Consider the following 54,561-nt stretch of genomic DNA (forward strand, 5'->3'; position numbering starts at 1 on the left):
GGCGCGACGAACTCAACGAAAAGCAACTCGCCGACCTCGGCATCGACTGGGCGTAGGCCATCAGGGTGACCGCAGCCGCAGCCAGTCATTGAACCGGCAGGTCAAGGAAGTGGAACAGCACGGAGCCCCGGGCAACGGCATGGCCCCGGGGCTCCGTGCTGCCGGACACCGGCACCGCCGACCCGCTGCCGACAGCAGATCCGAGCCCACACCTGTCCACGGACATGCAGGCCGCTCCCGCCGACCGATGGCGGATCCGGCGCCGAACTGCACGGCCCCTGCCACAGGGTGCCCCCGCAGGGCATCCCGCCCAAGCGGGCCCCAGACAGGATCGGTGAGCCGGAAGCGCTGGCAGGCCCCGGGCAGGACACCACACTTCACCGGCGGTGAGCCGTACGCTCCCGCAAACCTCCCCAGGGAGCGGGAGCGCACTCTTTCCAGGCGCACGCGGGACGAGCAGGGAGCGCCCGCGTGGGGAACTGCCCGAGCGGGAGAGCAGGGCCGAGTTCAGGGGCCGGTTTCCTCCGGTGTTGAGCCGGTGGCGCACGTTCTTCCCGCTGGAGGCGTCCAGTGGCGCACTTCCCGTGTAGCTGGCGAAGTGGTGCCGAGTGGGGAAGCGGCTGACGTCGCCGATGTGACCGAGGATCTTGGCCGCGAGCACCGTTCCGAGTCCTGACAGAGAGGTCAGCGTCGATCGTGAGGCGGCGAGCGCGTCGTGCATCTGGGCTTCGTTGTCCCTGACTTGGCGATCCAGTCAGCGCAGGTCGGCCAGCAGGTCCCGGGCGATGTCGCGGCGGCAGTTGTCGGTCGCGGTGAGCGGCCGGATGCCCTTCATCAGGGCGGCGGCTTTGTCCGCCGACAGCCGGGTGGGGGCGCCTCCGGGAAGGAGGTCGCGCAGAACGGCGTGCAGGCGGTTGGTGATGCGGGTGCATTCGTTGACGAGGTCGTTGTGGCGCTCGGTCAGCAGCCGAAGGATCGTGGACTGGTTCTCCGCGGTGACCTTGCGCGGGTCGGTGCGGAAGAGCGCGACCTGTGCGACGTGGAGGGCGTCGGCGGGGTCGGTCTTACGGTCACCGCCCGTGGTCAGGAGCCTGACCCTGGCCGACGAGGTCGAGGGCACGTCGACGACGTCCTCGCCTGCGGCGGCCAAGTGCTGCGCGAGCGTGCGGCCAAGTCACCGGCGCCTTCGACCGCGAAGCGTCGCTCGGGCCACTGCTCGCTCCAGCGCATGAGCTGCTGGAACGTACCGGCGTTCACGGCGAAGCGCCGCTGGCTGGTCTTGTGGCCTGCGGCGTCGATGGCGACGGCGGTGTGAGAGGACTTGTGGGGGGGGGCGGTCCCGATCGTGATCACGCGCGTCGTGACCTGGTGCTCGAAGCGGCAGAAGTGTGCGGTGGGCACCCTGACTTGAAGTAGCGGTCACACACATTCATGCCTCTGTCGAGCCTCGACACCAGTGACATCGACGTCTGTCTCCGCCTGGACGTCGGCAAGGGCGAACACCACGCCACCGCACTGGCCCCGGCCGGGAAGAAAGCCTTCGACAAACGGCTGCCCAACACCGAGCCGAAACTCCGCGAGGTCTTCACCAAGCTGCAGGCCAAGCACGGCACCGTACTCGTCGTGGTAGACCAGCCAGCCTCGATTGGCGCCTGCCACTGGCCGTGGCCCGGGATGCGGGCTGCAAGGTCGCCTATCTGCCGGGCCTGACGATGCGTCGGATCGCCGACCTCCGCCCGGGCGAAGCCAAGACCGATAGCCGGGACGCGCTCATCATCGCGGATGCCGCCCGCGCGATGCCGCACACCCTGCGCGCCATCGACGTCGAAGACGAGACCATCGCCGAGCTGGAGATGATCGTGGGCTTCGACGACGACCTGGCCAGCGAGGCCACCCGCATCTCCAACCGGCTCCGCGGTCTACTGACCCAGATCCACCCGTCGCTGGAGAGTGTCCTGGGCCCGCGCGTCCAGCACCCGCCTTGCTGCTGATACTCGAACGCTTCGGCTCTCCCGCCCAGTTGAGAAAGGCGGGGCGCCGTCGACTGGTCAATCTGATACGGGCCAAAGCCCCGCGGATGGCCGAGCGTCTGGTCGACGACGTCTTCACCGCACTGGACGGGCAGACCGTACGTCGTCCCCGGCACGGACGTGGCCGCACAAATTGTCCCCAGCCTCTCCGGACAGCTGAAGACTGTCCTTGACCAACGCAAGCTCCTCGCCACGAGGATCGAGGAACTCCTGGAGGCCCACCCTCTTTCGAAGGTCCTGATCTCGATGCCCGGAGTCGGGGTCAGGACCGGAGCCCGCATCCTCATCGACGTCGACGACGGCGGCGACAGCGACGGCAGCACCTTTCCGACCGCCGGGCACCTGGCCTCCTACGCAGGCCTGGCCCCCGCGACCAGAGGTTCGGGCTCCTCGATCCGCGGTGAACAGCCCTCCCGCCGCGGCAACAAACAGCTGAAGCGGGCGTTCTTCCTGTCCGCGTTCGCCGCCCTGGCCGACCCGGCCTCCAGGGCCTACCACGACAAGAAAATCGCCCAGGCAAACACCACGCCCAGGCCATCCTCTGCCTCGCCCGACGCCGACCCGACGTGCTCTTCGCGATGCTCCGCGACAGCACCTTCTACGAACCACAGCCAGCCTGCGACTGACCGCGTCCCTTCCGGCTGTCACCGCGACGAAGTGGCGGGCCCCGCCCCAAGAGCGGCCCGCACCTCCTCGAAGCGCCGGTCCTGCGGCGTTCCCGCAGCCATCTCACTCAACGCATAGGCCGTGGTCTTGAAGCCGTCAAAATGACGGAACTCCGCCCCACCCAGGCCCCCAGGCCCCCAGCCGCAACGAGGCAACCTCATCCAGCCTCAACCGCTGGGTCCCCCACGGGTTAACAGCCACGATCCCATCGGGCCCGACCTCCAACCGGACCCGAAGAAGCGACCATCAGAAGAAGACCGCGAAGCCGGCGGCCAGCGCCGACCACAGACCGGCCGACCGCTACGTCGCCGCATCCGGAGCCAGCAACCATCCAACCCAGCAGACCAGCGCTTTCACCACGACAACCGCCGGAATCACAAACCCCGCCAACCGAGCCGGACCGCCCACCCGCCACACCGAAACCGGATCCCCACCCTGGTCACTCATGCCGACATGGTGAGCCACGCCAGCTTGACCGAACCCATAGGGGCCCCCGCATAGGCGGCGTTCGTTTCTCGGCAGGCTCCAGGGAGGAATCTTGCTCTTCACTCATTCAGCCGCTCTCCGCTGTCACAGCAGGAGGTCCGGGGAGAGGCTGACCATGAACAACAGGTTCACGGCTGCCGTCGCCTGGCGCCCTATCGGCGCACGCCCGTCCGCACGGACACCCAAGGGCCGGCCCGGGCCAGCCACCGAGCCAACCCCAACTGACTCGACACAAAAGGAGAACCTTCCCATGCGCCGTACCGCCGCCATCATCCTTGGAGCCGCCTGCCTCCTCGGCCTCCCCGCCACGGCCGCAACAGCAGCCGCCCCCACCCACACCGCCACTGCCAGCACCCCCAGCGACGAGTGCGGCCAGGGCTGCCACGACAACGACTTCAACTTCAACCAGGACAGCGGCGTGGGCAACTGGCACTGACCCACCCCCACTGTTCCCCACACCACCCGCAGAACACAGGTGGCCAAGGAACATAGAGACACACAGGGTCCCGGGACACGGCCACAGCCACAGTCCCGGGACCCTGCATGCCCGACACCAGCCACCAGACTCCCCAGGTCCTCCGACCGGGATCAGCCGCCGAACCGGCACGGCATTGGTTCATCGTGCCCTTGTCACGGGCTGTCCTGTGCACGGGCAAGCCGTACCCGTGGAGGTCGTCCATGCTGAAGTCGAAGGTGAGCCGTCCTGTGCGCGGTGCTGCAAGGACGCCAGGGGATCACTCCCCTGGGGTGGCACCAGCGTCATCCGGTGTCTTCACGTTTCAACGCCGCATGCCCAACTCCCCGAGGGGCGGCAGGACTTACAGCAGCTCCACGCGCGTTTTGGGTCTCCCCCCTGCCGGAGACGACCGCCGAAATCTGCCTGCGGCCGCTTTCATGACGTTCGCGGCCGTGGGTGAAGGGGTTGAGTTTCCAGATGATGGCAGCCTTGGCCCGGGTAGACAGCAGGATGCGCTGCCGGGCGGCGTAGGGCAGCGTGAGCGGCTTGGCCAGGATCGCGGCACCCGCCTCTTCGACCTGGCGCAACTGGACGATGGCCAGGCGCCTGAACGCATCCATGAATACGGTCGAGGTGAACGTCCAGTCGATGGCCGGTTCGTCTGGGTGGAGCAAGGCGCGAGCCCGCTCGGTCGTGGATCGCATCAGCTGGGCCGTGGTGGGCGTCCATCGACGCTCCAGGAGGTCCTGGGCCGTCAGACCGCACGCGTCCAGCGCTTCCAGGGGAAGTTGGACGTAGTCGTTGTCGAGGTCCTCGGCGAGGTCCGTGAGGTCGTCGACCAGTTGCAGGCCGAGCATGATGTCGATCATTGCCTCTGCGTGCCCCGCGGAGATGGTCAGAGGCGCTCCGAGCCGGGAGGCGACCCAGTCCAAGGCGGCGAGACAGGTGCTGTGGATCGGCCGTTGGTGTCGCGTCCACTCCTGCCATGTCCCGGGGGCGGCCCGGTCCGCGTCACGCGTCATCCGTTCGCTGAGCGGCCGGAGGCTGTCGACAGGGAAGTCCAGTGCGTGTGTCAGGTGCACCATGGCCCTGCACACGGGGTCGGTGCTGTCGCCGCGTTCCACGTCTTCTTCGACTGTGGTGATCCAGGCAGAGGCCCGTCGTAGGCGTTCCTCGGCTGACCCGGGTCCGTCATCGGTGAGGTCGTCGATCCGCATGAAGGTCGCCCCGAGTGCCGACATGCCGAGCCTGACCTCGGCGGGCAGCACTCTCACGCAGTCCGACAAGTGGGGGTAGCGCTGCCGGAGCAGGCGCCGGCACACCCGGAATGCCTCGCGCAGGCGGGCGTCGTGGACGCCTGCCTGGCGTAGACGGAGGGGATCACGTGGGCTCCCATGAGGAGCGGGGTGCGTGACTGTGGTGGGCGGCCGGGAGTCACCGCTGGAACTTCAGCGTTCCCGCGGCGGACAGGGTGCGCAGCCCCGTGACGGCGCAGCCGCTGACATCGCTGGTCGGTGTGGCGCTTCCCGTGATGCGGCTTCCGTTCAGCGGACCTGAGGTCACGGTCCCCTCAAGCAGGGCGTTGCCGGGGTTGTAGCCGGTGGTGGAACGTCGGGTGGGGTGGATGGTGGAGGTTCCGGTCCGGTGCCCGTCGGCGTCGTACCAGGTGATGCTTCCTGAGCCGTGGACGCCGGAGGTGCCGCTGCAGCCGGCCTGCGCGGTGCCCTGGATCGTGAAAGTGGCGCTGCGCAATTGCTGGTTGGCGCCGGAGCAACCGGTCAGGTGGAGGGTCGCTGTGATTCGGGTGGGGTGCTGCTGCAGGGTGAGCGCCGGGCTGAAGCCGATCGGGTGGCCCGTGCGGGTCGCGGCCTTGCAGGACAGGGCGAGGCGGGAGCTGTTCGCTGCGACGGTGGTCGTGTTCGGCGTGGCGGACGCGGTCGCCGGTGCGGTCAGGGCGGCCGCGGTGAGCAGGGAGGCGACCGTGGCCGTCCAGGTCCGTGATGTGCGCGGTGCCGACAGGATGCTGTTCATGAACGTGTCTCCTCACGGTGTGACAGGACAGTCGGGGCAGGATCCTTCTCCGTCCTGCCGGGTCGCGGGACTCGTGGGGCGGAGGAAGGGGCCGGGGTGGGCACGGGTGGCAGCAGGCGGGCCAGCGGGGCGGGCAGCCACCAGTTGCGGTGGCCGAGCAGTTGCATGAGCGCGGGGACGACGACGAGGCGGATGACGGTGGCGTCCAGCAGGACGGCGACGGCCACGAGGAAGCCCACCTGGCGCAGTTCCTGACGGCCGGTGGCGAGCAGCCCGGCGAAGACGACGGCCATGGTGGTGGCGGCGAGCGTGATGGGCTGGGCCGTGCCGCTCAGACCGCGTGCCACCGCCTCACGGCAGGCGGTTCCGGCACGGTAGTGCTCGGTGATCCGGTGGACCAGGAAGACTTCGTAGTCCAAGGACAGGCCGAAGACGAGCGTCACGGCCATCAGGGGGACGACGACGTTGGCCGTATGCCCGGTGAACCAGCTCAGCAACCCGAAAGCCGCCCCGGTGGACAGCAGGTTCATCGCGATCGCCTTCACCGGCAGCACAAGACTGCGGAAGACGACGAGCATGAGCACGAAGGTCCCCGCCAGGACGAGCACGGCCACCTGCCGCAGGGCGGCGCGCATCGCCTGTTGCAGGTCGGCGAGGTCAGCCGCCTGACCGGCGCACAGGACCTCCTGCCCGCCGGGAAGAGTACGGCCCGCGCGCCGGCGCAGGTCGTTCAGCAGCGCACCGGCCGCAGGGCGGTCGGCCGGGATGCGGTCGACCACGGCGACCACCGTGAGGTCACGGCCGTTGTCCAGCGCCATGGACGTCACGACCCGCGGGTCACCGGCCAGCACCTCGGTCAGGTCCGTCGTGTCGACCGGGCCCTGACCGGCGGCGTGGGGAAGAGCCAGCAAGGTGACGTTCGCCAGGCCGTCCCGCTCCATCTGCGCCAGTCCCACGCCCATTTCGCTGTGGGCGAGCGAGGCACGGTCCAGGTCCACGCCCAGACGCAGGCCGACCACCGGCACCGCCATCAGAACGAGCACCGCCACGGCTCCGCCCAGGTACGGCCACGGGTGGCGCATCAGGTGACGAGCCCACCGCTCCCAGCTCGCACGCGCATCCGCCGGCCGTCGTACCCGGCCGGCGGACAGGAACCCATCGAGCCGGGGCAGCAGTACAGGCAGCAGCGTCGTCGCCAACGCCGCGGCGACCACAGTGGTCACCGCGGCCGCCACCGCCACGGTACGCAGAAGTCCCACCGAGACGGTGAGCAGAGCGGCACCGGTGACCAGGACCGCTGCGGCGCACCACAGCACCGCCCGCCCCGCGGTCGCCGTCGCCCGGCCGGCAGCGGCTTGCGGGACCAGTCCCTCGGCTCTGGCCTGCCGGTAGCGGATGAGCATCAGCAGGGAGTAGTCAAGACCCAGCCCGAAACCCACGGTCGTGGCCACGACCAGCGTCAGAGTGTCCACGGGCGTCACCAGGCTCAGCCCGGCCACCGCCCCCGTGCTCACCACGACGCCGAGACCGGCCGCCAGCAGGATCAGTACGGCCGACCCCACCGAGCCGAGGCCGAACACCAGCAGCACCAGCGCCGCGGGCACCGTGACGGCCTCGACCGCCCGCAAGTCCCCCACGTCCGCGGCCACAAGCTCCTCCGTCAGCGGTGTCTGACCGGTCACCGCGACCGTGACCCGGCCCCGGGCCGCCTCGGCCACGGCCCGGTGGACCGCCTCGCGCAGGACGGGAAGACGATCGAGCCGTGCGGCGGCGTCGCCGTTCAGCCCCACCAGCAGGTAGGCGTGGTGCGGATCCTGCACGGGACTCTCGGGCACGGCCAGCACCCGGCCGGCTCCCCGCACACCGGTGACCGCCCGTGCCGCCGCCCCCATGGCGCCCTGATACACACCGTCCTCGCGCCGTAACTGCCGGGAGGAGAAAGCGAGCACGACCTGCTCGTCCCCCAACTGCGGCATACGGGCCGCAATGAGACGGGCAGCCCGCTGCGAGGAGCCGTCCTCCGGCACCGGCAGGCCGCTACCGCGCAGATGACCGAAACCGACAGGAATGAGGATCAGCGCAGCTACGGCCGCAACCGCCCACACCACCAGGCTCAACCTGCCGAGACGCCCGAGCCGCCCCGCGACCACCAGGACCGAACCGGTTGTCGCGATATCACTCTGTCTGGTCACGCCCCTCCAACGACTACTCCACCCGGCGGTAACGCGAGGTGGAGAGCGCGCACTCTGAACGGTCCCGGTGTGAGCCTTCGGCGTCGTCTACCAGCCCTGGCCCCACCCCCGCTCCCCCAGACCCGCCCGGCAGGTCGAACCCCAACCGCCGCACCCCGGCAGCCCTGGCGCCGATTCACACAGCGGCGAAAGCCCCCCCCCGCTCTCGACCCAGGCCAGTAGACAAACGGAAGGCTCGCGCCCGGCGGCCGTCCATGTGTCTGGCCGACGCTTAGCGCGGGCAGGGCGGGGCGGGCGGTGCCACGTCACCGCGAGTCGACCACGGCAGCGATAACGGCATGGGCTGTCTGCCGTCGTCCGGTCCGGTCCGGTCCGCTCCTGGGGCACATCCTGTCCAAGGACGAAGGCGGCCGGCACGCCCCCCTTCTCCAACAACGCACCACGCGCTCCGGGCCGCCACCAGGAGCTGAATCGGAACGGGACCGTCACGGATCTGTCCCCCAGCCCCGGAGATCAAGTCGGCTGACCGTGAACGGTCGCCGCGCGATCAATGGCCGTCGGAGAAGAACTCGCGGCACTCGCGCACGGCGTAGTAGACGAGGACGTAGCCAGCGGCAAGGTCGGCCCTGCCCCTGCCGAAAACCTCATCCGTCCTGCTCAGGACGGATGTTTGTACACGTGAAGGGGGCCGCCGAGTCGGTCAGTTCGGCATATGTCGAGGTGAGCGTTTTGATCAGGCTTGTCGAATGGCTCGGGAAGGGCGAAGAGGGGTCGGGCGTTCGTGATGCCCTGGTGGGCCCGTCGTCATTGTAGAACTCCTCGAACTGGCATAGCGCGTGCAGAGGTCGCGCTGGTCGCAGATGAGAGTGCGGTCCAACAGCTCCCGGCGGCAGGTCTGCACCCAGCGCTCCTTGAGAATTCATCTTCAATCCGACGGGGCGACTCCGAACGTCGTTCTGAGCTGGTCGGTTGAGGAGTGATGCGCCTTGGTGTCGGCAGTCGTGGCAGGCTCACCGGATGGATCACACATTCGATGCTCCGCCCGTCGACCGAGAACTCCTCGACTTCGCTGTCGGCTTGGCCACGCGTGCCGGGCAAGTGTCCGCGCAGGGCTTCTTCGGGACGTGGGAAAGCCGCAGTAAGGAAGACGGCAGCGAGGTCACCGAGATCGACCTCGCGGTCGAGGAACTGGTCAGGAACGAGCTGGCCCGCCATGTGCCAGAGGACGGCGTCTACGGGGAGGAAGGGGGCTCGACCGCCGGGGTGTCAGGGAGACGATGGATCATCGACCCCATCAACGGCACCACGTCGTTCACCCGTCGGTGGCCACTGTTCTCGAACGACATCGCATACGAGGACGAGCACGGCCCCGCTGTCGGGGTGATCAACATGCCCATGAGCCGACAGATGGTCGTGGCCGGGCGAGGCCTGGGCTGTTGGGTGCTGACCGGAGAGAACCCGGACCTCAAGTCGGGTCACCGCGCCCGGGTCACCGAGCGCACCAGCACGCGCGGAGCAAGGACCCAGGCTCTCAACCCGGCCGGCTGGCCTGAGGAACTCCTCATCGCTCTCCACCGTCAGGTCTTCCTGATGGCGTCGATGGGCTGCATCGTGGACCTCGTCACCGGCCGGGCGGACGCCGTCGTGATCGCCGGTCCGCCGATGGGCTACGAAGACGTGGCTCCCATGCCGGTCATCGTGTCGGAAGCCGGCGGCCGCGTGACCGACCTGGGCGGCGGGTCCGTACTGAAGGGCGACATGACGGTACTGGCCACCAACGGCCTGCTCCACGAAGCAATCCTGGACCTTGTCGAAGGCCTGCCGCGCAGCCGCGACCTGTACGCCCTCGACGACGGCGCGTAGCGCGGCAGGGTGCCGAAGTTGAGTTCATTCTGAAACGGTCAGTTAGTTAGCCCGCCCTCGCGCAAGGCCCGGTGCGGCGTCAAGCTGCCGAGGCAGGCCGCCCCGGCGGCCGTGGTTGGGCCCTCCTTCGACACCAAGGCGGCGGTGTCCGCCCTCACCGCGATGAAGCCGGCGAGCGAGAGTCGCTCCTCGACGACGCGATGGACGGCATCATCGCGTCCGTCACGATGCCGTCGCCAACCCCGCGGCAGCTCAAGCAGCTTGGACGGCTTCGACGGGTCGCGGCAAAGACGCGTTGGGCCGGGCAGCAGCCGGGTGAGTCGGCGGGTCATGAGCGTGATCGCGGCGAGCGCGAGCATCGCTTCGGGGCGTTCGGGCCGGGTTTCGTAGTCCCTCACGTTCGGGCCGCGCGTGCAACAGCCGTGCCAGTGACCTCTTCATCACCCTGTGGGGCTCGGAAAGTCATCTCTGCTGGTCAGGCGGCGTACCGGTACTCGTTGATAGCACCGCCAAGGACGCAGGTGTGCAGGAGCCTGCGGCCGTCGGGGTCGTGGGCCGTGGCGGGTTGCCCGGAAGCATGAAGGGCGTCGTTGATCTGGGGCTCGGTGAGGTCGATGCCCGTTGCAGTGCCGTTCGAAGTCGGCGAGGACTTGCCGGGCGTGAGCCTCGTTCATGAGCAGGAAGGTGGTTGAGGGCCTCACGGCGCACGGTGCCGATCACCCGCTCGTGGGCGGGCACCCCGGTCTTGTGGCCGGCCACCCACTCGGTGGAGGCGACCAGGGGCTGCAGGAGCGCGTCGGCTTCCTCGCCCTGGAGGACCCGGTCCGCGCTCTCCTCCTCCACCTGCACCGTGGTTGATCCCGCGCCTCCGGTGTTCGGGTCGATCCCGACGAACCCGTAGGGGCGCGACTTCATGAGCAGTGGTTCCTAGGGAATCGATTCCGCGTGTAGTGAGCAGCGTGCTCATCAACACCGGCAAACTGCTCTGGCACCCCACCATGCCCACCTCCGGCGTATCCGACACGGGTGAACGCAAAGTCGGAGCCGCGGAGATCGCCATCAGCGGCGGCACCGCCTCGGTGGGCGGCGAGAACGACGGAGGCACAGCCTGGGACATAGCCACCGGCAAGCAGTTGTGGAAGCCATAGACAACTGCCTGGATGACGGCTATGCCAGTGGCCCCGCGCTGGTCACCCTCCGCCAGTGCGGCGACGTCCACCACCCCACCCTGTCCGGTACAAACGTTGGACCCCGCAACCGGCCGGCACCTGGCCTCCGGGGCGTTTGCCACCACCCCGGACGCTCACCGGAAGATGCTGGACCGGCTGAGGCGCCGAGCATCTGCCTTCTATCCGGTCTTCTGCACGTGGGTGGTGTCGGTGCCGAGGAGGGTGCCGTCGGCGCCGGTCGGCGCGATTTCCGGCACGGGGGTGCCGTGCTGGTCGACGAGGACGGAGTGGGTCTCACCGGCTGCGAAGGCATGACGTTCTCCCCACTGCCGCAAGGTGAGGACGACGGGGAAGAGGTCGCGGCCGGCGTCGGTGAGCACGTATTCCTGGCGGCGGCCCGATGGTGCGGTGCGCTGGGCGAGGAGCCCGTGAGCGATGAGCTTGCGCAGGCGGTCGGTGAGGATGTTGCGGGCGATGCCGGTACGTCGCTGGAACTCGGTGAACGATTGCGTCCCGTCCATCGCGTCGCGGATGACGAGAAGGCTCCACCTGTCGCCGACGAGGTCGAGCGTGCGGGCGACAGGGCACTCGGGGTCGGTCCAGTCGGGGTTCGGGGCGCGCAGGGTCGTGCGCGACATGACACCTCCCAATGAGTTGCGAATCAAAACCATCATGCCGTACGGTCAGATCGGTTGCAATCTGCTACTGATTGGGGAACGTAATGGATGTGTGGCGGCGGTTACTGCTCGCGGTGGTGTGTGGTGTCGCTGTGGCGAGCATCTATGCAGCGCAGCCAGTTCTTCAACCGATGGGGCACGATCTCGGGCTGCCGCCAGAACTCGCTGGGTGGATCGTCTCGACCAGCCAGTTCGGCTATCTGACAGGGCTGGTGCTGCTGGTACCGCTCGGTGATGTGGTGGCCGACAGGCGCCGGCTCATCGCCGTGCACCTGGCGATCACCGCAGTGGGCATGATCCTGACGGCCTCGGCGTCAGCCGCCTGGGTGGCGTTCGTGGGGCTCGCGGCGGCGGGGGTGTTCGCGGTCGTGGTGCAGACCACGGTGGCCTACGCCGCGTCGGTCTCGCTGCCCGCCGAACGCGGACGGAACATCGGCGTCGTGACCTCGGGCGTAGTGGTCGGCATCCTGGGCGCACGGGTCGTCACCGGCGTGCTCGCCGACGTGTGGGGCTGGCGAAGCGTCTATGCCGTGCTCGCGGTGCTGTCACTCGGGCTCGCGGCCCTCGTCCTCGCCGTACTGCCGTCGGAGGGGCGCCTCGACGAGCCGACGGCGGGGTACAGGCAGGCCGTCACCTCACTCGGCGGACTGTTCGGGCAGCGCCTCTTCCTGACGCGCGGGCTCATCGCGTTCTTCCTGTTCGCTTCGTTCGGAACCCTGTGGAGCGGAGTGTCCCTGCCGCTTGCGGGCACGCCCTGGCACCTGAGCGAAACCCAGATCGGACTGTTCGGCATCGTCGGACTCGCCGGCACACTCGGCGCGGCACGCGCGGGACGGTGGGCGGATGCAGGACGGGCGGCCCCCGTCACCGGTCTCGCGCTCACCCTGCTCATCCTCTCGTGGGCGGCAATCTCCCAGCTGCCGTGGTCACTGTGGCTCCTCATCGTCGGGATCGTGCTTCTCGACTTCGCGGTCCAGGCCGCGCATGTGAGCAACCAGCACCTGCTCACCGCCGCGCATCCGAATCGCATCAGCAGCGTCATCGGCAGCTACATGGTCTTCTACTCCCTCGGCTCCGCCCTCGGCGCAGCCACAACCACCGCCGTCTTCAGCGCCCACGGCTGGGCGGGCTCCAGCCTCCTCGGGGCCGGATTCGCGGCCTGCGCGCTCATCGTCTGGGCAGCCGACAGGCAACTCCCCCGCCGTAGTGAGAACCTCCCGTCCGAGAAGGCAGGCACGCACCAGGCGCAGGCGGAAACGGAAGCGGCCGGCCAGGCCGGACAAGTCGTGAATTGAAGCCCCCTCTCACCCACGAACGCACCACATCGGTGGGTCGCGGCGGTGCACCGTACTCCCCCGCCAGGGGCGCGATTCGGTGCTGTACGTTCCCCAGCCGATGCACACCATGCCGACCATTCGGCGCGGCCTTCACGGCCTCCCCTGATCCTCGCCCGGCGCCGCCACCCCCGTCGGCGCTGGGGCGACCACCACGAGGCCCCCGGTGACCGCTGCCCACCAGCCATCACTGGGGGCTTCTCCTGACGGTGGGCTGCACTTCCCACAACGGCCGAGCGAACCGGGCCCGCATCTGCTCCAGATGCATCACGTCCGAGGCGACTGTGCAAGCCAGCACTCAAGGAAGGTGGGAGAGAAGAACGTCAACGATGAACAACTTCTGCGCGACCGCGTGTACGGCTACGGCTACGACGACCCATACCCGGGTCCGCGGCTGGGAAGACCTACGTCGAACTGACCGGTGGGCCGCTGGACGGGATGCTCCTGGACGTCACGGGCTGGACGCCTGACGAGACCGACACCGGCGCGCGCCGCCCTGTCCACTGCGCTCGGGCAGTTCGGAGCCAGCAGCAACGCGCTGTACGACCCGCGTTCTGGCGACTGGGCCCGCTGGGACTGGTCCGGCAACACTCCCTGACTGTTGGTCAGCCGAATCCAGCCGTCCTGCAGGTCAGGCTCCGGGCACCAACTGGCCACCCGAACCGGCTCGCCAAGGTGCGTCTGTCGCCCCTCTGGTGTGATGGCGTGTGACATGCCGCTTTTGGCTTAATACCTTGGGCTGTTTGGCCGCTCACACCCTGTGCTTGTTGATCACGGTCATGTCAGGAGACCGGTGTGTACAGGTCGCGTGAGCAGATCCGCAGGGACAAGCGGCCGATCCGACGATGTCGGGTCGGGTGCTCGCTCAGCGGTAGCACGTGTCGCAGAACACGGTGGCGAAGGCTCTGGTGTGTCCGGCGCCGGCCAAGCGGAAGAAGCCGCCGCCGCGCGAGAGCGAGCTGGAGCCGGTCTGGCGGCTGAGCACGACTTCGAACTCGTGGCGTACTCGACGGTGCGGGACTACGTGCACAAGGGCCGTCCGGAGCTGGTGCTGCCGGCCAAGGAGGGCCGCCAACACCTCGATGGGACCGTCCGCAGTCCATGAATCCGGGCGAAGAGGCTGAGGTCGACTTCGCGGACGTGTGTCTGGACCTGGCCGGTCAGTGACGCAAGTGCGTGCTGTTCACGCTACGGATGTCGTACTCCGGCAAGGCCGTCCACCGCGTATTCGCAACAGCCCCGCAGGAGGCGTTCTTCGAAGGCCACGTAGAGACGTTCAAGTCGCTGGGTGGTGTTGTCCCCTCGGTCCACATTCGGTACGACAACTCGAAGCCCGCAGTGAAGCAGGTGTTGTTCGGGCGTTCGCGCACCGATCCGGCTCGGTGGGCCGCCGCATTTCGATCTTGGGATGGATTTTCGGTGTTCTACTGCACCTGGTGAGGAAGGCGCCCATGAGAAGGGCGGAGTGGAACACGAAGGGGGGAGGTCCGCCCGCAAACACCTGGTCCCACCGCCCGAGATCGAGTCGCTGGCCGAGCTGAACGAGCGTCCAGCGGCGATCGACGTCGCCGAAGGTGCCCGGCACGTCTACGGCCGACCGACCTCGATCGGGTTCCATTTCGAGCAGGAACGGCCGTTCCTGCGACCGCTGCCCGCGGACAGCTATGAGTGCGGGAGCGGCCGGGTGACCATCACCTGATACTCCGGTCCGGCCCAGCGTGCGGGAGACCGCCGTGACGGGCCTGCTCTCCGAGCTGTGGGTACCTCGTACAGTTGGCAGGATGACATCACAGCACATGCACGAGTCCGGCCCGAATGCCTCCGGTGAGGGTGACGAGAGCGTCGAGGAGCTGCTGCGGGGCGCGCATGTCCGGCTGCTGGCCCTCGATTCGCTCACCCCGGAGATAGCCGGGGCCTTGCAGTACGCGCGGGTGGTGGCCGAGGGACTCGTCTTCGCCTATGCCCTGGACCGGCCAACCAGCGTGCGCATCCTGACGGACCGGGATGTGGAGCGGGTGGACATCGAGGCTCTGGGCGCGGCAGCGTACGGGAACCTGATGCGGGTTCCCGTCGAGCACGACGAGGTGCCGGTCGAGGGAGGGGTCCGGCTGCACACCGTCTACGGCGACTCGCATTTCGTCGCGAGTAAAGCCCTGTATCTGTCCGAGGCGGTCCGGCAGACCACCGGCGAGCCTCTCCCTGACGAGGGCGCCCTCGTCGTCGTGCCCAGCCGTCACAATTTCGTGTACTACCCGATTACCGACGGGTCCGTGGTCGACGGCCTCAACAGCCTGGCCGCATACGCGCTGGGTGCGTACGAGGACGGCGGCAAGACCGCCTTGTCGCCGCGGGTGTACTGGTGGCATCGCGGACGGCTCACCTCCCTCACCGCCATCGACCCCGACACCCGGACCTTCTCCTTCGACCTGCCGCCGCGGCTGCTCGCTCTGATGAAGAGCCTGACGCGCCTCGACCGCGCCGGGCGCCTGCCCACCCGCATGGCGCCCCAGGCGCCGCAGAATGGCGAACTTGCGCATTTTGCAGCCGAGTTGATCGACGGGCTGGCGCAGGACTCGGCCCGGCTCGGTGAGGCGTTCAGCGCGGCCGTCACCCTGGCTCATGCCCGTTGCGCCGACGACCCCGGGGCCGCGCACGTCGACACCTGGTACGCCTGGGCCACTGCGGTGCAGCTCGGCTGTGCGCGGTTCACCGGTGCCGAGCCGCAGGAATGCCACCTGGGCGAGGACCTCGTCGTCTCTCTCCCTGCCCTGGATGCCGAACCGCCCGCGGACGCCCGGGGCTGGCTGGATGCCCTCTACCTGGCGGTGGTGTGCCGCAAGATGGACCGGATCCGCCGGCTGTGCGACGTACCGTTGGAGCGACTGCGCGAGGACGACTCGGTCGACGCCTATGTCCTGCACTGGATCGACACGCTGCAGACCTACCTCTCGAACGGCTCCATGGACGACACGGTGCAGGCACTGACCGCCGCCATGAAGGCATCCATGCCGGACGCCGTGACCCACGCGCCAATGGACTTCATGAATCAGATCGACTACCAGCCGGTCGCCCTGTTCCACCGCCTCATCACGGCCGACCACACCGGGTTCGCTGCGACGCTCACCGAAGCCCTCAAGGACCACGCCGACTTCTGGGGCACCTCCACCGCGCCGCGCGCCCGCGTGGCACTCGGTCCACTCGCGATGGCGAGCCTGGCCTTCGACTGGGACATGCCGTTCAACCGGCAACAGGCTCATCTGCCCACCTATCTCCTCAACCGCGAGCGCATCGAGGACATCTGACTACCGGCTGCCCGCCGAGCAGTCGGGCCTGTACGTGCGGTCACCGAGCCAGAACCCGTTCACTGGACGCGCCCGATCGTCATCCGTAGAGATCCTGGGTCGCCGTGGGAATGTCCTGGTCATGCGGGTCATGCGGGACTTGTCGATGGCGAAGCAGGCTCTATTGACGAAGACGCCCGGGTCGGTGCTCAACCGGTTCACCGAGAGGGCGGGCCCGGCTGTGGTTGACATCCGCCGCACCGTCAGCGAGTTGGTGTGTCCGAGCTCTTGAGCCGTCACTCGGCGGGTCCACAGCTGGCACGGCCGCCGGATCCCCGCACCTAGGGAACGCCCACCCCCGCGCCGTAGTCTTGTCGTGATGTCTTTCATAGCCAGAATGTCCGAACGTCCTGCCGTGAAGCTGGCCTGGATCATCGTCCTTGGTGGCGCCGCCTCGGTCGTCGTGGGAGATCCTCTGTGGCGTTGGGTGTCCGGCCTCGGGCCGGGTGCCGGCTTCGCCTTCGGCATGTTCTGCGGCAGCGGCATTCTGTGCTGCTGGGCACTGGCCTCAGCCGCGCTGAGACGGCGGCAGTGGGTTCGCTGCATCGGCGCGGCAGCCCTCGGCTGCGTGGCGTTCCTGGCTCTGGCGTGCCTGGTCCCCGGGCGCAACGGCCGCCTCGTCGGCTCCATTGGCATGGCGAGCGACCGGCGCATGTGGGTGGAGGAGAACCCAGCTGTGTGGGTGGCCATCGGGACCGGCCTCGCCCTCGGCGCGCTGGCCGTCTGGCATGGAGCGCCTCGCCGCGCCACGGGACGACGACGGCGCCCCGGCTCCGTCAAGGAATAGTCGGCGACGGGCCCGGGTCACGTCCGTGGACGTGACCGGAGCACATGTCAACGGACCCGAAGTCGCTCGCGTCAGGCAGCGCGAACCATGGTCGCCGAAGCCCCAGGTCGGCCGGTGAACCAGGTTGCTCCTACCTCTACTTGTCGCATTGGGTCATGGGCCTCAGGCCTCTACCGCTCCATGTCCTTGGCGACCTCTTCCTCCGCAGGAGTGATCTCCTCAGCGGTTGATTTGGTGATGTCGGTTTCGGTGGCCCACTCCAGCCAGGTGCCTCGCGGCCTGCCCTGCGCCGAATGGTCACGATAACGCCGAGTTGAACGGCTCCGTCAAATGTGACGTGGCCAGGCACAGCGTGGGGGTGGGGCCGGGTCGCTCCGCATCGGCAGGTGGATCAACATCCGCGCCGAGGAGGTGGCAAGTTCCCACCCCGGCCTGGCGATCCAGTACTACCGGGCGTCCTGATCGAGGCAACCCCCTGGTATCCGTCCTGTCGGCCACGGGTCCACGCACCGATGGCTCGTTGATCAGCTGACGCTCATGCCGCGTTCAGGCCACTGTTTTCTTTCCTCGAAGACAGAATTGATCTTGCGGGAGGCCGTGAGGTAGGCGTAGTCGATTCGGTCGTCGTCCGGCATCGATGTGCGCGTTTTGGTCTGCATGGTGAGTCGGCGAGTCATGTGCTCGGGATCCTCACCGAATGAGTAGCAAATCGAATCAGATTGCTCGGATAGTTTTTTGAAGTAAACCATGGAGGCCATTACCACTCGCCTTAAAAATCTTCGCGGTTGTTCAGTGGGACTCGATTTTGCCAATTGCATGTCTCGTTGGCTACGCGGTGCGCGCCTCCACCTACTGGGCCCCGTGATCGGTGTGCATCACGGCTCCGGCGAGGCCGCTGCGGGTCCTCACTGCAGCGGCGAGGGCATCGGTGACGAGCTCTGTGCGCATGTGGTCGGCGATCGCCCAGCCGGGGCCAGGCGGCGTGAGCACAGGTCGATCACGGTCGCGAGACAGCAGAATCTCCCCCGCCGACGCTCAAGTACGTGATGTCACCGACATACTTCGTGTTCACCGACTTCGCCGTGAAGTCGTGGCCGATCCGGTTCGGTGCCTTCGCGGCAGCCTCATCCTCGATTGTGGTGCGGTGCCTGCGGCGCAGGCGGACTCCGACCAATCCGATGGCTGCGCATGATTTCGCGCGACGCGCTTGTGGTTCACCGCCTGGCCTCCACCGTCGCGGAGTTCGGCAGTGATCCTCGGGACGCCGTAGGTGCCGTCCGATTCCCAGTGAACCTCGCATATCCGGGCGGCGAGCTGCGCGGCGGCTGCCGTCCGGGCTGCTCTCGCGGCCGCGATGCGGCGCCAGTAGTAGAAGCTCGAGCGGGCGATGCCCGGGATGGTGCACAGCCGCTTCACGCCGTGCCGGCGGTGGTGGTTGGCGACAAACTGGAAGCGGGTCACCAGCGTGTCCCGAAATACCGGGCGGCCTTGCGCAGGATGTCCCGTTTCCTCAAGCTCGCGGACCCGCTTGCGTAAGGCCGTAACTTCCGCCGAGTCCGACGTCGGCGCGGCCGTCGGGGCCGCCCGAATGGGAGCGGGGGCGCCGTCCGTCGGCTGCCCGTGTCCAGTTGCGCAGCGTCTCGGTACGAACCCCCAGATCAGCAGCTACCGACTTGATTGTCGCTCCCAAGCAGGTAGCTGGCGTGCTGACGCTGGGTGTGCATGGCGTCGCTGGTCACGACCGCGCCCGCCAGGTCTGCGAGGGTCTCCAGCAGGGGCTGGAAGCAGGTGATCTCGTCGGTCTTATCGCCAACGTCGAGTTGGGCCAGGACCAGGCCGGAGAAGTGCTCGCAGGCGGCGAGTTGATGAATCTTGCTGCTCATGGCCCTGGCCGCTCCGCGCAGGGTCTTGCCGTCGACGCCACTGCGTCACGCCGGTCGGCCAGCCAACGGCCCACCGCCCGGTCCAACGCGTCGCCGTCGATGCGGCCCAGCAGCCGATGCACCGTCGCCTCCGCCGGCAGGTATCGCTTCGGGAACAGCAGATCGAGCCGTGTGCCGAGACGCTCCAGGACGGACGGCGGGGCCTCGGCGATCCCCCCACCCACCGCCCACAGGGAGTCGCTCCGGCCGGCACCGCGCACCCGGTCAGCGCGAGCATGACGACCAGGGCGTGCCGTACGCCGCACGGATCGCGCGGGTCGGACACCTGGGCCAGACCGCTCCGGCAGGCCCGGAATCTCCCCGGATACGGCCCAGGGATGCTCGCGGAGTTGGTCACGGGCAAGCGGGATCGGCGATAACGCTTCAGCAGGCACGGTTCATTCGCCCGCGGTGTCCTCCGCCTCCCAGCGAAGCAGGTCGCCCGGCTGGCACTTGAGCACCTCGCAGAGCGCGGCGAGCGTCGCGAAGCGTACCGCCTTGGCGCGGCCGCGCCAACAGCAAACCAGGATTCTCGCCTTCGGGGCGTGGCGGCTCTACCGGCTTCTTGGCCAGCGGCGGAGTCTTCGGCGGATAGCCGGTCGATGACCGTCCTCGCCGTCAGCGTCCAGCGGCACTGCCTCAACTGCCTCCCCACAACCGGGTGTTCAGGGCCAGGGGCGGGCCCGTGTTGCCCAGCGCAGACCCCCGACAGGGCCGGGCGGCAAGATGCCTCCGCCGCGCCTCCCCTGCCCCCGCCTCGCGAGGCCGGCAGCAGAACACGCAGCCTCAACGGCTTATCACCGGAACCGACTTGGCCCTCACCACCTCGATGCCACCCTGATGAGTGGAAGCCAGTAGCAGCTCCCAGACCGCCGTCTGGCGGCCGGTTGTGTCGCATGTCGGGTTGGCCAAGGTGCCGTTCGTCGGGTTGCGGTTGCCGTTGACCGCCGGGCCTGGGGCCCTCTCGGCTACGGTCCGGCCCGCGCTCTCGGCATGGCATGGGGGGAAGGAGGCTGGCCCGGTGCTGCTCCGCCGTGCGGTGGAGGGACCTGGTCCAGTGGCATGATGCGCCGCCGCGCCCAGCGCAACAGAGTTGTGTCCATGCGTGATCACCTTGAACGCCGAGCCCGCAGGCGCCGGCTTCTCGCCCGGTTCGCCGTCGTCGCGTGCCTGCCGTATCTGACACTGAAGCTGCTCTGGGTCGCCGGTGCCGACGTCGGAGTGAAGGACCTCGGCAGCCTGTCGCGGGGGCAGTGGATCGCGGCCAACGCGGTGACCTTCGGAATGGACGCCATCGCGGCGCTGATCGCCCACGTTCTGACCCGGCCCGGCGGGCGGCACGTGCGCGCGTGGCTGATCCTCTTCCCGATGTGGGTGGCGACGGGCATGCTCGTCGCGCTGACGGTCACACTGCCCGTGAGCCAGGGCGTCATCGCGACGACCGGCGCGCAGAACCCAGCCATGTCCAACGACATGCTCCGTCCCTGGGTGTTCGGCGTCGTCTACGGCGGGCTCGGCGCCGAAGGACTGGTCTTGCTCGCGGCATTCGCGCTGTACGCCGACGAGCGCTGGGGTGGACTGCTGCGCACCCGCGTGCGGGACCTGACCGATCCGGCCGGCACCCAGGGCATGCAGCGGGTGCTCACCGGAATTGCCCTGGGGTTCCTCGTCTCCTCGGGGATGCTGCACCTTGCGTGGGGACTGGGCTCGGACGTGGGCATGAACGCGCAGTGGATCGCCCGCCGGAACGCTATAGGCCGTACCGGCGACCTGGTGCACGGTCTGGCGGCGCTGGCCGGGGCGGCCGGCCTGCACGCGCTGGTGTTCCGCCGGTGGGCACGGGTACGGGCGCGCGTGCCGCTGGCGATGGCCTGGACGGGAGCGGGTGTCGTGTTCGGGTCCAGCGGCTGGATGGACATGGGTCGTTCGCCGGCCACGTCGGCTCTGCTGGACGTCGGCAACACCGCCGACCTGATCGCCGGACTGCTCACCCTGTGCGTCGGCTGCTTCGCGCTGACGGAGCTGACGGCCGACAAGGGCCGAACGATCCCACCGTCCGCACCTGGCTCTCACCACCTCGCCGCCGCGTCCCGTCCCGAACCACGCCCGGACCGGTGAACGGCCCGCACCCGAGGATCGGCGGACCAGCGAACAGAGCGTCCGGCCGCTCACCGAGGACGTGCGGATCACCGAGGACGTGCGGAATGCCCAGCGCGTCGGCGCCCCCGGCCCTGCGGCCGGATCGCACGGGTCCCATCGCCTCCACCACGACCCACCCAGCCGTCCTGGTGAGTGAGCTGGGCGCCGTCCTACCGCTCGCGGGCCGAGGCCCGCGCGGTGTCCCGGCCGGAACACGCCCATCTGGTACGGGAGTTGGGTGCCGGGACGGTGGCGGACCTCTTGGCTGACCTGCCCGAGCAGGTGTATGACGCGGTGCTCGACACCGTCGGCGTAGACGTGTCCTCGGCGCTCGTCGGGGGTGGTCGACCACGAACCCGATCCAGCTCGCCCTGCGGGCCGGACGCGGGCCGGTCGTCGTACTCGCCACGTACGCCTCCCCCGTCGACCTCGACTGACCCGCACTCAGATCCTCCCGCACCACCGCGCACTGCACGTCGCCAACGACAGCACCCCTCCGGCCAACACACCGCCGAGGAAACCCCGCCCCCGGCCCTGCCACCATCTCCGTCGGCAGCCAACGGTGGCGGCGATGGTGCGATGACGGGTTCGTGCTCAGATACCCGGGCGCAGGGCGCGCGGTTCGTAACTCCTCAGGGCGAGGGGCCCGTAGCTGTAACCGCCGCTTGCCTTCTGCGGCTGCCAAACCCGCCCCCCGTTCGGGTTCCCAAAGCGTGTCCATCCACCGACTTGAGCAGCCATACGGCAGCTTGGACCAGTCACCTACTCAAACCTCGACTACAAGAGGAAATGCCTCATGCGCCGCACCGCCGCAATCCTCCTCGCAACCGCCTGCATCCTCGGCCTCGCCACCACCACCGCGTCAGCCGACGGAGCCCCCGCCCCCGCCGCTGCCCCCGCCGTCGACCTCCCCACCGTCGCCGGGTACGTCATCCAAACCGTCACCGCACTCGGAGGCCTCAGATAACGCCGACGAAGTCCCTGACAGTCACCCCGCGTTAGACCGGCACCCCACCCCACGAGAACAGGAGAATCCCGATGCGTGTCCGCCCTATCGTCACCGCCCTGCTCCTGGCCGGCGCAGCCGTCATCCCCCTGTCCACCCCGAGCGCCGCAACACCCCACCCCACCCCTTTCGGGTCCTGCCAGCGGGAAGGAACCATGTCCGTCGGAGAGCAGGGGTTCTATACCTGCGCCCAAGGCCGGTACATCCCCCGCGACTGCCACCCCGGCGCCCGCCCCGTACAAATCACCCGGGACCAAGTCCTCTGCACCGACGAGTGACGGCGGTGGCTGCCCAGCACGGGGCCAGCCACACCACGTCACGGCCCGCACCCACCAGCGATGCCCGGCCACCCCGGCGGGACACCCGCTACAGGACGGTGCCGTACAGGGCGCGGCGGTCGCCGGACAGCTCACCGAGCTGGGTGAGGACCCGCGGCGGCACGAAGGCCGTCTGAATCACCGCATACGACAAGGGCGTCCGCAGCCATTGGAGCCGGCTGCGGACGCCCAGTCGACTGTACGGCCCCGCCGCGCTCCCGGGGTATCCGATGAAGGAACCTCTCACTGTCAGGAGGAGGAACGGTAGGGACCGTGGCCATCGTGTGGGTCCTCGCGGCCGACAAGGGCACCAGCCTGCGTGAAGCCGATGATGGACTCGGCCTTCACCAGCGGCGTCCCCACCGGGTCACCGTCGCGGCCGACTTCGGCAACACCAACGCGCTGATCCCGGACGGGTTCCGCCTTGACCTGCTCAAACTCATCGCGCACCAGACCAGCGCCCGGCCTGCCCGACGAGCACGTCGTCATCGTCGTCGCCGAGCACAACTTCGGGGCGTCGTCCTGGAAATGGCGGGCGTACCCACTCAGCGAGTCCGAGTACGAGTACCCCAAGCAGTGACACCGCACAGAACGCGAGCAGGGGCTGGATGAATCCGGGCCCTGCTCGCGTTCCGTGGTGCGGCCGGTCAGCGACGGTCCCATCGGATCGGGTACGACACCGTCGGCGTGGGCTGGGGCTTGTTCCCTCAGCCCGGGAGCTTGACCAGATACACCGCCATCTACTGGAGCCGGGGCGCCTGCCTACCGGAGCCGCCTGTGCCACCGGTCCCGGTGGTGCTGCCGAAGCCAAGGACACCAGGGGGCGCAGGCGAGTCAGACCCGACTTGGGGTCCGCGGGAACGCCTCACCGGCCAGGCCCACCCGTATCATGCGACACTCCTCGGATGCCTTCCTGGATAACCCCGCGCCGTCTGGGCGCCGCCGTGATCCTGTGTGCCGTGTTCGCGTCCGGCTGGTTCCTCGGCCAGCCCGTATACGTCCCCGCGTGCACCATCGACACCAGCCGCCGCTACAGCGACTACATCGCGGCGGAAAGATGCACCACCCGGCCGCGCTTGATCGCCTGGATCAACGGCGACTTGAGGTAACCGCCCTGCCAAGCCGCCACCGACCCGCCGCGCAGCCGGCCGCACAACGGCATCACGCTCTCCCCGGACGGCTCGCGCCGCTGGCACTCGCCCTGCCGGCTCTGCCCCTACGCCTACCTCCAACGCCGCCCGCCGTAATCCTCGTGTACGAGCGTCGGCCGACCGGTGAGCAACGGGCGCTGAGCGGGGGCCAGTTGATGGTCTCCGTCCGGGTTCGTCCAGGGCAGCACGCGCGGGGAGTGCTGCCACTCGGCTCCGAAGTCGTAGAGGTAGCCGAGCGGGTAGCTGGGTGCGCACATCGTCGATACCGGGGTGTCGGGCCGTGACACGTCCAGAGGACGTGAGTAGAACGCACAGGTCGGGGCCCCGGTCGAGTGCTGATGTGCCCGGCACCGGCCCCCGCGCGACTTCCCGCAAAAGGGGGCGGTACGCGTGTGGACACCGATGGGCGTGAGGCGTTGGGGCGCTCACGGGGCGGACTGACCTGCAAGGTCCATCTGCTGGCAGACGACCGTGCCCGACCGCTGGTCTGGCTGACCTCGCCCGGCCAGCGGGGCGACAACCCCATGCTCGTCCCGGTGCTGGAGAAACTACGGATCGGGCGGCGCGGGCCAGGCCGTCCGCGCAGCCGTCCGGACCGATTGCGTGGCGACAAGGCGTACTCCAGCCGCGACACCCGCGCCTACCTGCGGCGGCGGCACATCAAAGCCACCATCGCGCAGCCCGACGACCAGCGTGAACACCGTCGCCGGCGAGGCCGGGCCGGCGGCCGTCCCCCGGCCTTCGACAAGGCCCAGTACCGCCGCCGCAGTGCCGCCGAGCGGTGCGTCAGCAAGTGGAAGCAGTTCCGCGCGGTCGCCCGCAGGTACGACAAGCGCGACTACATCTTCAACGGCACCCTGACCGTCACCGCGATCGCCATCTGGCTCCGCGACACCGTTCAAGAGCCGTCAGAAACGACCTAGTACTCCAGTGAGAATTTGTGTCCTGGGCTGGTTCTTCTTTGGTAGTGGCAGCGGCGGGCGGTGGCTTGGTGGTGTCTGCGCCAGTGGGACCAGTTCAGTGCGTGAAGTCGTCTGTCCTGGTGGGGTCTTGGGTGGGGAAGCAGAGTGTCCAGAAGGCGCCGGATCTCCGCCACGGTGAGAGGGACGAGGCTGGCGGTGTCGTTTCTGCAGCCCCCTTTGCGGCCTCCTGGGCCTGGGCCGCGAGGGCGGTCAGGAGTGCGTGGGCGAGCATGGCCAGGGTGATGTGCCGGTACCAGCCCACGTAGCGGCGGACCTCGTATTCGTCCAGGCCGCACTCGTTCTTCGCAGCCTGGAAGCATTCTTCGACGGCCCAGCGCGAGCCGGCGATCCGGGCCAGGTCGCCCAGGTCCGCATCGACGGGTGCGTAAGCGAGGTAGTAGGCGAGTTCGCTGGGGTCGGAGAGGCTGCGGCGGGCCATCACCCAGCGGTGGTGGGTTGGTGGGTCCGGATCGAAGACGATGTTGACGGGGAGCTTCGCCGCCGCCCAGTCGAAGACGCGTGGTCCCTTGGCACCGTTGCCACAGGACAGGGTCTGCCAGGCGTCGGCCGGGGCGTCGTCGATGAGCTCATCAATGCGCCAGACGCCGGCCAGGGACTTGATCTGCTGGGACTTGGGGACGGCCACCACGTAGCCGAGGTTGTGTTGTTCGAGCAGGCGGCGGAAGGACCAGTCCTGTCCGTATGCCTCGTCTGCGGTCACCCAGGCTGCCGGAAGGCCGGCTGCCAGGCAGCGGCGGACCATGGCTTTGGCCAGCTCGCCTTTGGTGGCGAAACCCCGGGCGTCGGGGATTTTGGCCGCCCGGCACCGCTCACGGTCTGTCGTCCAGGACTTGGGAAGATAGAGTTCGCGGTCCACCAGGGCCCGGCCGCGTGCGGTGGCATAGGCGGCGAACACCCCGATCTGGCAGTTGTCGATCTTTCCGGAGGTTCCGGTGTACTGCCGCGACACACCTGCCGATGTGGTGCCCTTCTTGATGAATCCCGTGTCATCGACGATCAGCACGCCGTCCGGGCCGAGGTGTTCGGCGACGTATCCACGCACGTCGTCCCGCACCGCATCAGCATCCCACCGGGCACCGTTCAGCAGATGCTGCAGCCCCGCGGGATCACGATGGCCTGCGTACTCCGCCAGCTGCCAGCCGTTCTTCCGGCTCACCGGCGCCAGCAGCCCCCGCACGTAATCCCGCATCCGCCACCGCAGATCAGCCCGCCCGAACCGGCCCGCCACCCGAGCGAACACCGACTCCAACTCCGCTGCCCAGCAATCGACTTCACCCATCCCCACCATGACTGGACAACGAGAAGAACCAGCTCAGGACACGAATTCTCACTGGAGTACTAGGCGTGGAAGGCCGTGGTCACCTCAAGCGCGGCGCGCTCGGTCGTAACTCGATTCACCGGTGCACTCTCATCGGCATAGCCAAAGGAGATGCCCACGAGCAGCTTTCCTCCGGTGACGCCGAGCTCGCCCCGGACGGTGTCGGCATAGAAGCTCAGCAGTCCCTGCGGGCAACTGTCCACGCCATACGCGGTCATCGCCAGGAGCAGGGTCTGCATGTAGCCGCCGACGTCGGCGGCCAGCCGTGGCCCGCCGTCACCGTTGACGAACAGAAACGCCACATGTGGGGCGCCGTAGAAGCTGAGGCTGTCCGCGTCGTAGGCCGCACGTGCCGCATGGTCGTCGGGGCCGATGCCGAGCGCTCCGTACAGCTCGGCTCCGAACGCGGCCCTGCGCACACGGTGCACCTGCGCGTACATGTCCTCGGAGTACGGAAGGTCCGCCGAGGTGCGCTGCTCGGCGTGGGCCACCCGTAAGGCTTTCGCCAGGCGTACACGCGGCGCGCCGCTCACCACCTCCACCTGCCACGGCTGGGTATTGGAGTTGGACGGCGCGGCGCCGGCCAGCGAAAAGATCGCGCGCATCGTGTCCGCGGGCACGGCCTCCGGACGGAACGCGCGCGTCGCGTGACGGCCGCGTATCAGCTTCTCCGCGCAACCACTCAGCGCGGTGGAGGCAATGGGGGCTCGGCTTTTCATCGCGTACTCCTCTCAGGACATGTGTAAACGCATCCGTTTACCTGAGGTGATCCTAGCGAGATGATCCCGCAGAAGTAAACGCGTTCGTATACTTGCCACATGGGTACGACAACGACGACCGCACCTCGACGGCAGGGACGTGGAGGCCGAGAGCGCATTCTGGCTGCCGCCGCGCAGCTGTTCGCGGCCCAGGGAATCAATGCGACCGGCATGGAACAGGTCGCGGAGCATGCTCCGGTGTCCAAGCGCACGCTCTACGCGCACTTTCGGACCAAGAGCGACCTGGTCATGGCCCACCTGCAGGACCTCGCGTCGTCGGGAGCCACCCTGGAGAGCGGGCTGACCAGCGAGGACACCCCTCCACGGGAGCGAATCCTCGGACTGTTCGACCAACCCGCCGGGGACACGGCTTTGGTGCGCGGATGCCCGTTCATCGATGCCGCCGCAGAGTTCCCCGACCCTGAGAGCGCGGTCCATTCCTACGCCCGCGAACAAAAACTGCGGATGGTTCAGCTGGTTACCGCCTTGGTGAGGGAGCTGGGCTGCCACGAACCCGCCGCGCTCGCCGAACAGCTCGTCACCCTCGCGGACGGTGCGGCCAGTCGTGCCATGGTGCTGGGCGAAGCGGACTACGGTCGGCACGCGCGAGCGGCAGCGGAGGTCCTCCTCGAACGCGCTCTGGCAGGCCGGGGCTGACGGGACATCACACCTGTCTCCACTCCATTGCCCTTCCCGAGGGCGGTAGGCAGGCCTTGGAGCCTGCGTCCCGACGGCAGCCCCACTCGGTGGGCTTGCCGGTCACCCGTCGGTCGGCCTGCCTGGGTGTCCAGGGGCTTTCTCCCGCGTCCGGTTCGCAGCCCAGCCGTTCGCGATCCGCGCCGTCCAGTCGCGGCCCGCACCAACTCAGAGACGGGCGCGGCTCCTTCGGGGCGTGGCGGCTCGAACTACTTCTTGGGCGGCGAAGTCTTCGACGGGTAGTCAGGAAGGTGGCCGTCCTTGGCATGCAGCGGCACAGCCACAACTACCGCTCCACAAGCGGGCGTTAAAGGCCTGGGTACTGCACGAGGCCGCCCCGATCAGCCGCAGAGAGTCACACCACAACTGCCCCTGACATGGGACCTCCAGCCGGCCGCTGTCACGGACCCGCCCACCCAAGCGGGTCACCACCTCTGGCGGGCCGAGTCCGACGTCACAGAACGCCGACGGGTCAGCCGGCTGACAGATTCGCGCCGAACGGGAAAGATCAAGTCTCATGAACCCTACAGAGATATCCCATCCACCGATCTACCAGCGGCTGGTCCGCGAACGCGGCGACGTCCTGGCCGAAACCCGGGCGGTGGCCGAGCAGACCCAGAACGAAGCGCGGCAGGCACTGGACTGGAGCGGGGTACGGCGCGCCCAGAAGATGAGAGAAGAAGGCTCGTTCTCCGCCTTCGGCTGAGAATCCGCTGCGCAGCGGGACAGATCCTCTGGGACCTGGCGACAGCCAGCGGGGCGTACCCCAACCTTGCACCGGACGCTGAGCCAGATCGCGTACCGAATACGGGAGTTCGCCGACTTGGGCGCACGCGGTCACGGCCGGTCGATGTGGACGCTGGTCGACTTCGCCCGGGCCGTGGCCCCCCATACGACCTGGACTGGAACCTTCAATGGGAAACCTCCCAGACATGCAGCGGGTCGTTCGGCTCGCAGAAGCTCCAGACCCAGATGTGGCGCAGCTCCTGGAGCGGGCCGCGCGGCTACAACGACTGGCACGGCACGGAATCGACCACGAACAGTTTCATCAACTACGGATGGTCGACGGACTGCAACGACGGCGGCGGCAGCTACACCTACTGCCCTGTAATGCAGGGCTACGCCAGCGGTACCGGCTAGGGCTCGAAAACCCGCTCCGACAATGATCTGCGCAAGGGATGCGGGACCAGGGCTCCTAATCCGTAGGAGAGGCGCATGACTGCCCCCCCAAGTAACTCTCCCGAGGGCACACCCTTGGGACGCAGCGCGGACGATGTCCGGCTCGGCAACAGCTGCTCCACCGAGCCCCCCCCCCCCCCGCCCGCACGCTGTGGTGGCGTATCCCGGATGTCCTGCGCTGGCCGGTGAAGAACAGCAACGAGAACAGCTGATGATCACCCACGTGCGCCCCCTCGTTTATGAGGGGGCGCTTCACCTCGCGCCGGAATTTTGTCCTGGAGTAAGCCGACGGGGCTCAGGTCTGGCGCCGGTCAGGTCTGGCACTGGGAGGTGGCGGCCGTCGACCAGTTGCTCCAGACGCCGCCGTCAGACTTCGCGTGGACGCGGATCTCGGCCTTGACGTTGAACGGCCCGCAGACGCGGCTGGTGTCACCGATCGCCGTGGGGCCTTCGGTCGCTCCGGCTGCCACGTAGGTGCGGCCTGAGCCGATCTTGACCCAGTGGCCGCCGGAGACGATGCGGAAGAACGCCTCGTAGGAGACGTTCACGCCGCGCGGGCCGGTGTTCCGGAGCTTGGCGTAGGCGGTGATGTCACGGAAGAAGACCTTGCCGTCCTTCCAACGCTGGGCGCTGATGCAGCCGTTGACGGCGACCCGGCCGGTGGAAACGCCGCCCCCGCAGGCGATCCCTGCGGCATGGGCGTCGGCGGTGGGAATCAGCAGGGCGAGCGCGGTGGCGGCGGTCAGGGCTGCGGTACGTCGCAGGTGCATCGCTGGTCCTTCCTGTCGGGGATCTCGGTCTGCCGTGGCGTGGAGGGCACTCTCGCATAGGGACGGCCCGAGTGGACCGCGCCAGATGCCACAGCCCTCGGAAGGGTGGTTTTTACGGTCCTGAATATGCACATGGTGAACAGGAGGCCGTCGCGGTCGAGGGCCGGGCGAGTGAGCGGGTGCGAGGCTTGTATCTCACCGCCCGGCGGACCGCGCGGCTCAAGGCCACGGCGGAAACCGGCTGCAGCGGTCCCTGGCACAGGCAAACCGGGCCGAGGATGTCGAGGCCTTCGCTGCGACGCCGGCCGGGCATGGCTGTGTCAATTGGGCGGTGGGCTCTGATCCCACGAAGTGGACCAGCGCTACCCGGCCTTGGCGGGAGTGCAGCCGCGCGGGTTCGCGTCCATGTAGTCGCTCCAGATCTTCGCGGGAAAGGCGTTCCCCCGCTGTCCCGTGTCACCGCCCACCTCCGACATCGGCAGCAGCTTGCCGTCCATGGGCTGCATACGGAACATTGTCACGGCGGTGGAGGTGTTCTTCGCCCAGCCCACGAACCAGGCCGACTTCAGGCGGTCCTGGTCGCCGGTGCGGCCCGCCGCGACGGGAGCGCCGACGGCACACGCCGTGTCGCCGGCGAACATCTTGCTCCCCGCCTCGCGCAGGACGTCGCCCACCTCGTCGGCAACCTCTCGGGGCAGGGCGCGCCGGGCCTTCGTGCGGCTCTCGAAGCCGCCCACCGACTCGTCGTCCTTAACGAGCTTGGTCACCGAGTAGGGGTCGTTCTGGAGGCCGTGGTTGGCGAAGGTGCCGTACGCGCCCGCCATGCGGATCGCACTGGGCGTGGACGTGCCGACGGAGAAGGTGTCTTCCAGCGGAGCCATGCTGTTCTCCAGCAGGCCCGACCGGATCGCGGTGTCCTTCACCTCCTCCAGTCCCACCTCCTTGCCCAGGCGGACGTAGGTGGCGTTTCCGCCCGTCGCCAGGGCTTGGCGCAGGCTCGGGTGGGAGCTGTCCGGAGCCGCCGTCGCGGACGGGCTCTGGAGCTTGCCGGCGTTGCCGTAGAAGTCCCCGGAGTGCACGGACGTCCGGTCGCCGTCCCTTCTTTCCGTGCCGTACTGAAGAGCCGCCGCGAGGACGAACGGTTTGAAGGCCGAGCCGACCGGCACGCCGAGGGTGTCGGCGTTGTTGGTGAATTGTTTCGTCGCATCGGGCCCGCCGTAGAGGGCGAGGACGGCGCCGTCGGAGTGGCGTACGGAGGCAGCGCCGACCTGGATGTTCCGGTCGGCCTCCCGGTTCTTCGGGTCGATGTTCTTCGCCAGGACGGATTCGACGGACGCGGTGAGCCGCTCCACCTGCTTCTTGTCGAACGTGGTGTAAATCCGGTAGCCGCCGTGTGCCAGGTCCTGGTCGGTGATCATGGAGTGCGCCTTGATGTATTTATTGGCGACGTCCACGAGATAGCCGGTCTGGCCCGCGAGGTTCGTGGCCATGGACTGCTTGTCCGGCTCCGGGAAGGTCCGGTGCTTGTCGCGCTCCTGCTGCGACATCAGCCCGGCCTCGACCTCGCGATCGAGGATCCACTTCCAGCGGTCCTCCGCACGCTCGTGGTTGGCGCGGCTCGTGGCCGGGTCGTAGAGTTCGGCGCCCTTCAGCAGCGCGGCCAGCGCGGCCCCTCGGCCCGGATCGAGCTGCCTCGCCGGAATGCCGTAGTACGCGTGTGCGGCGGCCTCGATCCCGTACGCCCCGCGGCCGAACCAGCTCGTGTTGAGGTAGCCCTGGAGGATGTCCTGCTTGCTCTTTGTCCGGTCGAGCTTGAGCGAAATAATAAACTCCTTCGCCTTTCGGGTGAGAGTTTGCTCCTGCGAGAGATACGTGTTCTTCACATATTGCTGAGTGATGGTGGAACCACCCTGCGTCTCCTGCCCCTCCACCGTACTGGCGGCGGCCCGTAGAATTCCTTGTAGCGAGACTCCGGGGTCGCTGTAGAAACTCTCATTCTCGGCGGCAATCACCGCGTTCTGTACGGATTCCGGCACGTCCGAGAGGTGGACGATATTGCGGTTCACCTTGCCCAGGCTCACCATCTGGGTACCGTCCGCCCAGTAGTACGTGTTGGCCTCCTGGACGGCGACGGCGTTCTCGTCGGGGATGTCCACACTCGTATACGCCCAGGCGAACAGGCCGACCAGAGCGCCCACACCGAGCACGACCGTGCCCAGTAACAACCGCCACGACGGCAGCCAGCGGCGCAGGCCTCTTCTCCCCCGGCGCGGATAGTCGACGAAGCGCCTGCCCCGCGGATGACGCCTCGCCGGCTTCTCTCGGCTCTCCTGCTGCTGCCTCTTGCCCACGGTCCGACCAATCCCTGGATATCGGTGTCGCCGGGAAGATGTACGGGGCACACCGAACGGTTGGCCGCCTTTCATGAGCGTCCTATGACGGGTCTATGACCGTTCCATGACAGCCGCTTCTACGAGACTTCCATGACAGCCGAGGTTGTCACTCACGTTCCGGCCCGGAATGTTCAATCCGCGCGGACTGCTGAACCACGGCCTGGTGCATGCCTTCGGTGTTCTTCGGGAGGATCGGCAGATCGAATGCCTCGCACAGGCCGTGGGCCCGCATCGGACGGCCGGCGTCGGTGAGGATGTGCTACGTAAGCCGGGTGGTCCGGCACGTCGAGGCAGGGCGCCTCCTCGACGGGCGCCAGTCTGAGGATGGCGAGGAGGGTCTTGCGGGTGTCGCGCAGGTTCTCGCTCTCCGCGTCGAGTTCGCCGAGGCGCGCGGTGAGTTCCTCGTTGGACGAACGGAGCTGTCCGGTCTGCTCGCCCAGTTCGCGCTCGCGGGCGTCGATGTAGGCGAGGATGTCCCTGATCTGCGGGCTGTCGCTCACGCTGTCCTCCAGGAGGACAGCGTGGTGCCCGTGAGCCAACACGTCATGACGGAGGTCATCGCCCAGAGGAACCGTGACGCGACGTGGCGAGCCGGTTGTTCGTCGTCGCGGACCAGCCGACGGCAGAACATCGGGATCCCGTTCGTCTGCTCCACGACCCACCGCTTGACCTGCCGGACAAAGCCGGTGTCGGCCAGGTTGCGCTCGACGACTTGGTCAGCCGCCCCAACAGGTCAACGGCGGCCCGAGCTTCGCTCGCCGACCTGGCCGAGCCATGCCTTCCCCACCTCTACGTTCCACCCTCGCAAGATCGTTGACGAAATTGCGGCCAGAGCCTTGAAAATCCCCACCACCTGCTCACTCCTGCCCCAGAACCGCTCGCCGTGATTCCTCACCTTGAGCCGTCCAACTGCCGACGCCCGCACCTGGAAATGCAGTTGTCAGCCCGCACGTACCTTGACAGGATTTCGGACGTGATCGCTGCTGAGGGGTCGAGCTGTCCGATCGTGACGGGGATGCCCGGGGCGGGGAAGTCGACGGTGACCCGGCTGGTGGCCGAGCGGCTGCCAAGCTCCGCGCGGCTCGACGGTGACCAGATCAGCAGACTGATTGTCGGCGGCCGCGTCGGGCTCTTGGCGAGCCGGCCGACGAAGCAGCGCGGCAAGTGGACCTGTGCAACCGCAACCTGTGCATGCTGGCGAACAACGTCTCCGACGCAGGTTTCACGCCTGTGATCGACTGGGCGATCCCCGACCGCAGGCAGTTGGACCTCTTCGTAAGCCTCCTCCCGGCTCGGCAGGTCTTGTTCGTCGTCCTCACGCCGGGCATCGAGGTGTGCCGGTACCGCAACACGGTCAGGGAGCCACGCGAGCGGTTCGACTTCGATGGCTATGAATGTCTCGACGCCGACATGAAGCGCGAACTCGGCGATGTCGGCTGGTGGTTCGACACCGCGGCCCTCACTGCCGACCAAACCGCCGATCAGGTCATCCGCGAGGCTCGCCACCGAGCCTTGGTGCGCTGACTTCCACACAGACCAACTCCCGAAACCAGCCCGGCAGTCCGACGGACCGAAGCTCACCCTGGCCGGAACGGCGACTCGGGCCCCGCGGCAGAGCGAGGCTCATCCCGACTGCCGCGGAACAAATGTCCGCCGGCCCACGCGATGCCCTTCTCCAGCACCGTCCCAGCGGGATACGTCGCCGCCGTCCGCCGCCACGCCACCCCACCACCCACCAGTTTGAACATGTTCAACTCTGGTGAGAGTATGCACCGTCCAGCAACATCAACAGCGCAACAGCAGGGGGATTCGGCGTGAGACGTCGATGGGTGAAGATTCTGGCGATCACGGTCGTGGTGTTTGCCGTGCTGTTCACGGCCGCCGACCGGATAGCCGTGCACTACGCGGACCAGGAAGCCGGCCGGCTCGCCAAGGACAAGTACGACTTCACCAACGCTGCCATGGACGTGTCGATCGAGGGCTTTCCTTTCCTGACCCAGGCCGCCGACGGCACCTTCGACCACGTCTCCCTGACGGCCCGGAAGTTCTACCTCTCCACCACGGGCAACCGGCAGGGCGGCTGGCTCGACATCGACCGCCTGCACCTGGACCTCCAGGACGTGACGGTAACGTCGCTGACCGCGCGCAGCGCCCAGGCCAACCTCGCCACCGGCACCCTGACCCTGACCTGCAAGGACCTGTCCGACCTGGTGACCCGGCTGGCCGGCCGCGGCGGCAAACTCCAGGCCTCCCCCGCCGATGGATCGAACGGCCAGGCAGCGCAATTCAAGGTCACAGGCACGGCGGAAGGGACCGCGCTGGACAGCACCGCGACCCTGCTGGCACAGGGCAACGAGCTCTCCCTGAGCGTCCCCGGCGCCCCACGCGCTACCGCCGCGTGGAAGATCACCCTTCCCGACAACACAGGCTTCACCACCGCGCGTTCCACCCCCGACGGCATCGAGATCACCCTCACCGGCCACCAAGTCACCCTCGGCGCCTCACGCTTCAGCAGATGAACCCGCTTCAAACGCTGCGCTCCTCCGGGCGGCGCCGGTGACACAAAGGTGCGGCCTTAAGCGCCATGGCCTCAGGACGCCCGGGACGTGGCTGCCATGCCTCACAGGCGGCGTGCGTTGCGCCAGGACGCCCGAGCGGCTTCCCCTCGGTACCGTTCGTCCCGCTTGTGCCATTCCGTGAACGTTCGCACCGTAGGGGGCGCCCGAGCTTCGCCCGGCGCCGTGCTGTTTGCTGTGTCCGGGGCGACAGGCGGAACTCCGCGAGCGCCCGGACCCCTGATGGTGACCTCTACTTCTTCGCCGGTACGGGCATCCCCACCGACATGTTCAAACCACCGGTCAAGGTCGGGAACGGCTGGGACAGCTACAACCAGATCGCCGGCGGCGACGACATGACGGGCGACGGCATCGGCGATCTGGTGGGCCGCACCGTGGACGGCGCCCTGTACATCTATCCGGGGGACGGCACTGGCCACTTCGGTGACCGTTCTTCTTTCCGCTGGCCCTCCGGCTGGCAGGAAGCGGACGTGCTCGCCACAGCAGGTGGCGTACCGGCCTACGGAAAGCCCCGAATCCTGGGGGTCGATGCCCAAGGCGCCCTCTACTCGTACCGATCCCTCAACAACGGCAAGCTCTCGGACCGCCGACGCGATCCGGCCCCCTACTACTGCGGTACGAACCCGGCCACGCGCTTCGCGTTCGCATCCGACCTCGCCATGGACGGTGAGGCGGACCTCGTCGCCAGTTGTGACGACCTGCTGTACACGGGTGCCACCGCCACGGAGCAGCAAGGCTTCGGGTGGGGTGGCTTCACGAACTTCACCGGCCCCGGGGATCTGACGGGTGACGGCATGGGTGACCTCCTGGCGCGTGACAGCACCGGAATCATGCATCTCTATCCGGGCGTCAGCACCTACCCTCTCGTCCACTTCGCCGACAGGATCGGACTCGGCGCCGGATGGAACACGTACGACACGATCGTCGGCGCTGGCGACTACACCGGCGACGGCCGAGCCGACATCCTCGCCCGAACTCCCGCCGGTGCGCTGTATCTGTATCCGGGAACGGGCGATCCCCACACGCCCTTCAAAGACCGGGCCGGACTCGGCGGTGGCTGGCAGCAATACACCCACTTGACGGCCATCGGCGACGGCAAAGGAGACCTGCTGGCCGTCAGCTCCGAGGGCGAGCTGTTCAGCTACACGGGCACGGGCACGGGCGGCTTCCGTCCCCGTATGAGTCTCGGCCGCGGCTGGAACATCTACCGGGGCCTGTACTGACAGACGCCTGAGGTGCGGCCTCTGACCATCCCAGAGGGGGTCGGTCGGGGTCGCACGTCTTTTACGGCCGAAGCCCGTCGGCTGATAAACACCCGGGATGGTCGGAGCCTTCGCCTGTGGCGATCGCACCCCAAAGCGGGAATGCCCCGGTCATGAGGGTGAAATTGACGGTGCGGCGGTTCTTCTGCGACGTGTCGAGCTGCTCGCGGCGGACGTTCGTTGCTCGGCGCGACGGCCTGACCAGCAGATATGCCCGTGCCGGACCGAGGCTGAAGGTCTGGTGGCGGGCTGTCGCTCCCCCGACCAACGGGCGCCCGGGGATGCGGTTGCGCCTCGTCCTGGCCGCACCGAGCGGGGGGAATCTGACGGGGACAGCGCCACGCTGGCCGACTGGCTGCAGTCCCTTCCGAGTGCCCAGATCGCGTGCAGGGACGGGGGCAGCGGCTAACGGCCGTGCCATCCGGGAGGCCGCCCCACGCCACCGAGGTCGCTGACCGTTTCCACTTGCTGCGGAATCTGTCCGCCGTCGTGGAGCCTCGGCATGGAGGGCGAGCCTCCTGAAGCCGGCGACGGAACGTCTTATGGGCGACGGGCAGCACATCGCCTCACGCCGAGCTCGGGACCGACGGGGAACCCCATGGCGCCTCCAGCGCCGTGCGCAGCGCATCGGCCGTCTCCCGACCGATCCGCTCGGCGAGCTGCTCTTCCAGCCGTTCAAGGACGAGGCCGGCCTGGCGGTGCGCACGTTCTCCTTCCCCAGTGCGGCGGATCAGCCGCTGGCGGGCGGAGGCCGGGTCGAGGGTTTGTTGGAGCAGTCCGGCGGCGACCAGACCGTGCACGGCCTGGTGCGCGGTCTGCCGGGTGACGCCCATGCGCCGGGCCAGCTCCGACACCGTGGTGCCCTGGTCATCCAGGACGGCGAAGAGCTGCACTTGCGTCGGGGACACGGGCGCGGCTCCGCCTGCTTCCAAGGCTGCCAGCAGTCCTACCTCGAACCAGCGCCGGGCGTCACCGAGCAGTTGGGGGAGATTGCGGCGGGTGGATTGCATCTGTTCCTCACTACGACAAAAGCGGGAATGGGCCATCCCCACGGCTTGCAGGCCCGAACCCGCCATGTCAGGCTACCTGACATTCTTGACGGGGGCAGATCCGAGGAGCACCGCATGACCATCGAGTACGCCACCCGCTATCGGCGGGCCTCGCGCATACCCGCCGAACCGGGCACGCCCTACTTCATCGAAAAGGGTGAGGGTGACCGTGCCCACCTGTTCGGCGACCTGATCACGATCTACGCGGGCGGCGAGCAGACGGAGAACACCTTCAACTTCTTCACCGTGGAGGGCCCCAAAGGCGACCTCATCCCCGCCCACCTCCACCCCGACACCCATGAGGTCTTCTACATCACCCACGGCGCGGTCCGGCTGTTCGTCGAGGACATCGCAGGAAACCAGCAGGAGAAGCTGCTGACCCCGGGCGACTTCGGTTTCGTGCCCAAGAACTGTCCGCACGCCTACCGCATGGAGCGCCACCACAGCCAGGTCGTCGGCGTCGCCGCCGGTCCCGGCGGCACCTTCGAGCGGTTCTTCGAAAACCTCGGCGCTTCCACCGAACAACTCGGCCTGCCCACCGAGCAGGTCATCCCGCAGCCCGGCAAGTTCGCGAGCGTCCCCGAGCAGTACGACGTGCGCTTCCTTCCCGACCACCAGTGGCAGACTCGATGACGGCGACCGGGCCCGCAGTTCGGTAACCGGTCGCCACACCTCACCCCGACCGTGCTCCCGTGCCGAGCGCCGATGAGAAGAGCCGGCGCCCGGGGCCTGTGCTCCTGGGGCGTGTCAGTGACCTTCCGGACGCCCCAGGAGCACAGGCCATCCTTCAACTCCCCTGCGGCCAGGCCACGGGACGAAGCTCAGTCCGTCAGCTGGTGGATGGTCTCTTCCAGGGCCAAGACGATGTCGGCGGAGTGTGCAGCGCAGTGCGGGGTGGCCAGTGCGGTGCTGAGTCGTCCGTTGAAGGTCGTGAGGATGTAGATGGGCGTCCCCGGGCTGAGCATCCGACGCCATCGAGGGCGGCGAGAGACGGTCAGACCGTAACCAGGCATCGTGCGTGTACGACCGACAAGGGTCGGTCGGTCGGGACTTGGGCGCGACGCATCAATGCGGCCGCCCGGCTCGCGGACGACCATCACCCCCTGGCTCTCGTGACGGAACCGCCAGCGATGACTCATGCGTCACCCAAGACACACATGCTGTCGGCGACAGGGGAGAGCAATGGCACTGTTCGGGCGAGGAAAACGGCACGGCGCGGCCTCCGGGGAAGGCTGTCCGGATCACAAACCGTGCAACAAGCTTGCCGGGATCCCGCTCCATGACCTCGACTCCCGGCTCCGCCTGGTGGTCACCCCCATCGCCGATCTCGGCTCGGACTCGATCACCGCGCAGCTCGGCGGGGGCCTGGCCGCGCTCCTGGTGGCGATGGACTTACCCGGCACCGGCGGTGCCCACGCCGTCCCCGCCCACTTCACGCCCCGCTGGAACAGCGCACCTCCCGACCTGCTGGCCCGCGCGCTGGGGAACATGGAGCGCGACCGCGTGGCCATCGAGGCGCTCGCGGGCGGGAACGGCGGCCCTGCCCTGTACGTCGTCACCGGCCAGGACGGCCTGCCGGGCGCGGCGCACGTGCTGCGCCTGGAGCAGGTGCTGGGGCAGAGGCTGCCGCACGGCGCTCTCGTCGCGATGCCGAGCAACAACCGTTTCTACGCCGTGCCGATCCACAGCGGCGACGACCTGGGCCTGCTCGATCCCCTCGTTTCCGCGGTACGGGGCCTGGCCGAACAGGGACCCGTACTGAGCCAGGATGCGTTTTGGCTGCACGACGGCCAACTGGACCCGCTCAACGCCACCGTCAAGAACGGCGAGCTGCGCTATTTCCCGTCGGACGCATTCAAACAGCTACTCCCCCAACTGCGCCGCGACAACGCCCACTGAGTCAACCGCAGAGATCCGATGAAGCCGCGGCTTCGGCGCCACCATGACCGCAGGCCCGCTCTCACTCGCCACTTGGTTGCTGACTCACCAAGGGTGGTCATGCCGGGATGACCCCATCGGGGCCGTCCCGGCAGCCACTCCAGCCCACAACCACCCCTCACACGCAGCGACCGTTGTCGGCGAAAAGTGAGCCGACTCTCCAGGAGGGAAGGGCCCTCACGAGGACCAGAAGGCGTCCTCGGCCTCCTGATCGCCCTGGAACTCCCGGAATTCCACGGCCCGTTGGCCGCTGACGCGCCAGACGTGGACTTCGGGGGCGGACCAGGACCGGCCGTGGCGCTCGGCGGACACGGTGCTGAGGACGACGACGCGCTCGCCGTCGGCGAGAATCTCGTCGGCTTCGACCCTGAGGGTCCCGCCGGGAAGATCCTGGCACAGGCCGAAGAACTTCAGGACCCCCTCGGGGCCGTGGTAGTCGCCGGACAGCGGGCTGCGTCCCGGGACGTGCCAGGTGATGCCGGGGTCAAGGATCTGGAGGACGGCCGGGATGTCACCTTCGGCGAAGGAACGGTATCCCTGGCGGACGAGATCTGCGGGTGAGTCGTTCATGGTGGTTCCTTTGGATGGGGGCCCGAATGCGACCCTGGCAGGTCAAGTCGCCTCGGGTCGGGCACAGTTACCACCCCACTGCTCGGAGCGGCCGACGCGGCCACTCACACGGAGGCACGTCGCGCACGGTTCTTAGCCAGTGCCATGCGCAGCAGGAACAGCGGGCTTGGCGGGACCCAGCCGAGCTGCTTGGCCATGGTCAGGTCGTCACGGTTGGCCCAGTGGTCGATCACCTGGCCGTCGGCGAGGCGGAACCAGTGGGTCTCGGCGACGCTGAACTGCTTCCCGGTCGGCGGCATCGCCGATTCGACGGCCCCGGCGAGGTCGTAGGTGACGAACGGGCCGATATAGCGTCCGGACATGCTGGCGTGTACGACGACGAGGTCGCCCTCCGCGACCACCGAGTTGATCTGCCACGACAGATCGGCGAAGGCGGCTCGCAGCCACAGCGCGGTGGCGCGGAAGGCAGCGGGCCCCGACTGACGGCAGGCAGCGGGTTCGTGGTCCGCTTCCTGATTGGTGGCACGCGGGTGGTAGACCGATGCAAAGTCCGGCAGATCGTTTGTGGCCATGACCTGGATGGCGCGGGCGCACAGCTGCTTTAGGTCCTGGGCGGCGGCTCGGTTCGTTGACGTCGTGGTCGGTGGCTCCACGAGGTGCGCTCCCGTCCGGGGCGCCGCGCCGTGGGGCGCATGCCCCTCTTCAGATGGAGTAAAACTCCATTCGATTTACTGCTACTCTATCCGAATGGAGCCCAAGGCCAAGCGGTCCTATGACGCCAGCGGCCGCCAGGAACAGGCCCGCCAGAACCGGCGCCGGATCGTCGACGCGGCCGCCGCGCTTTTCTCCGACCGCGGCTACGCGTCGGTCCCGCTGACAGAGGTAGCGGCAGCGGCGGGCGTGTCGGTGCAGACCGCGTACGCAGCCTTCGGGACAAAGGCCAACCTGCTCAAGCACGCCATCGACATCGCCCTGGCCGGAGACGACGGGCCGGTGCCGGTCATGCAGCGGGACTCTGCCCAACACATGCTCGCCGAACCGGACCCCTTCCTGGTCCTGGCCATGTACGCCGCCCGCGTCCGTGACGTCACCGAGCGCGCCGGCGGCCTGCTGCTCGCTGCCTGGACCGCCGCACCCAACGACCCGGCCGTGGCGGAGTTGGTCGCCGATCTGGACGGACAGCGACTGCGGGGCATGACGGTCCTCGCCCAATCCATCGCGAACAAGGCCAGGAGCGCGGGCTGCCTGGCCGACGGCGTCACCGAGGAAGACATCCGCGACACCCTCTGGGTCTTCAACTCCCCGCAAGTGAGCGGCCTGTTGATGCGCCAGCGCGAGTGGAGCCCGGACCGGCTCCAGGCTTGGCTGACTCGCACCTGGACCAAGCTCCTGCTCGACCCGCTGGAGAGGAAGGCCGTGCTCGGTCAGCCGAGGCATGTCGACGGCCCTCGCCAATTCCGGGAATTCAGCGGAGGCCACAATGCCGCAACTGCCGACCAGGAGCCGAACGCCGAGCCACAAGAGCGCTGTCCAAAGCCGTGAACACGTGTCGATGTGCTGCCCGAATCTCGTGAATGCCAGACGGAGTTCCGCCGACTGCAGTTCATCGGCCACCGCGAGGAGACCGGGCAGGGTATAACCCAGGCTTTCTAAGCTCCCTGTTGGCAGTTCACCGGCCGCCGCAACTCCCGTGGTACCGGGGCTCAGGGAGCGTGATCTCGTCGCGAACCGACGCAGGACTTCGCCGACTTCCTACGCCATGATCTCGACGCCGTCACGCCACCCTCGGCCTCACACTCCTGTGATGCTCCGGCGTCGTCGGGGGACAGTGTGGGCTGTTGCCTGACGGAACAGACCGAGGGCGCCGGCAGCCAGCGTCCACATCAGGAGGGGAAACACCGCGACCCGCTCCATTCCTCCCATACCCAGGCCCAGGTAATGGTGGGAAGAGAAGAGCCCAAAGGCCGTGATCGCCGTGATACCCAGCAGGCCGGCTGCCCAACGAAGTAGCGCCGGAACAGCGTTTGACAGGCCCGCTCCCGCCAGCACGAGGCCGATGTTGCCCGTTCCCATGATGAGCAGGGCGCCCAGAACGTGCTGGTTCTCGTGTACGTCCGCAGGTGCCAGCCCGGCGAGCACAAATCCCAGGCCGGCACCGGCCAATAGAAGCCGGGCCACAGTGGCGCTCGCGCCTCGGCGCCACATGGGACCAGTCAGCGCGACACCGACCACGAGCAGCGTCCCCAGGGCGATGAAAGAGACGTTCATCAAGTCATGTTCGGGCGAACATATATACCGCGGCTCGGGTTCCCGCTGCACGGCACAGTGAACGTTGCCCAGGTCACTGATGTTGTTCCGCGCCCAACTGTACGGTCTCATCCAGGCTGACTCGGTGATCCCATGAATCACAAAGAACTGCACCACACCCGCGATCCACGCGGAATATCCGATCCGAGCCTTCACCCGTCCACCCCTCTGCCGCACAACTCCCGTACGAGCTAGCGGATCACGCGGCTCCAGCCGCGGGCACTCCGGTCAGCCCCCGAAACGGGGTAGGGCAGCCCCTACGAGCGGCGCCTCTCATCGCTCCGCGAAACCGCGGCCAGAGGTGTCTTTGAGGATCCCCTCACCACTGAGCAGGAACCAGCGAGCGGATCGCGCCAACACCGGCGGTACGCGTTGGCGTCAGGCACCCGGCAGGCCTTGGCCTCCAGCCGTCGCATGGGCTTCGCCGACACCGGCTACGCCCGCCTGCTGGATGCCGCGCACCAGCAACTCGGCGGCCCCGTCGTCCTGGTGTGGAACAACCGGAACACGCACGTCAGCCGTTCCATGTGCGAGCGGGTGCAGTACCACCCACGCCTCATCGAGGGCCCCATCACCAAATCCGGGCTCGATCTCCAACCTCCATAACCGCGCCCGCTTTAAGGATTTCCTAGAAGTACGAGGCCACCAGGTCGCGGTCCACCATGATGGTGTCGCGATCCAGTGCGGGCAATCCCAGGTGGTCACAGATCAGCTGGGTCAGCTGCTCCTGGTAGGTCTCGTTCTGACAATCCAGTCCGGCCGCCGTGATAAGAGGAGCCATCTTGTTGGGCCAGTGTTCTCCGACGTAGTCGGGATCCTCGTAGTCGATGCAGGAGGATATCTGGCCATCCTTGTAGTGGTACGCCTTGGGCCCGTGAGCCTTGGCAACGCACGGGTTGGGAACGAACGCCATCAGCTCAGCGCCCTGGGCGCACAGAGCCGCTATTCGAAGCCCGGACCAACCGTCCCACCCGCGCGCCGTCCAACCGCCGTAACCCGCATCATCAAAGATCTTCAGCGGACCGGACAGCGGCGAACCGAGTGGTGGAGAATGCCCCGTGGACACCCGCCAAGGTTGACGGGCATGTCACCGGCAAGCTGGCCGAGTTCTGATCCACTCCGAATCCTGGCGATGCTGTCACCAGCAACTACCCGCACAATAGGAGGAGTTGAAGCTACCGCAAGGGTTTACCCACGGCTCCAACCATGGATTGACGACCCGGGCGTTCCTCGTTGCCCTCCTGCTGATTGCTCTGCACCAGAGGCAATCACACGGAGGCACCACTGATGCGTATCAAGAAGCGGTTGTGCGTTCTCCTCGCGTCCACAGCTCTGCTGGGCGGTCTCGGTCTCGGCGCCACCTCGACACCGGCCAGCGCCGCGAGCGCGTGTAGCGGACCGAAGGCCCACAACAACTCCGACGGGTTGGTGTTCTTCAAGGGGAGCTACAACCTGAAGAACGGCCCAGCTTCCGAGTGCGGCAGTATCGTCGAGGTCAGCGCCAACACGAGGTTCTACGTGTGGTGTGGCTACTACAACGCCTACGGGAACCTGTGGCTGTACGGGCGCATTTCTGGCTCCGAGACCACGGGCTGGGAATCCTTCGACAACTTCACCTGGATCACGGGCGGCTGGAATCTCTGCTGAGGCCGCCACCCACGTTCGTGCTGCGCCCGCCCCGCTTGAGATGCTGCAAGTACCTCCCGAGGCTTCGGCGCGTTAGCGCACGGCCTAAAGGTTGTTGCGGAAGGTCTGTCTCAGGCAGGCTGGATCGGTGTCTGGCCTGCTGTTTCACCGCGCCAGGGCGAGGTTGTACATGGTGGCGACGGTCTGGACGGCGTGATGGAAGCCGTCGCCTTTCTGACGGCAGTCGCGGAGTAGGCGCCGTCCGCGATCACCGTCGTCCTCACAACCTTTGCGGGTAGATCCGACACATGCCAGACATGCGCGTCGGCCTTGTTGCCCGGAGCCCGCCGCGCTGGGGCTGCAGCAATGACCAGGCGGGTGTCGGCGTCGATGATGACCTGCACGTTCGCCGAGAACCGATAGTTGCGCGACGAGGCGCCTACGGAACGGCCGCGGACCGGGCTGAGAGTCCCGTCCACGATCCACAGCCGCTCAACATCGGCGGTGGGCATAGGGCATGTTGTGAAAGTGCCGACGGGTCGGACGAGGTGACGCTCAGGTCCGGCCCGCCCGCTCGTCTCTACAGGTCGAGCTGGTACTGGAGTGTCGTGTGCGTGGGCACGTAGCCGAGGCTGTCGCTGATGTGTCTCATGTGCGTGTTGCTGTCGGCGGTGTCGGTCAGGAGGCCGCCGAGGTCTGGATAGCGCCCATGGGCTTGCCGGATCGACTCGGCCTTCATCCATTGGCCGAGGCCGTGTCCGCGGTGCTCGGGCAGCACGCCGGTGCCGTAATGCTGGCCATCACCCCTGCCATTGCCGGGGATGACGAGTTCGGTGAATCCGGCGATCGAGTCGTCAGCAGTGTCGATGGCGACGACCGTGTGCAGATGGTCGCCGCGCTCTTCGACGGCCTTCGCCGCAGCCCGGACCCGGTCCACGTCCCAGGCCACGGTGCCGTAGTCGGTGTCGTCCATGGGCATGTCGTCCATGGCCCGGCGTGAGTCGGCAAACGTCTGGGCGAGGGCGTCAGGGACGGTTCCCTGCCATGACACCAGCCGGTAGCCGGGATGGGGACGCTCAATGACCTCGGCAAGGGCGATGGCGTCCACGTCAGCCAGCGCCAAGCGGGCGAACCTCAGAGTGAGCACCTTGCGGAAGCCGTGAGTCGGCAGGAAGTGGTCGCCGGGCGATCCGGCCTGGGCCTGTGCGCTGACGCAGCGTCGGGTGTTGCCCCGGGCGGCGGCCACGACGGTGTCGAGGAGCTGGGAGCCGACGCCCTTGCGGCGCTCCACGGGATGAACGTGGAGGGTCAGTTCGGCCAGATGCTGTTGTCCGCCATCGAACAGGCGCAGAAAGGCCGTCCCGACGGGGATGGAATCGTCGTCGGACGCCAGCCATGCAAGGCGTCGGCTGTGTGCCCCGTGAGCGGGGTCGGTCAGTGGGGTGATGCGTAGCGACAAGGTGTCTCCGTCGTGAGGAGGTGGCAAAGGTCAGTACGCGGGCTCAACTGCTGGGCACTCCTGCGCATGTGCTCCACACCTCCTGGTCGACAGTGCCGGTCCGGATCAACATGGACGGCTGGGAGAACTTAGCTGGCCCATCAGCTCCTCGGCAAAGGGTTAACTGAAGGCTGGTGGCCGTGTGGTCACAGCCACTCGTGATGGCCGCGACCAGCACGGTCGCTTCGTAGCGGACGGCGAGTTTCTCATACCTCGTGGCCACGGCCCGGTGGCGCTTGAGGCCATTGGTCCCGCATTCGACCGCGTGCCTCTCGCGGTAATCGGCCTTGTCGAACGTCGGTGGCCGGCCACCGCGGGAGCCAAGCTTCTTGCGGTTGCGGATCTGGTCCTTCTTCTCCTGGATCGTGCGTCGGATCCCACGTCGGCGCAGGTAGGCGCGATTCCTCCGGGAGCCGTACGCCTTGTCCGCCCGCACCTTGTCAGGTCGTGGCCCCACCCGAGGGACTCGGATCCGCTCCAGGACCGGTTCGAACTGCGAGATGGACCCTTGGTGATCGGCCCACCTCGCGAGCGCCCGAGCCCGTGGTCGTCCGGCTCGACCTCGACACCGCCGAGCGGCTCCTTCTGGAGATCCCCCTTTTGACCGCCCCGGCGGCGTGCTGATGAGCGCGGCACACCGTTGAATCGACGCTGACATCCCAGGTGATGCTGACATCCCAAATGAATCGTGCGCATAGGGTGTCGCCATGTCGCTGAGCCACATAGTCCTCTCGTCCGGCCGTTCGATCGAGCTCACCGAGCTGCGTATGTCTTCGACCTACGGAGGGATGCTGATGGGCTACCCATGCAAGCCCATCAATGACATGAAGGTCCGTGGCCTCCAGCAGCAGGCTGAATGTGCGTTTCCCACCATGCCGGTCCACCTGGTTCCACCCTCCCGCGAGTACTCGGACCAGACCGCCGGTGCCTTCGGCCCCGTCGAGGTGCTGCCTTCCGTGGCCTGCATCGGCGCCTTCCACTCGACGGCGGTCGCCCCTGAGCTCGACCCGGTGCTACACCGTTCCTCCCTCATCGTGGTCTGGTTCCAGACCGTTTTGGATGTTCCCTCGGGTGAGGACGCCGACCTCGCCCTTCGCAGCATTCTCTGGGAGGAACTGGCCCAGGACCACGAGCTCTAGCGACGAGTTTCGATCACAGCCACTCATCGATGGCCGCGAAGAGGACAGTCGCCTCGTAGCGGACGGCGAGCTTGTCATATCGAGTGGCGACGGCGCGGTGTCTCTTGAGGCAGCTGATCCCCAGCGCCATGCGGTCGGAATGGGGCCACCACTGGAGCCGCGCTTTCTGCGGTTGCGTGCCTGGTCGGCCTTCTCCGGGATGGTGGCCACGATCGACTTGGGCTTCTGGCCCTGCTCGACGGCCAGGTGCCGGCCCGCTGCCATCGGTGAAACACGTCGTAGATCCGGGCCCCACGGCCCGTACTCAACGGGCGCGTCCCGCCGCGGAACACCGGTCCGGACCCGGAACCGTATGCCGTCGATCAGCTGGCGCCGAGGCCAGACGGGCGGCCGCCCCGCCTTTGTTCCCTTCGGCAACAACGGCTCGGGCCGGCGTCGGTCCCGGTCCGGAGCGACGAGCCCTGTTCTGCGTGCCTGCGTTCGGAGTTGACGTGGTGGGTGATCATGCCGTCCATCCGGTGTGGTGCAGCCAGTCCTTGAAGGTCATCAGGTCGGGGTGCAGACGGCGCAGGAGGTTGATGTCCCGGTCTCGGGCGTAGAGATCACGGTTGGCGAAGAACTGGAACATCGCTGCGTAGTCGTGGCTGAAGTCGGGGACGACGGCGCGCAGTTCGTCATGCGGCATCGGGATGTAGGTGCTGGGGGTGCCCGTGACCTGAGCGAAGGCAGCTGCGATCTCGTCGCCGGTGAGGCTGTCGCCGATCACCGCGAGGTCGCGGGCGCCCCAGGACTGCCAGTTGTCGAACATGTGGCAGGCGAACCAGGCGATGTCGTCGAGGGCGACGAGCGGGTAGTGGGCGGCGCCGAGGGGGAGGTTGAAGGTCAGGCCGCCCCGGCCGTCCGGTCGGGGGGCGAGTCGATCCCGCAGGTTCTCGAAGTACGGCGCCGTGGTCAGCACCGAGACGTGGTCCGTGTACCAGCCGTCGGTCTCCTTGCGGAGCATTTCCTCCGACCGCATCAGGTCGATGTGGGCTGCGACTGCGGCTTTGCTGTCGAAGTGCGGGACGGGGTGGCCGGTCAAGGACACCGCGCTGTCCAACGAGGACCAGATGAAACGCTCCACGCCGGCCCGCTCCGCGGCGGCCAGCAAGTGCAGCCCTTGCTGATACTCGCCCACGGCGCTGCCCGTCGCGAAGAAGTCGGTGTTGGCGAACACGCGGTCGGCCTGCCCGATCAGGACCTCAAGGGCCGCCGAGTCGGAACGGACCAGTCGCACGCGGTCGGGCGCGATGGCGGCGAGTTCGGTGGCGTGAGCAGACCCCGGGTGGCGGCTGGGGACGGTGATGGTGGCGTCGGTGGTGGCCAACAGGTGTTGGATCACATGGCTGCCCGTGGCCCCGGTGCCGCCGACGACGAGGACGTGGGTCATGGCGTTCTTCCCTGGTGTGTCAGGACGTGTTCGGCCACTTGGGCGTGGGTGGCAACCCAGACGTCGCCGGACTCGCGGATGTGGTCGAGGATCTGGCCGACCATACCCGCGAGGAGCGGTCGGCCTGCGACATGGGCGTGGATGGTCAGGCGGAAGACGCCTGGGCCGGCCTCGGCGAGGATCTGGTTCAGCAGCTCACGGTGCAGGTCGCGGTAGGCGTACGGACCGGCCGCAGCGTCGCGGACGTCGGAGTGGTCACTGTGCATGAGGGAGACCAGAGGACCGCGAGCGGTGGACAGGACCTGCGGGAGGTCATGGTCGCCGCGGTCGCCGGTCCAGCGGTAGCCGGCCTCGGCGAGCAGGTCGTCAGTGTGCCTCGAACCGGTGGCGCGTGGGCTCATCCACCCCGTCGGGCGAACGCCGGTGACTTGGCCAAGGATGTCGGTGCAGCGGCGGATATTGGTCCGCTCGGCGTCGACATCGAGGAGCGCGGGCACCACGTCCTGGGCCCAGGAGTGTGCGGTGATCTCGTGACCCGCCTCGTGCACGGCCATGACGGTCTCGGGACACCGCTCGGCGACCAGTCCGTTGACGCCGACGGTGGCGGGCAGGTCACCGAGGACATCGAGGAGCCGCCAGATGCCGGTGGTGACGCCGTACTCCGCCCAGGAGGTGCTGTGTGTGTCGTCGATGCCGGACAGCGGCCACGCCACGGCCATCGGCGCGTAGGCGGGCCAATGCCCTGGTGACCACAGTTCCAACGCGACGGTGACCAGCGCGACGACTTTTCGCCCGCCCGGCCAGCCGGTTACTGCTCTCATTCGACTCCCCTGCTCGTTGGCTTCCGCGGTGGACGCTACTGAGGCGGTAGGCACCTCCAGGTTCCTGGCAGTGGGCTACCGTCGGGGCATGCGTGAGTACCCCGGCAGCGTCTTCCTCGCCGACTGCCCGGCTCGGCTGGCGATCGAGATCATCGCCGACAAATGGGCGGTGGTCGTGCTGTTCGCGCTGAGCCGCGAACCGTGCAGGCACGGCGAGTTGGTCGACCTGATCGGCGGAATCTCGCGGAAAGTGCTGACCCAGACGCTGCGGCGGTTGCAGGAGTACGGGCTTGTCGACCGCCACGCCGAAGCCGGGAAGGTCGAGTACGTGCTGACGGACTTGGGCCGGACGCTGGTGAAGCCGATCGCCGTGCTGACCGAGTGGGCTCACGAGCACGGCGCGGCCGTGGTGGGATTCCAAGAGTCTAAAACGGACTGAGCCTACCTATTCGGCCTCCCTCTCACGTCCGCCACCGTCGTTGGGGCGCAGACGGGCCCCTCTCAACTGTCCTGCCTTTGCCGGTCTGTTCGTTGCTCAGGTGATGTGGTCCGATCCGCTCGTCGTGTCGGATGGACTGGCCCGCCGCGAGCGGCAGACACCTGTGGTGACGAACGAGGATGCCCGGGACAGGGCACTGCTCCCGACCCGTCCTGCCGGGCCCAGGGTGACTGCCCCCGAAGCCGGGTCATGGGGTTATCCCCCGGAAAGGTGTCGGGCCGGCCCCAGCGCGCCGGGGCCCCCGCACACGTGACGATCTTCTCAGCAGCACCGGACAACAAGCACGTTGGGAACGTGATCACACATGATCAGCAACGGGAAGCATCTCGCCGCGGCGGCCCTCGCCCTGGCCACGACGCTGGCCCCCGCGGCGGCCGCGTACGCAGCACCGTCGGCATCCACACCGGCGGCGTCCGCACCGGCCGACGCATCGGCGTCCGTCCGCGCGCTGGACCGGATCGCCCATCCGCTGCGGTCGACGGAGCCGGGCACCGGCACAGCCGATCTACAAGCCCTCGGGGTGATGGTCGGCGATGCCAAGGTGGTCGGCGTGGGTGAGGCCACGCATGGCTCGCACGAGTTCTTCGCCCTGAAGGACCGGCTCTTCCGCTACCTCGTCGAGCAGAAGGGATTCACCACCTTCGCTCTGGAGATCAGCTGGTCGGCAGGTCTGCGGATCGACGACTACCTCCAGCACGGCAACGGCGACGCACGGCAGGTCGTCCACGAAGTGATGGCCGGATCTCCCTGGGACCGCCAGGAGTTCGTGACCCTCGTCCAGTGGATGCGTGACCACAACCGCCAGCACCCAGAACGCCCTGTCCACTTCCTGGGCGACGACATCGGCGCGCCCACACTCGACGAGCGGGTCTTCGACAACGTCACCGACTACGTGTCGCGGACCCATCCTGAATCCCTGCCGCGCCTGACCGAGCTCCTCACCGGCCTCCGCCCGCTCGACGACGCGATCGCCTACCTTCAACGGCCTCTCGCCGAGCGGCAGCAGAACGCGGCCAAGGCGCAGCAGGTACTGGAACTTGTACAACGTCAGAAATCCAGGGGCGGCGAGGACGTCGACTTCGTTCTCCAGAGCGCCCGCAACATCGCCCAGACCTACACCTTCTTGAGCCTCGACCCCGGCGACCCGGCATCGTTGACCGCAATGGAGCGCTACCGTGACCAGGTGATGGCCGAGACCACGGCATGGTGGCAGCGGCGCACCGGCAGCAGAGTCCTGCTGTCGGCCCACAACGACCACGCAGGCTACGTGGCCTCCGACCCCGCGATGTATCCGAAGACCCAGGGCTCGTTCCTCCGCGACACCCTGGGTGCGGACTACCTCGCCGTCGGCACCACCTTCGACCAGGGCTCCTTCCTCTCGAAGGGCGAGGCGCTCGGCGGCGAGTGGAAGAAGTTCACCGTCGGCCCGGCCGGTCCCTGCACGAACGAGTACACGCTCGACCAGGTCCGGTACCGCGACTACTACGCCGACCTGCGCAAGGCCCCTGCCGCCGCCCGCAGTTGGCTGGCCATCGCGCGCCCGACCTACAGCGTCGGCACACAGTTCCCGAACGACAAGACGCCTGAGGTCGCCATCGGCCAGACCTACGACGTCCTAGTCCACCTCCACACCGTTCGGGAGGCGAGCAAGCTGGAAGGCCCCAGCAAGACCGGGGCCACCGGGGCGCCCATGGCGAGCGCAGCCTGTACGACGTCGTCGGCGCCCGGATCGTAGACGGCGCCGACGGTGCCGGGGGACGCGGCGGTGAGCAGCTGAGCAATGCGCTGGCGGCCCGGGGCGAGCGGGCGGAGGGGGGGCTGGGGCAGCCAGGACGTGGTCATCGTCGGCCTCGCATTCGTGACGAGGAATCGGTTCGGTCCGCCACCAGAGCGCTGTACCGAGCCCGCGGCCGGCAACCTCGCCGGGGCAGTCCCCGCCCAGCGCTGGGGCGAAGTCGACGACGTGACCGGCACAGCAGTCCACCTCGTCGCCGGCGCCTCCCGTTTCATCGGTAGCCTGCGTCATCATGATGCGCGCGTGGATCCTGCCGATGTTGCTTGTGCTCTGCGGCTCAGTTGCTGCGACTGGACTGATCATCATGGGGAACCCCGGCACAGCCGCAGTGTTCCTGCTGGCGTTTGTACTGATAGCAGTTGTGCATTCGGCTCTGGTTTTCCCAAGGCCGATCAGTGCGCTGGAGGCACAGCGCCGCAGCGCGGTCGACGGCAGGCCGGTCGTCTTCTGGCGGCCGGGCTGCAAGTACTGCCTGCGACTGCGCATGCGATTGGGCCGTAACGCCCGCCAGTTGTACTGGGTCGACATCTGGCGTGACCCGGCTGGAGCGGCAACGGTCAGAGCGGCCAACGATGGCAACGAGACCGTGCCGACTGTCGTCGTAGCGGGCCGACCGCACACCAACCCCGACCCTGAATGGATACGTGGACAGCTCCCCTATCCCGCGTGATGAGGAGCGACGTCCTATCGCAGATAGCTACCCGCAGGCCGAAAGACCGTCACCCGAGCGCTGCCGTCCTGACAGAGTTCCTCGACCGGGCAGCCGACTTGGCCGACCGGGCGGTCGCGCGAGGAACCGCCTCTACTGCTGGATCTGTGTCTGACGAGCAGGTGCGGCGGTCTCGCCCCGCCCATTGTCTCGAAATGAAGGTCCGGGCCAGAGGTGCCAGATCCCCTGATCCTGCCGTGGGACCGTAGTCCTGCTGGCCAGGGCTGGGATGGCAGTGTCCGTGCTCGCGGCGGGCGGGGTGGTGCGAGTAAAGATCGAAGGCGCCGTTGGTCGCCATGACGCGAGCCGTACGACAGCTTCGGCGCCGACAAGTGCCCAGCCGGCGCCGGTGATGTCGAGGTGGTCGGCGATGAGGTGGCGGCAGGCGTACTCGACCGCCCCGGGTGACGGTCAGCCAGCTCTGTCGATGACAGGACCGCATCTTGATAACTCTGCGCAGCCTCCGCCAGGTGATCATCCGGCGCTCGGGTGGGCAACGGGTCAGGGCCTGTCTCGCAGGTTTCGTGCCAGCGGAATTGGTGGAACCTTTGACTGTTTTTCAGTAAGCTCACCCGCCCATGATTGAAGTGGACATGACGGGGGACCAGTGGCAGACGACAACAGCGATTGGCGCTTAATCATCGGGGCCATCGGCCTGGCCCTGTCTGTCGCTGCCTTCTTTGGGATACACGACTGGACGCAGTTGAAGGCCGCACTCAGCGGCACATCGCCAACTCCAACGCCCCTGCACACGTACACGCCGCCACCCCCACCCGCCTTCACGTACACGCCACCGCGTCCGCCCGCCCCCATGTACACGCCGCCACCTCCCCCTGCCCCCACATACACCCCATGCACTGCCCTGTACTGCGGTAGGTCACACTTCGACGAGACGTCGATGCAGTGGGTCGGGTCGTCGTGCGGTACCGACAACTGCTCCCTGACAGCGACCTTCAAGAACGACGGCAGCCTGGCGGGCTCGGCGACAGCAACATTCACCATCACCGGGCTCCAGTCCGGAAAGGTGGTCTTCCCCGCCCTCGCCCGATGCTCTGCGGCCATCCCCGAGACCCCACCCGGCGGGGTGGTCAGTACTGGGTGCACGGCCTACTCGACCAACATCAGGAACTTCAGCGCCTATCCGCAGGCCACCTTCGGTGCGACGATCACCACCAGTTGAACCTGGATCCGGCCCCGGCCCGGCTCTTCCACCACGCCCAAGTCGTGATCACACAGGGTGTGTCGTTGCGGTTCGAGACCAGGCACGTGGCGAGGCGGCCCCTGGGGGAAGCACAGCACACCCCCGGAACCGCCGCGCCACGCCCACCAACAGGCCACCACCCTCGACAGACCGTGCCGGACGGCAACACCCTTTGCCTCCCCGGCACCGCCACCCGAAACCCTGGGGAGGTGACGTGAGTTGGCGGAAATCGCCGCCAACCCGGCCCTGGGGCCCTGGAGTCATTGCCTTCAAATGGACACGCCCCACGTCCGGCGCATCGCCCGCCACGTCGAAGCGGAGGCTAGGCGGCTCGCACCCCCTACGAGACGGTGCATCACCGTCGCCGACGACATCGCCGCCCGAGCCACGCCGCAACCCAGGGCCAAGACCTTGACTTGGACGTCCTCGTCGTCGACCAGCGGGCCCAGCCCTGTACCAGCCACTGGGCCTGCACGAAGTCACTCGTCACGGCGAGAACGACATCAGGGTCAGGATGTCCACCAAGCTGCCTCAGCCTGGCAGCGTTGGTGGTTGATGGATCAGAGGAGCTTCTGCGGCGCTTCGTACTGGTCTACGGGTGCCAGGTTGCATGCGGCCTTGGGGCCGGTGAGGCCGTGTCCGCCGATGCCCTCGCCCTCGGGCAGCGGCACCAGGCAGCGACCGTCGACGTTGACGAGCGAGGCGCCGTAGGTGTTGAGGATGCCGCCCGCGCCGTCTCCGTCCTGGCCCGCGATGACGGTGTCGCCGTTGCGGGTGGCGAAGTCCGTGGCACCGTTGCCGCTCGCGCTGCTGCCGCTGTTGCCGCCGTTACCGGTAGTGCCGTTGTTGTTGCCGGTGAGGCTGCTGGTGGTGCTGCTGACGGTGCCGGTCAGGTTGCCGGCGGGACCGTTGCCGGTGAGGCCGCTCACGGTGTCCCCGATGCAGCCGCAGCCGGTACCGCTCGTGGTCGGGCTCTGCGCGAGAGGGGCGGAGAGGAGGTTCTGGAGCGCGTTGGCAGGGGCCTTGGGGGCCTGGGTCGCCGTGGCTGCGGAGGCGGGTGCGGCGACGGCCATCGTTGCGGCGGTGGCGAAGGCCGCTCCGGCGAGAACCTGCTTGATCACGGTTGTGCTCCCATTCGATGGATTGGTAAGAGGTGGCAGGCCCGCCTTGTGAAACCTGCCGCCCCTTGGAACGAAGAACGAGCACAACACGTCACAAAATGCGCCCATTCGGACCAATACGCAGGGGAGCTGATGCGTCCGCTGTCCGCTGGCGGCCTCCCGCGCCCGGAGACGCAGCCACACCCGGAAGCCAACGTTCTTGGCCGCCGATGGCACCGGTTTGGACGCGTGTATCCGGTGCCCCGGCCAGGTCGGCGGCGTCGTGAGCGTGCAGGGTCCCGGGGCCTGTGAGGCCTCGGGACTCTTGGGGCACTCTCCATCCTGATCTTGCTGCGGGTTCAACGGCTTTCCGCGGTCCCGGCCGCCCCGCCCAACCCAATGTGAGCCCGGCGAGCTGCGCGGGCCGCTGTTCGCTCAGCTTGTCGCGTCGGCGGGCGAGGGGTCAGAGGAGCTTCTGCGGGCCCTGGTACTGGTTGACGGGTGCGGCGTTGCAGGCGGCCTTGGGGCCGCCGAGGAGGTGCCCGCCGATGCCCTCGCCCTCGGGCATCGGCACCAGGCAGCGACCGTCGACGTTGATGAGCGGGGCGCCGTAGGTGTTGAGGATGCCGCCCGCGCCGCCGGCGATGAAGGTGTCACCGTTACGGGTCCCGAAGTCGGTGGCGTCTGCCGAGGCGGGCACGGCGACGGCCATCGTTGCGGCAACGGCGAGGGCCGACCCGGCGAGAATCTGCTTGATCACGGTTGTGCTCCCATTCGGTGGGTCAGAAAGGGGGACGGGTCGGCCCCGTGGGGAACCTGCCGCCCCTGGAGGATCACGGACAGGGCGCGGCGTCTGGCACGGCACCTCGCCGTGTTGCTGGAACCTCCCGACAGCTCCGCCGTCACGACGCTCCGGCGCGTTGCGGTGCACCGCACCAGACGCCGCGCCGTGTCCGACCCTGATCCACCGGACGCCCCCTCGAACGAGGGACATGCAGAAAACGTCATATATTGCGCCCATTAAGACTAGAACGATCACATGGGGGGGGTGGGGGTGGCGCGCCTGGTGCCCGTCTGCGGCCTCCCGGAGTCGCGGGCGCAGCCTCACCCGAAGCGAACGTTCTTGGCCACCAACGGCACCGCTATGGACGCGTTTACGGCCCTCCGGCCCGAAGTTCCCTGCCTCCGGCCCCGTCGCGCCGTTGAGCAGGGCTACTTGGGCGCCACGTCCCACGCCAGATCGGGGAGGTAGCTCGGGGCCGCGGTGAAGCCGGTCAGCTTCTTGGCGTTGAAGGCGTAGAGCCCGTCCATGCGCAGCACCGAGACGAACCACGCCCGGTCGACGACGTACCGCATGACCTGCTGGTAGAGCGCGGA

At 67.9% G+C, this 54,561-nt stretch carries 61 protein-coding genes and 6 pseudogenes (1 of these 67 only partly in view); 31 read left to right on the forward strand and 36 right to left on the reverse strand.

Going from position 1 to position 54,561, the window contains the following annotated elements:
- Positions 1-85: 85 nt before the first annotated feature.
- On the reverse strand, positions 86-721 hold the full coding sequence (locus OHA17_RS01580; protein ID WP_406503308.1) for a transposase: 636 nt from the start codon (positions 719-721) through the stop codon (positions 86-88).
- Between the two features lie 33 nt (positions 722-754).
- The gene (locus OHA17_RS01585) at positions 755-1,150 is read right to left on the reverse strand and encodes a transposase (RefSeq protein ID WP_406503310.1); all 396 of its coding nucleotides are present in this window, start codon (positions 1,148-1,150) and stop codon (positions 755-757) included.
- Between the two features lie 281 nt (positions 1,151-1,431).
- On the opposite strand from OHA17_RS01585, the pseudogene OHA17_RS01590 reads away from it, so the two are divergent.
- Positions 1,432-2,656 (forward strand): annotated as a pseudogene (locus tag OHA17_RS01590) (IS110 family transposase).
- Positions 2,657-2,792: 136 nt separating this feature from the next.
- Here OHA17_RS01590 and OHA17_RS01595 read toward each other — a convergent pair.
- Entirely contained in the window at positions 2,793-2,897 is a 105-nt protein-coding gene (locus tag OHA17_RS01595) for a hypothetical protein (protein ID WP_406503312.1), read from the reverse strand.
- Between the two features lie 535 nt (positions 2,898-3,432).
- Between OHA17_RS01595 and OHA17_RS01600 the strand changes: the two genes are divergently transcribed.
- Positions 3,433-3,618: a hypothetical protein gene (locus OHA17_RS01600; protein WP_398881104.1), complete on the forward strand. Its 186-nt coding sequence runs from the start codon at positions 3,433-3,435 to the stop codon at positions 3,616-3,618.
- Positions 3,619-3,941: 323 nt separating this feature from the next.
- On the opposite strand, the gene OHA17_RS01605 is transcribed toward OHA17_RS01600, so the two are convergent.
- The 3 genes from OHA17_RS01605 to OHA17_RS01615 form a co-directional block, all read right to left on the reverse strand.
- Positions 3,942-4,907, reverse strand: a complete 966-nt coding sequence (locus OHA17_RS01605) for a squalene/phytoene synthase family protein (protein WP_406503314.1) — start codon at positions 4,905-4,907, stop codon at positions 3,942-3,944.
- Positions 4,908-5,073: 166 nt separating this feature from the next.
- Entirely contained in the window at positions 5,074-5,670 is a 597-nt protein-coding gene (locus tag OHA17_RS01610) for a hypothetical protein (RefSeq protein WP_406503316.1), read from the reverse strand.
- Positions 5,667-7,862: an MMPL family transporter gene (locus OHA17_RS01615; protein WP_406503318.1), complete on the reverse strand. Its 2,196-nt coding sequence runs from the start codon at positions 7,860-7,862 to the stop codon at positions 5,667-5,669. Before OHA17_RS01615 ends, OHA17_RS01610 begins: the two co-directional genes overlap by 4 nt.
- A gap of 1,017 nt (positions 7,863-8,879) precedes the next feature.
- Here OHA17_RS01615 and OHA17_RS01620 point away from each other — a divergent pair.
- The gene (locus OHA17_RS01620; RefSeq protein ID WP_406503320.1) at positions 8,880-9,725 is read left to right on the forward strand and encodes an inositol monophosphatase family protein; all 846 of its coding nucleotides are present in this window, start codon (positions 8,880-8,882) and stop codon (positions 9,723-9,725) included.
- A gap of 38 nt (positions 9,726-9,763) precedes the next feature.
- On the opposite strand, the gene OHA17_RS01625 is transcribed toward OHA17_RS01620, so the two are convergent.
- Both OHA17_RS01625 and OHA17_RS01630 read right to left on the reverse strand, forming a co-directional pair.
- The gene (locus OHA17_RS01625) at positions 9,764-10,123 is read right to left on the reverse strand and encodes a hypothetical protein (protein WP_406503322.1); all 360 of its coding nucleotides are present in this window, start codon (positions 10,121-10,123) and stop codon (positions 9,764-9,766) included.
- 316 nt (positions 10,124-10,439) lie between these two features.
- Positions 10,440-10,640, reverse strand: a pseudogene (locus OHA17_RS01630) (hypothetical protein); the annotation flags it as partial.
- A 44-nt stretch (positions 10,641-10,684) separates the two neighbouring features.
- Between OHA17_RS01630 and OHA17_RS01635 the strand changes: the two are divergent.
- Positions 10,685-10,873 (forward strand): hypothetical protein, encoded by a 189-nt coding sequence (locus OHA17_RS01635; protein ID WP_406503324.1) that lies wholly within the window; start codon positions 10,685-10,687, stop codon positions 10,871-10,873.
- Positions 10,874-11,073: 200 nt separating this feature from the next.
- On the opposite strand, the gene OHA17_RS01640 is transcribed toward OHA17_RS01635, so the two are convergent.
- Positions 11,074-11,532 carry a winged helix-turn-helix transcriptional regulator gene (locus tag OHA17_RS01640; protein WP_406503326.1) on the reverse strand — a complete coding sequence of 153 codons (459 nt, stop codon included), beginning with the start codon at positions 11,530-11,532 and terminating at the stop codon, positions 11,074-11,076.
- Between the two features lie 83 nt (positions 11,533-11,615).
- Here OHA17_RS01640 and OHA17_RS01645 point away from each other — a divergent pair, with 83 nt between their 5' ends.
- The 6 genes and pseudogenes from OHA17_RS01645 (at position 11,616) to OHA17_RS01670 (ending at position 17,033) form a co-directional block, all read left to right on the forward strand.
- Complete coding sequence (locus OHA17_RS01645; protein ID WP_406503328.1) at positions 11,616-12,866, forward strand: MFS transporter; 1,251 nt, start codon at positions 11,616-11,618, stop codon at positions 12,864-12,866.
- Between the two features lie 301 nt (positions 12,867-13,167).
- Positions 13,168-13,503 (forward strand): annotated as a pseudogene (locus tag OHA17_RS01650) (hypothetical protein).
- A 312-nt stretch (positions 13,504-13,815) separates the two neighbouring features.
- Positions 13,816-14,010, forward strand: coding sequence for a hypothetical protein (locus OHA17_RS01655; RefSeq protein WP_406503330.1), 195 nt, complete (start codon positions 13,816-13,818; stop codon positions 14,008-14,010).
- A gap of 360 nt (positions 14,011-14,370) precedes the next feature.
- Positions 14,371-14,604, forward strand: a complete 234-nt coding sequence (locus OHA17_RS01660) for a hypothetical protein (protein WP_406503332.1) — start codon at positions 14,371-14,373, stop codon at positions 14,602-14,604.
- An 82-nt stretch (positions 14,605-14,686) separates the two neighbouring features.
- Positions 14,687-16,207: an immunity 49 family protein gene (locus OHA17_RS01665; RefSeq protein WP_406503334.1), complete on the forward strand. Its 1,521-nt coding sequence runs from the start codon at positions 14,687-14,689 to the stop codon at positions 16,205-16,207.
- Between the two features lie 376 nt (positions 16,208-16,583).
- Positions 16,584-17,033: a hypothetical protein gene (locus OHA17_RS01670; protein ID WP_406503336.1), complete on the forward strand. Its 450-nt coding sequence runs from the start codon at positions 16,584-16,586 to the stop codon at positions 17,031-17,033.
- Positions 17,034-17,557: 524 nt separating this feature from the next.
- Here the strand turns inward: OHA17_RS01670 and OHA17_RS01675 are convergent.
- From OHA17_RS01675 to OHA17_RS01695, 5 genes and pseudogenes are all read right to left on the reverse strand, one after another.
- Positions 17,558-17,791 (reverse strand): hypothetical protein, encoded by a 234-nt coding sequence (locus tag OHA17_RS01675; RefSeq protein ID WP_406503338.1) that lies wholly within the window; start codon positions 17,789-17,791, stop codon positions 17,558-17,560.
- Between the two features lie 91 nt (positions 17,792-17,882).
- Positions 17,883-18,023, reverse strand: a complete 141-nt coding sequence (locus tag OHA17_RS01680; RefSeq protein ID WP_406503340.1) for a hypothetical protein — start codon at positions 18,021-18,023, stop codon at positions 17,883-17,885.
- A gap of 78 nt (positions 18,024-18,101) precedes the next feature.
- Entirely contained in the window at positions 18,102-18,494 is a 393-nt protein-coding gene (locus tag OHA17_RS01685) for an IS3 family transposase (RefSeq protein ID WP_406503342.1), read from the reverse strand.
- A gap of 197 nt (positions 18,495-18,691) precedes the next feature.
- On the reverse strand, positions 18,692-18,916 hold the full coding sequence (locus OHA17_RS01690; protein WP_406503344.1) for a hypothetical protein: 225 nt from the start codon (positions 18,914-18,916) through the stop codon (positions 18,692-18,694).
- 437 nt (positions 18,917-19,353) lie between these two features.
- Positions 19,354-19,464, reverse strand: a pseudogene (locus tag OHA17_RS01695) (helix-turn-helix domain-containing protein); the annotation flags it as partial.
- A 592-nt stretch (positions 19,465-20,056) separates the two neighbouring features.
- Between OHA17_RS01695 and OHA17_RS01700 the strand changes: the two are divergent.
- The 3 genes from OHA17_RS01700 (at position 20,057) to OHA17_RS01710 (ending at position 22,378) form a co-directional block, all read left to right on the forward strand.
- On the forward strand, positions 20,057-21,073 hold the full coding sequence (locus OHA17_RS01700) for a hypothetical protein (RefSeq protein WP_406503346.1): 1,017 nt from the start codon (positions 20,057-20,059) through the stop codon (positions 21,071-21,073).
- An 817-nt stretch (positions 21,074-21,890) separates the two neighbouring features.
- On the forward strand, positions 21,891-22,061 hold the full coding sequence (locus OHA17_RS01705; RefSeq protein WP_406503348.1) for a hypothetical protein: 171 nt from the start codon (positions 21,891-21,893) through the stop codon (positions 22,059-22,061).
- Positions 22,062-22,132: 71 nt separating this feature from the next.
- Positions 22,133-22,378, forward strand: coding sequence for a hypothetical protein (locus OHA17_RS01710; protein ID WP_406503350.1), 246 nt, complete (start codon positions 22,133-22,135; stop codon positions 22,376-22,378).
- A gap of 288 nt (positions 22,379-22,666) precedes the next feature.
- Here OHA17_RS01710 and OHA17_RS01715 read toward each other — a convergent pair whose 3' ends face one another.
- Entirely contained in the window at positions 22,667-22,867 is a 201-nt protein-coding gene (locus tag OHA17_RS01715) for a hypothetical protein (RefSeq protein WP_406503352.1), read from the reverse strand.
- Between the two features lie 455 nt (positions 22,868-23,322).
- Here OHA17_RS01715 and OHA17_RS01720 point away from each other — a divergent pair, with 455 nt between their 5' ends.
- A complete protein-coding gene (locus tag OHA17_RS01720) occupies positions 23,323-23,526 on the forward strand; it encodes a hypothetical protein (RefSeq protein ID WP_406503354.1) in 204 nt (67 codons plus the stop codon).
- 113 nt (positions 23,527-23,639) lie between these two features.
- Here the strand turns inward: OHA17_RS01720 and OHA17_RS01725 are convergent, their stop codons facing one another.
- The gene (locus tag OHA17_RS01725) at positions 23,640-23,855 is read right to left on the reverse strand and encodes a hypothetical protein (RefSeq protein WP_406503356.1); all 216 of its coding nucleotides are present in this window, start codon (positions 23,853-23,855) and stop codon (positions 23,640-23,642) included.
- Positions 23,856-23,906: 51 nt separating this feature from the next.
- On the opposite strand from OHA17_RS01725, the gene OHA17_RS01730 reads away from it, so the two are divergent.
- Positions 23,907-24,491, forward strand: coding sequence for an IS5 family transposase (locus tag OHA17_RS01730; protein ID WP_406503358.1), 585 nt, complete (start codon positions 23,907-23,909; stop codon positions 24,489-24,491).
- Between the two features lie 94 nt (positions 24,492-24,585).
- Here OHA17_RS01730 and OHA17_RS01735 read toward each other — a convergent pair whose 3' ends face one another.
- Complete coding sequence (locus OHA17_RS01735; RefSeq protein ID WP_406503360.1) at positions 24,586-25,830, reverse strand: IS701 family transposase; 1,245 nt, start codon at positions 25,828-25,830, stop codon at positions 24,586-24,588.
- Between the two features lie 59 nt (positions 25,831-25,889).
- The gene (locus OHA17_RS01740; RefSeq protein WP_406503362.1) at positions 25,890-26,588 is read right to left on the reverse strand and encodes a nitroreductase; all 699 of its coding nucleotides are present in this window, start codon (positions 26,586-26,588) and stop codon (positions 25,890-25,892) included.
- Between the two features lie 99 nt (positions 26,589-26,687).
- On the opposite strand from OHA17_RS01740, the gene OHA17_RS01745 reads away from it, so the two are divergent.
- The 3 genes from OHA17_RS01745 (at position 26,688) to OHA17_RS01755 (ending at position 28,463) form a co-directional block, all read left to right on the forward strand.
- Entirely contained in the window at positions 26,688-27,284 is a 597-nt protein-coding gene (locus OHA17_RS01745; RefSeq protein WP_406503364.1) for a TetR/AcrR family transcriptional regulator, read from the forward strand.
- A gap of 556 nt (positions 27,285-27,840) precedes the next feature.
- On the forward strand, positions 27,841-28,029 hold the full coding sequence (locus OHA17_RS01750) for a hypothetical protein (RefSeq protein ID WP_053724573.1): 189 nt from the start codon (positions 27,841-27,843) through the stop codon (positions 28,027-28,029).
- A gap of 266 nt (positions 28,030-28,295) precedes the next feature.
- On the forward strand, positions 28,296-28,463 hold the full coding sequence (locus OHA17_RS01755; protein WP_406503366.1) for a hypothetical protein: 168 nt from the start codon (positions 28,296-28,298) through the stop codon (positions 28,461-28,463).
- A 350-nt stretch (positions 28,464-28,813) separates the two neighbouring features.
- On the opposite strand, the gene OHA17_RS01760 is transcribed toward OHA17_RS01755, so the two are convergent.
- From OHA17_RS01760 to OHA17_RS01770, 3 genes are all read right to left on the reverse strand, one after another.
- Positions 28,814-29,272, reverse strand: a complete 459-nt coding sequence (locus OHA17_RS01760) for a hypothetical protein (protein WP_406503368.1) — start codon at positions 29,270-29,272, stop codon at positions 28,814-28,816.
- Positions 29,273-29,634: 362 nt separating this feature from the next.
- Positions 29,635-31,623, reverse strand: a complete 1,989-nt coding sequence (locus OHA17_RS01765; RefSeq protein ID WP_406503370.1) for a transglycosylase domain-containing protein — start codon at positions 31,621-31,623, stop codon at positions 29,635-29,637.
- Between the two features lie 173 nt (positions 31,624-31,796).
- Complete coding sequence (locus tag OHA17_RS01770) at positions 31,797-32,165, reverse strand: hypothetical protein (protein ID WP_406503372.1); 369 nt, start codon at positions 32,163-32,165, stop codon at positions 31,797-31,799.
- Positions 32,166-32,829: 664 nt separating this feature from the next.
- Here OHA17_RS01770 and OHA17_RS01775 point away from each other — a divergent pair.
- The 3 genes from OHA17_RS01775 to OHA17_RS01785 all read left to right on the forward strand — a co-directional run bounded on the left by OHA17_RS01775 (position 32,830) and on the right by OHA17_RS01785 (position 35,464).
- Positions 32,830-33,189: a hypothetical protein gene (locus OHA17_RS01775; protein ID WP_406503374.1), complete on the forward strand. Its 360-nt coding sequence runs from the start codon at positions 32,830-32,832 to the stop codon at positions 33,187-33,189.
- A 290-nt stretch (positions 33,190-33,479) separates the two neighbouring features.
- Complete coding sequence (locus OHA17_RS01780) at positions 33,480-34,184, forward strand: DUF2993 domain-containing protein (RefSeq protein ID WP_406503375.1); 705 nt, start codon at positions 33,480-33,482, stop codon at positions 34,182-34,184.
- 323 nt (positions 34,185-34,507) lie between these two features.
- A complete protein-coding gene (locus OHA17_RS01785; RefSeq protein WP_406503377.1) occupies positions 34,508-35,464 on the forward strand; it encodes a hypothetical protein in 957 nt (318 codons plus the stop codon).
- A gap of 605 nt (positions 35,465-36,069) precedes the next feature.
- Here OHA17_RS01785 and OHA17_RS01790 read toward each other — a convergent pair.
- Complete coding sequence (locus OHA17_RS01790) at positions 36,070-36,513, reverse strand: MarR family winged helix-turn-helix transcriptional regulator (RefSeq protein WP_406503379.1); 444 nt, start codon at positions 36,511-36,513, stop codon at positions 36,070-36,072.
- Positions 36,514-36,627: 114 nt separating this feature from the next.
- Here OHA17_RS01790 and OHA17_RS01795 point away from each other — a divergent pair, with 114 nt between their 5' ends.
- Positions 36,628-37,185, forward strand: a complete 558-nt coding sequence (locus OHA17_RS01795) for a quercetin 2,3-dioxygenase (protein ID WP_406503381.1) — start codon at positions 36,628-36,630, stop codon at positions 37,183-37,185.
- Between the two features lie 188 nt (positions 37,186-37,373).
- Here OHA17_RS01795 and OHA17_RS01800 read toward each other — a convergent pair whose 3' ends face one another.
- Positions 37,374-37,517 (reverse strand): hypothetical protein, encoded by a 144-nt coding sequence (locus tag OHA17_RS01800; protein ID WP_406503383.1) that lies wholly within the window; start codon positions 37,515-37,517, stop codon positions 37,374-37,376.
- Positions 37,518-37,734: 217 nt separating this feature from the next.
- On the opposite strand from OHA17_RS01800, the gene OHA17_RS01805 reads away from it, so the two are divergent.
- A complete protein-coding gene (locus OHA17_RS01805; RefSeq protein WP_406503385.1) occupies positions 37,735-38,451 on the forward strand; it encodes a hypothetical protein in 717 nt (238 codons plus the stop codon).
- Between the two features lie 216 nt (positions 38,452-38,667).
- Here the strand turns inward: OHA17_RS01805 and OHA17_RS01810 are convergent, their stop codons facing one another.
- Together OHA17_RS01810 and OHA17_RS01815 are read right to left on the reverse strand one after the other, a co-directional pair.
- Positions 38,668-39,060, reverse strand: coding sequence for a nuclear transport factor 2 family protein (locus OHA17_RS01810; protein WP_406503387.1), 393 nt, complete (start codon positions 39,058-39,060; stop codon positions 38,668-38,670).
- A gap of 104 nt (positions 39,061-39,164) precedes the next feature.
- A complete protein-coding gene (locus OHA17_RS01815; RefSeq protein ID WP_406503389.1) occupies positions 39,165-39,713 on the reverse strand; it encodes an ester cyclase in 549 nt (182 codons plus the stop codon).
- A gap of 94 nt (positions 39,714-39,807) precedes the next feature.
- Between OHA17_RS01815 and OHA17_RS01820 the strand changes: the two genes are divergently transcribed.
- Positions 39,808-40,602 carry a TetR/AcrR family transcriptional regulator gene (locus tag OHA17_RS01820; protein ID WP_406503391.1) on the forward strand — a complete coding sequence of 265 codons (795 nt, stop codon included), beginning with the start codon at positions 39,808-39,810 and terminating at the stop codon, positions 40,600-40,602.
- Between the two features lie 249 nt (positions 40,603-40,851).
- Here OHA17_RS01820 and OHA17_RS01825 read toward each other — a convergent pair whose 3' ends face one another.
- Complete coding sequence (locus OHA17_RS01825; RefSeq protein ID WP_406503393.1) at positions 40,852-41,523, reverse strand: DUF998 domain-containing protein; 672 nt, start codon at positions 41,521-41,523, stop codon at positions 40,852-40,854.
- A 240-nt stretch (positions 41,524-41,763) separates the two neighbouring features.
- Here OHA17_RS01825 and OHA17_RS01830 point away from each other — a divergent pair, with 240 nt between their 5' ends.
- On the forward strand, positions 41,764-41,973 hold the full coding sequence (locus OHA17_RS01830; protein ID WP_406503395.1) for a hypothetical protein: 210 nt from the start codon (positions 41,764-41,766) through the stop codon (positions 41,971-41,973).
- 22 nt (positions 41,974-41,995) lie between these two features.
- Here OHA17_RS01830 and OHA17_RS01835 read toward each other — a convergent pair whose 3' ends face one another.
- Positions 41,996-42,433: a hypothetical protein gene (locus tag OHA17_RS01835; protein WP_406503397.1), complete on the reverse strand. Its 438-nt coding sequence runs from the start codon at positions 42,431-42,433 to the stop codon at positions 41,996-41,998.
- A 221-nt stretch (positions 42,434-42,654) separates the two neighbouring features.
- Between OHA17_RS01835 and OHA17_RS01840 the strand changes: the two genes are divergently transcribed.
- On the forward strand, positions 42,655-43,014 hold the full coding sequence (locus OHA17_RS01840) for a hypothetical protein (protein ID WP_406503399.1): 360 nt from the start codon (positions 42,655-42,657) through the stop codon (positions 43,012-43,014).
- A gap of 144 nt (positions 43,015-43,158) precedes the next feature.
- Here the strand turns inward: OHA17_RS01840 and OHA17_RS01845 are convergent.
- The 3 genes and pseudogenes from OHA17_RS01845 to OHA17_RS01855 form a co-directional block, all read right to left on the reverse strand.
- Positions 43,159-43,502, reverse strand: a pseudogene (locus tag OHA17_RS01845) (transposase); the annotation flags it as partial.
- 71 nt (positions 43,503-43,573) lie between these two features.
- Positions 43,574-44,452, reverse strand: coding sequence for a GNAT family N-acetyltransferase (locus OHA17_RS01850; protein ID WP_406503401.1), 879 nt, complete (start codon positions 44,450-44,452; stop codon positions 43,574-43,576).
- A gap of 43 nt (positions 44,453-44,495) precedes the next feature.
- Positions 44,496-45,215, reverse strand: coding sequence for a transposase (locus OHA17_RS01855; protein ID WP_406503403.1), 720 nt, complete (start codon positions 45,213-45,215; stop codon positions 44,496-44,498).
- On the opposite strand from OHA17_RS01855, the gene OHA17_RS01860 reads away from it, so the two are divergent.
- A complete protein-coding gene (locus OHA17_RS01860; RefSeq protein WP_406503405.1) occupies positions 45,199-45,630 on the forward strand; it encodes a hypothetical protein in 432 nt (143 codons plus the stop codon). The genes OHA17_RS01855 and OHA17_RS01860 overlap by 17 nt on opposite strands.
- A 351-nt stretch (positions 45,631-45,981) precedes the next feature.
- Here OHA17_RS01860 and OHA17_RS01865 read toward each other — a convergent pair.
- From OHA17_RS01865 to OHA17_RS01875, 3 genes and pseudogenes are all read right to left on the reverse strand, one after another.
- Positions 45,982-46,050: pseudogene (locus OHA17_RS01865) on the reverse strand (hypothetical protein); the annotation flags it as partial.
- 82 nt (positions 46,051-46,132) lie between these two features.
- Positions 46,133-47,059 carry an NmrA family NAD(P)-binding protein gene (locus OHA17_RS01870; protein ID WP_406503407.1) on the reverse strand — a complete coding sequence of 309 codons (927 nt, stop codon included), beginning with the start codon at positions 47,057-47,059 and terminating at the stop codon, positions 46,133-46,135.
- The gene (locus OHA17_RS01875) at positions 47,056-47,880 is read right to left on the reverse strand and encodes a polysaccharide deacetylase family protein (protein WP_406503409.1); all 825 of its coding nucleotides are present in this window, start codon (positions 47,878-47,880) and stop codon (positions 47,056-47,058) included. Before OHA17_RS01875 ends, OHA17_RS01870 begins: the two co-directional genes overlap by 4 nt.
- Before the next feature lie 88 nt (positions 47,881-47,968).
- On the opposite strand from OHA17_RS01875, the gene OHA17_RS01880 reads away from it, so the two are divergent.
- The 4 genes from OHA17_RS01880 (at position 47,969) to OHA17_RS01895 (ending at position 52,063) form a co-directional block, all read left to right on the forward strand.
- Positions 47,969-48,319, forward strand: coding sequence for a winged helix-turn-helix transcriptional regulator (locus OHA17_RS01880; protein ID WP_406503411.1), 351 nt, complete (start codon positions 47,969-47,971; stop codon positions 48,317-48,319).
- A gap of 364 nt (positions 48,320-48,683) precedes the next feature.
- Complete coding sequence (locus OHA17_RS01885) at positions 48,684-50,114, forward strand: erythromycin esterase family protein (RefSeq protein WP_406503413.1); 1,431 nt, start codon at positions 48,684-48,686, stop codon at positions 50,112-50,114.
- Between the two features lie 292 nt (positions 50,115-50,406).
- Positions 50,407-50,844: a glutaredoxin domain-containing protein gene (locus tag OHA17_RS01890; RefSeq protein ID WP_406503415.1), complete on the forward strand. Its 438-nt coding sequence runs from the start codon at positions 50,407-50,409 to the stop codon at positions 50,842-50,844.
- 937 nt (positions 50,845-51,781) lie between these two features.
- Positions 51,782-52,063: a hypothetical protein gene (locus OHA17_RS01895; RefSeq protein ID WP_406503417.1), complete on the forward strand. Its 282-nt coding sequence runs from the start codon at positions 51,782-51,784 to the stop codon at positions 52,061-52,063.
- A 581-nt stretch (positions 52,064-52,644) separates the two neighbouring features.
- Here OHA17_RS01895 and OHA17_RS01900 read toward each other — a convergent pair.
- The 3 genes from OHA17_RS01900 to OHA17_RS01910 form a co-directional block, all read right to left on the reverse strand.
- Positions 52,645-53,205 (reverse strand): hypothetical protein, encoded by a 561-nt coding sequence (locus tag OHA17_RS01900; protein WP_406503419.1) that lies wholly within the window; start codon positions 53,203-53,205, stop codon positions 52,645-52,647.
- A gap of 442 nt (positions 53,206-53,647) precedes the next feature.
- The gene (locus OHA17_RS01905) at positions 53,648-53,944 is read right to left on the reverse strand and encodes a hypothetical protein (protein ID WP_053727959.1); all 297 of its coding nucleotides are present in this window, start codon (positions 53,942-53,944) and stop codon (positions 53,648-53,650) included.
- 452 nt (positions 53,945-54,396) lie between these two features.
- On the reverse strand, positions 54,397-54,561 hold the 3' end of the coding sequence (locus tag OHA17_RS01910) for an ABC transporter substrate-binding protein (RefSeq protein WP_406503421.1). It continues 1,392 nt past the right edge of the window; the window shows 165 of its 1,557 coding nt (coding positions 1,393-1,557); its start codon lies beyond the right edge, outside the window — the gene reads right to left on this strand; its stop codon occupies positions 54,397-54,399.

This window comes from Streptomyces sp. NBC_00212, assembly GCF_045206365.1.
In the GTDB taxonomy this organism is placed as follows: domain Bacteria; phylum Actinomycetota; class Actinomycetes; order Streptomycetales; family Streptomycetaceae; genus Streptomyces.

Excerpts from the sequence above, each read along its gene's own strand:
- OHA17_RS01750 (WP_053724573.1), top strand. The coding sequence starts at position 27,841 with ATGAACCCTACAGAGATATCCCATCCACCGATCTACCAGCGGCTGGTC.
- OHA17_RS01710 (WP_406503350.1), top strand. The coding sequence starts at position 22,133 with ATGCGTGTCCGCCCTATCGTCACCGCCCTGCTCCTGGCCGGCGCAGCC.
- OHA17_RS01885 (WP_406503413.1), top strand. The coding sequence starts at position 48,684 with ATGATCAGCAACGGGAAGCATCTCGCCGCGGCGGCCCTCGCCCTGGCC.
- OHA17_RS01690 (WP_406503344.1), bottom strand. The coding sequence starts at position 18,916 with ATGAGCAGCAAGATTCATCAACTCGCCGCCTGCGAGCACTTCTCCGGC.
- OHA17_RS01790 (WP_406503379.1), bottom strand. The coding sequence starts at position 36,513 with ATGCAATCCACCCGCCGCAATCTCCCCCAACTGCTCGGTGACGCCCGG.
- OHA17_RS01640 (WP_406503326.1), bottom strand. The coding sequence starts at position 11,532 with ATGTCGCGCACGACCCTGCGCGCCCCGAACCCCGACTGGACCGACCCC.
- OHA17_RS01820 (WP_406503391.1), top strand. The coding sequence starts at position 39,808 with ATGGAGCCCAAGGCCAAGCGGTCCTATGACGCCAGCGGCCGCCAGGAA.
- OHA17_RS01745 (WP_406503364.1), top strand. The coding sequence starts at position 26,688 with ATGGGTACGACAACGACGACCGCACCTCGACGGCAGGGACGTGGAGGC.
- OHA17_RS01735 (WP_406503360.1), bottom strand. The coding sequence starts at position 25,830 with ATGGGTGAAGTCGATTGCTGGGCAGCGGAGTTGGAGTCGGTGTTCGCT.
- OHA17_RS01760 (WP_406503368.1), bottom strand. The coding sequence starts at position 29,272 with ATGCACCTGCGACGTACCGCAGCCCTGACCGCCGCCACCGCGCTCGCC.
- OHA17_RS01755 (WP_406503366.1), top strand. The coding sequence starts at position 28,296 with ATGTGGCGCAGCTCCTGGAGCGGGCCGCGCGGCTACAACGACTGGCAC.
- OHA17_RS01890 (WP_406503415.1), top strand. The coding sequence starts at position 50,407 with ATGATGCGCGCGTGGATCCTGCCGATGTTGCTTGTGCTCTGCGGCTCA.
- OHA17_RS01800 (WP_406503383.1), bottom strand. The coding sequence starts at position 37,517 with ATGCTCAGCCCGGGGACGCCCATCTACATCCTCACGACCTTCAACGGA.
- OHA17_RS01730 (WP_406503358.1), top strand. The coding sequence starts at position 23,907 with ATGTGCCCGGCACCGGCCCCCGCGCGACTTCCCGCAAAAGGGGGCGGT.
- OHA17_RS01620 (WP_406503320.1), top strand. The coding sequence starts at position 8,880 with ATGGATCACACATTCGATGCTCCGCCCGTCGACCGAGAACTCCTCGAC.
- OHA17_RS01720 (WP_406503354.1), top strand. The coding sequence starts at position 23,323 with ATGCCTTCCTGGATAACCCCGCGCCGTCTGGGCGCCGCCGTGATCCTG.
- OHA17_RS01880 (WP_406503411.1), top strand. The coding sequence starts at position 47,969 with ATGCGTGAGTACCCCGGCAGCGTCTTCCTCGCCGACTGCCCGGCTCGG.
- OHA17_RS01860 (WP_406503405.1), top strand. The coding sequence starts at position 45,199 with ATGTCGCTGAGCCACATAGTCCTCTCGTCCGGCCGTTCGATCGAGCTC.
- OHA17_RS01895 (WP_406503417.1), top strand. The coding sequence starts at position 51,782 with ATGCAGTGGGTCGGGTCGTCGTGCGGTACCGACAACTGCTCCCTGACA.
- OHA17_RS01805 (WP_406503385.1), top strand. The coding sequence starts at position 37,735 with ATGGCACTGTTCGGGCGAGGAAAACGGCACGGCGCGGCCTCCGGGGAA.
- OHA17_RS01870 (WP_406503407.1), bottom strand. The coding sequence starts at position 47,059 with ATGACCCACGTCCTCGTCGTCGGCGGCACCGGGGCCACGGGCAGCCAT.
- OHA17_RS01810 (WP_406503387.1), bottom strand. The coding sequence starts at position 39,060 with ATGAACGACTCACCCGCAGATCTCGTCCGCCAGGGATACCGTTCCTTC.
- OHA17_RS01785 (WP_406503377.1), top strand. The coding sequence starts at position 34,508 with ATGTTCAAACCACCGGTCAAGGTCGGGAACGGCTGGGACAGCTACAAC.
- OHA17_RS01855 (WP_406503403.1), bottom strand. The coding sequence starts at position 45,215 with ATGTGGCTCAGCGACATGGCGACACCCTATGCGCACGATTCATTTGGG.
- OHA17_RS01740 (WP_406503362.1), bottom strand. The coding sequence starts at position 26,588 with ATGAAAAGCCGAGCCCCCATTGCCTCCACCGCGCTGAGTGGTTGCGCG.
- OHA17_RS01665 (WP_406503334.1), top strand. The coding sequence starts at position 14,687 with ATGACATCACAGCACATGCACGAGTCCGGCCCGAATGCCTCCGGTGAG.
- OHA17_RS01610 (WP_406503316.1), bottom strand. The coding sequence starts at position 5,670 with ATGAACAGCATCCTGTCGGCACCGCGCACATCACGGACCTGGACGGCC.
- OHA17_RS01875 (WP_406503409.1), bottom strand. The coding sequence starts at position 47,880 with ATGAGAGCAGTAACCGGCTGGCCGGGCGGGCGAAAAGTCGTCGCGCTG.
- OHA17_RS01645 (WP_406503328.1), top strand. The coding sequence starts at position 11,616 with ATGGATGTGTGGCGGCGGTTACTGCTCGCGGTGGTGTGTGGTGTCGCT.
- OHA17_RS01705 (WP_406503348.1), top strand. The coding sequence starts at position 21,891 with ATGCGCCGCACCGCCGCAATCCTCCTCGCAACCGCCTGCATCCTCGGC.
- OHA17_RS01700 (WP_406503346.1), top strand. The coding sequence starts at position 20,057 with ATGCGTGATCACCTTGAACGCCGAGCCCGCAGGCGCCGGCTTCTCGCC.
- OHA17_RS01600 (WP_398881104.1), top strand. The coding sequence starts at position 3,433 with ATGCGCCGTACCGCCGCCATCATCCTTGGAGCCGCCTGCCTCCTCGGC.
- OHA17_RS01670 (WP_406503336.1), top strand. The coding sequence starts at position 16,584 with ATGTCCGAACGTCCTGCCGTGAAGCTGGCCTGGATCATCGTCCTTGGT.
- OHA17_RS01675 (WP_406503338.1), bottom strand. The coding sequence starts at position 17,791 with ATGGCCTCCATGGTTTACTTCAAAAAACTATCCGAGCAATCTGATTCG.
- OHA17_RS01580 (WP_406503308.1), bottom strand. The coding sequence starts at position 721 with ATGCACGACGCGCTCGCCGCCTCACGATCGACGCTGACCTCTCTGTCA.
- OHA17_RS01840 (WP_406503399.1), top strand. The coding sequence starts at position 42,655 with ATGCGTATCAAGAAGCGGTTGTGCGTTCTCCTCGCGTCCACAGCTCTG.
- OHA17_RS01795 (WP_406503381.1), top strand. The coding sequence starts at position 36,628 with ATGACCATCGAGTACGCCACCCGCTATCGGCGGGCCTCGCGCATACCC.